Annotated in this window: 50 protein-coding genes, 1 tRNA gene and 1 riboswitch (2 of these 52 cut by a window edge); of the genes, 18 read left to right on the top strand and 33 right to left on the bottom strand. The window is 47.5% G+C overall.

Features of this window, described 5'->3' with window-relative positions:
* Positions 1 to 855 carry the 3' portion of an aminotransferase-like domain-containing protein gene (locus tag BFP76_RS02635; protein WP_099591633.1) on the top strand. The gene continues 552 nt to the left of window position 1, outside the view, so 855 of the gene's 1,407 nt are visible here — the last part of the coding sequence; its start codon lies off the left edge, out of view; its stop codon occupies positions 853 to 855.
* Here the strand turns inward: BFP76_RS02635 and BFP76_RS02630 are convergent, their stop codons facing one another.
* The gene (locus tag BFP76_RS02630; protein WP_165775644.1) at positions 856 to 1,878 is read right to left on the bottom strand and encodes a Hint domain-containing protein; all 1,023 of its coding nucleotides are present in this window, start codon (positions 1,876 to 1,878) and stop codon (positions 856 to 858) included. It lies immediately after the preceding gene.
* Between the two features lie 153 nt (positions 1,879 to 2,031).
* Positions 2,032 to 3,978 carry a threonine--tRNA ligase gene (gene thrS, locus BFP76_RS02625; RefSeq protein WP_099591631.1) on the bottom strand — a complete coding sequence of 649 codons (1,947 nt, stop codon included), beginning with the start codon at positions 3,976 to 3,978 and terminating at the stop codon, positions 2,032 to 2,034.
* 162 nt (positions 3,979 to 4,140) lie between these two features.
* Here thrS and BFP76_RS02620 point away from each other — a divergent pair, with 162 nt between their 5' ends.
* Both BFP76_RS02620 and BFP76_RS02615 read left to right on the top strand, forming a co-directional pair.
* Positions 4,141 to 4,902: an alpha/beta hydrolase gene (locus BFP76_RS02620; RefSeq protein WP_099591630.1), complete on the top strand. Its 762-nt coding sequence runs from the start codon at positions 4,141 to 4,143 to the stop codon at positions 4,900 to 4,902.
* A gap of 2 nt (positions 4,903 to 4,904) precedes the next feature.
* Positions 4,905 to 5,894 (top strand): alpha/beta hydrolase, encoded by a 990-nt coding sequence (locus BFP76_RS02615; protein ID WP_165775643.1) that lies wholly within the window; start codon positions 4,905 to 4,907, stop codon positions 5,892 to 5,894.
* Here BFP76_RS02615 and BFP76_RS02610 read toward each other — a convergent pair.
* A complete protein-coding gene (locus BFP76_RS02610) occupies positions 5,886 to 6,098 on the bottom strand; it encodes a hypothetical protein (protein WP_099591628.1) in 213 nt (70 codons plus the stop codon). The genes BFP76_RS02615 and BFP76_RS02610 overlap by 9 nt on opposite strands.
* 114 nt (positions 6,099 to 6,212) lie before the next feature.
* On the opposite strand from BFP76_RS02610, the gene BFP76_RS02605 reads away from it, so the two are divergent.
* On the top strand, positions 6,213 to 6,467 hold the full coding sequence (locus BFP76_RS02605) for a DUF2312 domain-containing protein (RefSeq protein WP_099591627.1): 255 nt from the start codon (positions 6,213 to 6,215) through the stop codon (positions 6,465 to 6,467).
* A gap of 82 nt (positions 6,468 to 6,549) precedes the next feature.
* Here the strand turns inward: BFP76_RS02605 and BFP76_RS02600 are convergent, their stop codons facing one another.
* A complete protein-coding gene (locus BFP76_RS02600) occupies positions 6,550 to 7,461 on the bottom strand; it encodes a hypothetical protein (RefSeq protein ID WP_133117378.1) in 912 nt (303 codons plus the stop codon).
* 70 nt (positions 7,462 to 7,531) lie between these two features.
* Here BFP76_RS02600 and BFP76_RS02595 point away from each other — a divergent pair, with 70 nt between their 5' ends.
* Positions 7,532 to 9,196: an ABC transporter permease gene (locus BFP76_RS02595; protein ID WP_099591625.1), complete on the top strand. Its 1,665-nt coding sequence runs from the start codon at positions 7,532 to 7,534 to the stop codon at positions 9,194 to 9,196.
* Between the two features lie 68 nt (positions 9,197 to 9,264).
* A tRNA-Thr gene (locus tag BFP76_RS02590) sits at positions 9,265 to 9,340 on the top strand.
* Between the two features lie 368 nt (positions 9,341 to 9,708).
* Here the strand turns inward: BFP76_RS02590 and BFP76_RS02585 are convergent.
* The 7 genes from BFP76_RS02585 to BFP76_RS02555 form a co-directional block, all read right to left on the bottom strand.
* Positions 9,709 to 10,473 (bottom strand): restriction endonuclease subunit S domain-containing protein, encoded by a 765-nt coding sequence (locus BFP76_RS02585; protein WP_099591624.1) that lies wholly within the window; start codon positions 10,471 to 10,473, stop codon positions 9,709 to 9,711.
* Complete coding sequence (locus BFP76_RS02580; RefSeq protein WP_099591623.1) at positions 10,473 to 12,314, bottom strand: type I restriction-modification system subunit M; 1,842 nt, start codon at positions 12,312 to 12,314, stop codon at positions 10,473 to 10,475. Before BFP76_RS02580 ends, BFP76_RS02585 begins: the two co-directional genes overlap by 1 nt.
* 214 nt (positions 12,315 to 12,528) lie before the next feature.
* Positions 12,529 to 13,929: a hypothetical protein gene (locus BFP76_RS02575; RefSeq protein ID WP_133117377.1), complete on the bottom strand. Its 1,401-nt coding sequence runs from the start codon at positions 13,927 to 13,929 to the stop codon at positions 12,529 to 12,531.
* Positions 13,919 to 14,137 (bottom strand): hypothetical protein, encoded by a 219-nt coding sequence (locus BFP76_RS02570; protein ID WP_099591907.1) that lies wholly within the window; start codon positions 14,135 to 14,137, stop codon positions 13,919 to 13,921. Before BFP76_RS02570 ends, BFP76_RS02575 begins: the two co-directional genes overlap by 11 nt.
* 136 nt (positions 14,138 to 14,273) lie before the next feature.
* A complete protein-coding gene (locus tag BFP76_RS02565) occupies positions 14,274 to 14,501 on the bottom strand; it encodes a helix-turn-helix transcriptional regulator (protein ID WP_099591621.1) in 228 nt (75 codons plus the stop codon).
* 304 nt (positions 14,502 to 14,805) lie between these two features.
* On the bottom strand, positions 14,806 to 15,906 hold the full coding sequence (locus BFP76_RS02560) for a hypothetical protein (protein ID WP_099591620.1): 1,101 nt from the start codon (positions 15,904 to 15,906) through the stop codon (positions 14,806 to 14,808).
* A 139-nt stretch (positions 15,907 to 16,045) separates the two neighbouring features.
* Positions 16,046 to 17,203, bottom strand: coding sequence for a site-specific integrase (locus BFP76_RS02555; protein ID WP_099591619.1), 1,158 nt, complete (start codon positions 17,201 to 17,203; stop codon positions 16,046 to 16,048).
* Positions 17,204 to 17,954: 751 nt separating this feature from the next.
* On the opposite strand from BFP76_RS02555, the gene BFP76_RS02550 reads away from it, so the two are divergent.
* The gene (locus BFP76_RS02550; protein ID WP_099591618.1) at positions 17,955 to 19,307 is read left to right on the top strand and encodes an AAA family ATPase; all 1,353 of its coding nucleotides are present in this window, start codon (positions 17,955 to 17,957) and stop codon (positions 19,305 to 19,307) included.
* Between the two features lies 1 nt (position 19,308).
* Positions 19,309 to 20,208, top strand: coding sequence for a DUF4435 domain-containing protein (locus BFP76_RS02545; RefSeq protein WP_099591617.1), 900 nt, complete (start codon positions 19,309 to 19,311; stop codon positions 20,206 to 20,208).
* Between the two features lie 214 nt (positions 20,209 to 20,422).
* Here BFP76_RS02545 and BFP76_RS02540 read toward each other — a convergent pair whose 3' ends face one another.
* The 3 genes from BFP76_RS02540 to BFP76_RS02530 form a co-directional block, all read right to left on the bottom strand.
* The gene (locus tag BFP76_RS02540; RefSeq protein ID WP_099591616.1) at positions 20,423 to 21,562 is read right to left on the bottom strand and encodes a hypothetical protein; all 1,140 of its coding nucleotides are present in this window, start codon (positions 21,560 to 21,562) and stop codon (positions 20,423 to 20,425) included.
* Positions 21,563 to 21,692: 130 nt separating this feature from the next.
* Entirely contained in the window at positions 21,693 to 21,899 is a 207-nt protein-coding gene (locus BFP76_RS02535) for a MerR family transcriptional regulator (RefSeq protein WP_099591615.1), read from the bottom strand.
* A 299-nt stretch (positions 21,900 to 22,198) separates the two neighbouring features.
* Positions 22,199 to 23,383 (bottom strand): tyrosine-type recombinase/integrase, encoded by a 1,185-nt coding sequence (locus tag BFP76_RS02530; RefSeq protein WP_099591614.1) that lies wholly within the window; start codon positions 23,381 to 23,383, stop codon positions 22,199 to 22,201.
* Between the two features lie 417 nt (positions 23,384 to 23,800).
* On the opposite strand from BFP76_RS02530, the gene BFP76_RS02525 reads away from it, so the two are divergent.
* The 3 genes from BFP76_RS02525 (at position 23,801) to BFP76_RS02515 (ending at position 28,490) form a co-directional block, all read left to right on the top strand.
* The gene (locus BFP76_RS02525) at positions 23,801 to 26,608 is read left to right on the top strand and encodes a molybdopterin oxidoreductase family protein (RefSeq protein ID WP_099591613.1); all 2,808 of its coding nucleotides are present in this window, start codon (positions 23,801 to 23,803) and stop codon (positions 26,606 to 26,608) included.
* Positions 26,605 to 27,351 carry a 4Fe-4S dicluster domain-containing protein gene (locus BFP76_RS02520; protein ID WP_099591612.1) on the top strand — a complete coding sequence of 249 codons (747 nt, stop codon included), beginning with the start codon at positions 26,605 to 26,607 and terminating at the stop codon, positions 27,349 to 27,351. Before BFP76_RS02525 ends, BFP76_RS02520 begins: the two co-directional genes overlap by 4 nt.
* Positions 27,352 to 27,440: 89 nt before the next feature.
* Positions 27,441 to 28,490 carry an extracellular solute-binding protein gene (locus BFP76_RS02515; RefSeq protein WP_099591611.1) on the top strand — a complete coding sequence of 350 codons (1,050 nt, stop codon included), beginning with the start codon at positions 27,441 to 27,443 and terminating at the stop codon, positions 28,488 to 28,490.
* Between the two features lie 43 nt (positions 28,491 to 28,533).
* Here BFP76_RS02515 and BFP76_RS02510 read toward each other — a convergent pair whose 3' ends face one another.
* The 15 genes from BFP76_RS02510 to hemP form a co-directional block, all read right to left on the bottom strand.
* Complete coding sequence (locus tag BFP76_RS02510; RefSeq protein ID WP_099591610.1) at positions 28,534 to 29,616, bottom strand: ABC transporter ATP-binding protein; 1,083 nt, start codon at positions 29,614 to 29,616, stop codon at positions 28,534 to 28,536.
* A complete protein-coding gene (locus BFP76_RS02505) occupies positions 29,613 to 30,425 on the bottom strand; it encodes an ABC transporter permease (RefSeq protein ID WP_099591609.1) in 813 nt (270 codons plus the stop codon). Before BFP76_RS02505 ends, BFP76_RS02510 begins: the two co-directional genes overlap by 4 nt.
* 1 nt (position 30,426) lies before the next feature.
* Positions 30,427 to 31,311, bottom strand: coding sequence for an ABC transporter permease (locus BFP76_RS02500; protein ID WP_099591608.1), 885 nt, complete (start codon positions 31,309 to 31,311; stop codon positions 30,427 to 30,429).
* Positions 31,312 to 31,427: 116 nt separating this feature from the next.
* The gene (locus BFP76_RS02495; RefSeq protein ID WP_099591607.1) at positions 31,428 to 32,159 is read right to left on the bottom strand and encodes an ABC transporter permease; all 732 of its coding nucleotides are present in this window, start codon (positions 32,157 to 32,159) and stop codon (positions 31,428 to 31,430) included.
* Entirely contained in the window at positions 32,156 to 32,884 is a 729-nt protein-coding gene (locus BFP76_RS02490; RefSeq protein WP_099591606.1) for an ABC transporter ATP-binding protein, read from the bottom strand. The genes BFP76_RS02495 and BFP76_RS02490 overlap by 4 nt, the downstream gene beginning before the upstream one ends.
* Positions 32,881 to 33,567 carry a thiaminase II gene (tenA, locus tag BFP76_RS02485; protein ID WP_099591605.1) on the bottom strand — a complete coding sequence of 229 codons (687 nt, stop codon included), beginning with the start codon at positions 33,565 to 33,567 and terminating at the stop codon, positions 32,881 to 32,883. The genes BFP76_RS02490 and tenA overlap by 4 nt, the downstream gene beginning before the upstream one ends.
* Positions 33,564 to 34,502: an ABC transporter substrate-binding protein gene (locus BFP76_RS02480; protein WP_099591604.1), complete on the bottom strand. Its 939-nt coding sequence runs from the start codon at positions 34,500 to 34,502 to the stop codon at positions 33,564 to 33,566. Before BFP76_RS02480 ends, tenA begins: the two co-directional genes overlap by 4 nt.
* Positions 34,503 to 34,517: 15 nt before the next feature.
* Positions 34,518 to 35,507: a HesA/MoeB/ThiF family protein gene (locus tag BFP76_RS02475; RefSeq protein WP_099591603.1), complete on the bottom strand. Its 990-nt coding sequence runs from the start codon at positions 35,505 to 35,507 to the stop codon at positions 34,518 to 34,520.
* Complete coding sequence (locus BFP76_RS02470) at positions 35,486 to 36,082, bottom strand: thiamine phosphate synthase (RefSeq protein WP_099591602.1); 597 nt, start codon at positions 36,080 to 36,082, stop codon at positions 35,486 to 35,488. The genes BFP76_RS02475 and BFP76_RS02470 overlap by 22 nt, the downstream gene beginning before the upstream one ends.
* Positions 36,079 to 36,852, bottom strand: coding sequence for a thiazole synthase (locus tag BFP76_RS02465; protein WP_099591601.1), 774 nt, complete (start codon positions 36,850 to 36,852; stop codon positions 36,079 to 36,081). The genes BFP76_RS02470 and BFP76_RS02465 overlap by 4 nt, the downstream gene beginning before the upstream one ends.
* 3 nt (positions 36,853 to 36,855) lie before the next feature.
* The gene (gene thiS, locus BFP76_RS02460) at positions 36,856 to 37,053 is read right to left on the bottom strand and encodes a sulfur carrier protein ThiS (RefSeq protein WP_099591600.1); all 198 of its coding nucleotides are present in this window, start codon (positions 37,051 to 37,053) and stop codon (positions 36,856 to 36,858) included.
* A complete protein-coding gene (locus tag BFP76_RS02455) occupies positions 37,043 to 38,017 on the bottom strand; it encodes an FAD-dependent oxidoreductase (RefSeq protein ID WP_099591599.1) in 975 nt (324 codons plus the stop codon). The genes thiS and BFP76_RS02455 overlap by 11 nt, the downstream gene beginning before the upstream one ends.
* Positions 38,017 to 38,817 carry a bifunctional hydroxymethylpyrimidine kinase/phosphomethylpyrimidine kinase gene (thiD, locus tag BFP76_RS02450; protein WP_099591906.1) on the bottom strand — a complete coding sequence of 267 codons (801 nt, stop codon included), beginning with the start codon at positions 38,815 to 38,817 and terminating at the stop codon, positions 38,017 to 38,019. The genes BFP76_RS02455 and thiD overlap by 1 nt, the downstream gene beginning before the upstream one ends.
* Positions 38,818 to 38,866: 49 nt before the next feature.
* Positions 38,867 to 38,970, bottom strand: a riboswitch (TPP riboswitch).
* A gap of 97 nt (positions 38,971 to 39,067) precedes the next feature.
* On the bottom strand, positions 39,068 to 39,832 hold the full coding sequence (locus BFP76_RS02445) for an MBL fold metallo-hydrolase (RefSeq protein ID WP_099591598.1): 765 nt from the start codon (positions 39,830 to 39,832) through the stop codon (positions 39,068 to 39,070).
* Between the two features lie 87 nt (positions 39,833 to 39,919).
* Entirely contained in the window at positions 39,920 to 40,096 is a 177-nt protein-coding gene (gene hemP, locus BFP76_RS02440; protein ID WP_099591597.1) for a hemin uptake protein HemP, read from the bottom strand.
* 198 nt (positions 40,097 to 40,294) lie between these two features.
* Between hemP and BFP76_RS02435 the strand changes: the two genes are divergently transcribed.
* Positions 40,295 to 44,740, top strand: a complete 4,446-nt coding sequence (locus BFP76_RS02435; protein WP_099591596.1) for an ExeM/NucH family extracellular endonuclease — start codon at positions 40,295 to 40,297, stop codon at positions 44,738 to 44,740.
* A 36-nt stretch (positions 44,741 to 44,776) separates the two neighbouring features.
* On the opposite strand, the gene BFP76_RS02430 is transcribed toward BFP76_RS02435, so the two are convergent.
* On the bottom strand, positions 44,777 to 45,637 hold the full coding sequence (locus BFP76_RS02430; RefSeq protein WP_099591595.1) for a LysR family transcriptional regulator: 861 nt from the start codon (positions 45,635 to 45,637) through the stop codon (positions 44,777 to 44,779).
* Positions 45,638 to 45,764: 127 nt separating this feature from the next.
* Between BFP76_RS02430 and BFP76_RS02425 the strand changes: the two genes are divergently transcribed.
* The 4 genes from BFP76_RS02425 (at position 45,765) to BFP76_RS02410 (ending at position 50,418) form a co-directional block, all read left to right on the top strand.
* Positions 45,765 to 47,912 (top strand): thiamine pyrophosphate-dependent enzyme, encoded by a 2,148-nt coding sequence (locus BFP76_RS02425; protein WP_099591594.1) that lies wholly within the window; start codon positions 45,765 to 45,767, stop codon positions 47,910 to 47,912.
* Positions 47,909 to 49,420: an indolepyruvate oxidoreductase subunit beta family protein gene (locus tag BFP76_RS02420; protein WP_099591593.1), complete on the top strand. Its 1,512-nt coding sequence runs from the start codon at positions 47,909 to 47,911 to the stop codon at positions 49,418 to 49,420. The genes BFP76_RS02425 and BFP76_RS02420 overlap by 4 nt, the downstream gene beginning before the upstream one ends.
* Complete coding sequence (locus BFP76_RS02415; protein ID WP_099591592.1) at positions 49,410 to 49,823, top strand: acyl-CoA thioesterase; 414 nt, start codon at positions 49,410 to 49,412, stop codon at positions 49,821 to 49,823. The genes BFP76_RS02420 and BFP76_RS02415 overlap by 11 nt, the downstream gene beginning before the upstream one ends.
* Before the next feature lie 73 nt (positions 49,824 to 49,896).
* Positions 49,897 to 50,418 (top strand): winged helix DNA-binding protein, encoded by a 522-nt coding sequence (locus BFP76_RS02410; RefSeq protein ID WP_099591591.1) that lies wholly within the window; start codon positions 49,897 to 49,899, stop codon positions 50,416 to 50,418.
* Here the strand turns inward: BFP76_RS02410 and BFP76_RS02405 are convergent, their stop codons facing one another.
* The 3 genes from BFP76_RS02405 to BFP76_RS02395 are packed head-to-tail and all read right to left on the bottom strand — an operon-like array spanning position 50,419 to position 53,247.
* Positions 50,419 to 51,720: a TRAP transporter large permease gene (locus BFP76_RS02405; protein ID WP_099591590.1), complete on the bottom strand. Its 1,302-nt coding sequence runs from the start codon at positions 51,718 to 51,720 to the stop codon at positions 50,419 to 50,421.
* A gap of 1 nt (position 51,721) precedes the next feature.
* Positions 51,722 to 52,246 carry a TRAP transporter small permease gene (locus tag BFP76_RS02400; RefSeq protein WP_099591589.1) on the bottom strand — a complete coding sequence of 175 codons (525 nt, stop codon included), beginning with the start codon at positions 52,244 to 52,246 and terminating at the stop codon, positions 51,722 to 51,724.
* Positions 52,247 to 52,287: 41 nt separating this feature from the next.
* Positions 52,288 to 53,247: a TRAP transporter substrate-binding protein gene (locus BFP76_RS02395; RefSeq protein WP_099591588.1), complete on the bottom strand. Its 960-nt coding sequence runs from the start codon at positions 53,245 to 53,247 to the stop codon at positions 52,288 to 52,290.
* 117 nt (positions 53,248 to 53,364) lie between these two features.
* On the opposite strand from BFP76_RS02395, the gene BFP76_RS02390 reads away from it, so the two are divergent.
* Together BFP76_RS02390 and BFP76_RS02385 are read left to right on the top strand one after the other, a co-directional pair.
* Positions 53,365 to 56,979, top strand: coding sequence for a hydantoinase B/oxoprolinase family protein (locus BFP76_RS02390; protein WP_099591587.1), 3,615 nt, complete (start codon positions 53,365 to 53,367; stop codon positions 56,977 to 56,979).
* 110 nt (positions 56,980 to 57,089) lie between these two features.
* Positions 57,090 to 57,671, top strand: the beginning of a protein-coding gene (locus BFP76_RS02385; RefSeq protein WP_099591586.1) for a SulP family inorganic anion transporter. 1,182 nt of this gene lie beyond the right edge of the window; only the first 582 of its 1,764 coding nucleotides appear in the window; its start codon is at positions 57,090 to 57,092; its stop codon lies off the right edge, out of view.

Below are 57,671 nucleotides of genomic sequence, written 5' to 3'. Positions count from 1 at the left end.
GTTGCAACCATATTGAATACACAAACAGGGGGGATCGCAATTGATGCGCTAACCTATCCGGGTATTCGTTTTGCGGTTCAGGCGCAGCGAGGACAATTGATCGGGATCGAAACCGATGCGGATGGTATTATTCCAGACGCCTTGGTGCGTGCGTGTCGCGCGAAACAGATCAAAGCATTGTTCACATCCGCGAATGTGTTGAACCCGACAACAGGCAAAATGCCACTGGAACGGCGATTGCAAATTGCAGAAATTGCACGCAAATATGATCTGCAAATTGTAGAGGATGATTGCTGGGGCATCGGCGCAAATGACGTGCCAAGTTTTTCACAAATCTGCCCTGAACGTGGTTGGTATCTTTCGTCGATTTCAAAATCGATCTCATCTGGTGTTCGGTTTGGTTATTTGCTCTGCCCGGATGCTTTTTTTGATGACACAAAACGCTTGATGCAAAGTTATAGCTTTGGTGTATCACGCGCGGTTGTGGATATTGTCCGCGAATTATTTGTTTCTGGTGATGCGGCGGCGGTGCGCGGGGCTGTTTTGAAACTGGTTCAAAAAAACGTCCAACAAACAGTTAATATTTTGGGTAAATGGGATGTTTCATGGCGCAAGGACGTGCCGTTTATCTGGTTATCCTTGCCGTCAGGTTGGCGTGGGTCATCATTTGCTGCGGCTTGCGAGCGTGAAAATATTATTGTGCGTGCGGCCGATGAATTTGCGTTGCAAAATATGCCCGTCCCCAATGGAGTGCGGATTGCGGTGAACAGCAACCTGCCATCGCAAAACTATAGCGATGCATTGGCGGTGATTAACGAATTATTGGCAAACCCACCCGTAAGCATGGGCAGTTGATCACAGCTTATTCAACGCGGCGAATTCAGTTGGTGTAATGCAGGTTGTTGCGGCACGCGCACGCGAATTGTTAAATTCGTTTAATTCAGGAAACAGTTCCAACAATTCATTGTAAGCATCTTTTTCCAACGTATTTAATGCGTGTTTTCCGGGCAGAAAACTTTCACTTGGTTGTCTATTGGACATCACGATCTGATGTTCGTCACACATGAAATGAAAATATTCAACGCCCTGATCGACGGGTTCTAGTGTGATCGAATGATCATTGATTAATGCCTTTGCAGGAACCAAATACCCATCGGTGCCCAAATGGGTTTGGGCACGCCAATCACGCAAATATATGCGGTGTTGTTGTGACACAATCAAATCTTGTTTCGGGCGTCCATCACCCAACGCACCTTTGCGAATACGAACAGGTCGAAGCCGAGGTTTCAGCGCCATTTCAGCGGGTGAAATTTTGCGCGAATTGATCCATTTGATTTTGCACGCTTCACCATCCAAATTGATCACCGATTGTCCCGGCTTCAAATCTTGGATTGCGCGACCACCGTTTGGCGTTTTAATCCGCGTATCGCGTGCAAAACAAATCGTTTCATAAGGCACGGATTGACCATCATCGCCAGCAACAAAATTATAGGTTTGTCCGGGTGTCAGCGGTTCACTGGTGATAACCATCGAATTTTCACCACTGTTGCTTGTCCCTGTGCCAAATCGGATAATATAAAATGTAATTGGTGGAACATCGTCAGTTGTAAGCGTGTATTCCAATTCAATCGACGCACCAACATTATAGGTCGTACCGTTCAGCGTAACCGCTTGCGCCAATTCTTGGAGATTACCTGTCTCAAGATAGGCGTCTTCCAGATTAAGATCGTCATCTTCGACAACCACATCAATGCTGGAACCGTCACCATTAAATGTGGTGGACGACCCAATGCCATTGTTCGGAGTGGTTGTATTATCTGTCGCGATTGTTCCTGTGAAATCGGACAGGTCGTAACCAGTAATTGTGTAAGTCGCCATTGCTATGTACCAACATTGTATTCGTTTGGTCATACATAGTGAAATTGAACCCAAAATGCGAGCTTTACGCCACGTTTGAGCGATTTTTAACCAAAAACCGCCAAAAATCGATTAATTCGACTTTGGCGGCAAGTTGGTTATTGCGGGTATTCTTTATGCCAAATCGGGGGCGATTGCCTCTTTGGCGAGCGTTGACTTAACTGTTTCAAACGCATCAACGCTGGTTTGTTTTTGGCCAAGTCGGCGCACGGATACAGTTCCTTGTTCAACTTCTTTCATCCCAACGGCAAGGATTACAGGAACCTTGGCTAATGAATGTTCGCGCACTTTGTAATTGATTTTTTCGTTACGCAAATCGGTTTCGGCACGCACACCTGCGGCGCGCAAGTCGTCCACCACCTTTTGAGCGTAATCATTTGCATCCGATACAATGGATGCCACAACTACCTGACGCGGTGCCAACCAGAATGGCAATTTGCCCGCATGGCTTTCGATTAAAATGCCGATGAAACGTTCAAAGCTGCCAAGTGTGGCGCGGTGCAACATTACCGGGCGATGTTTTGCGCCGTCTTGTCCGACATATGATGCATCCAGACGTTCGGGCAGAACAAAATCAACCTGATGTGTACCACATTGCCAATCACGCCCAATCGCATCGGTTAAAACAAATTCCAATTTGGGGCCATAAAATGCACCTTCGCCTGGGTTCAATTCTGGTTCGATCCCTGCGGCGCGGGTGGCGGATAACAATGCTTGTTCTGCTTTGTCCCAGACATCATCAGAACCGGCACGGGTTTCTGGGCGATCGGAAAATTTCACTTTGAAGTTTTCAAAACCAAGGTCGCGGTAAATTTCAGACAAGAAATCAATATAAATTTTGGTTTCTTCTTCGATCTGATCTTCGCGACAGAAAATGTGCCCATCATCCTGAGTAAACCCGCGCACACGCATAATGCCATGCAATGCACCCGATGGTTCATAACGGTTACATGATCCAAATTCGGCCATGCGCAACGGTAAATCACGGTATGATTTCAAACCTTGATTGAAAATTTGAACATGACAAGGACAATTCATCGGCTTTAACGCATTCACGGCCTTTTCGCGGGCATGTTCTTCGTCAACTTCGACAATAAACATGTTCTCTTGGTATTTTTCCCAGTGGCCGGATGCTTCCCATAATTTGCGATCGACAACTTGAGGGGTGTTTACCTCAACATATCCACCAGCATCTTGTTTGCGGCGCATGTAATCTTGCAAGGTGGTATAAATCCGCCAACCGTTGGGGTGCCAAAATACTTGGCCTGGGGCCTCTTCTTGCATATGGAACAAATCCATTTCGCGCCCCAATTTGCGATGGTCTCGCAATGCGGCCTGTTCCAGCATATGTAAATGCGCCTTCAGGTCGTTTTTGTTTTTAAACGCAACACCATAAATACGTTGCAACATCGCATTGTTGGAATCCCCACGCCAATAGGCACCCGCAACCGACATCAATTTGAAACTGTCACCCGGAATTTGTGCGGTATGAACCAAATGTGGGCCACGGCACAGATCCTGCCATTCGCCATGCCAATACATGCGCAAATCTTCACCCTCTGGGATCATATTGACCAGCTCAACCTTGTAGGGTTCGTTGTTATCTTCGTAAAACTTGATCGCGCGCGCGCGATCCCAAGTTTCGGTGCGCACCATGTCTTTTTTATTGATGATTTCACGCATCTTTTTTTCGATGGTTGTCAAATCTTCGGGTGTGAATGGCTCTGCGCGATCAAAATCGTAATACCAACCATTATTGATAACGGGGCCGATTGTGACCTTCACATCTGGCCATATTTCTTGGACAGCGCGCGCCATAACATGGGCGCAATCGTGGCGGATTAATTCCAACGCATGCGCATCGTCTTGCATGGTGTGAATGGCGAATTCTGCGTCTGATTCAATAACGCGTGATAAATCGCGATGTTCACCGTTTACAGAACAGCTAATCGCCTTTTTCGCTAATGAAGTGGAAATATCCTTGGCTACATCCATGCCAGTTACACCAGCAGGATAGTTGCGTGAATTGCCATCGGGAAGGGTAATGGAAATCTCTGACATTTGGTCAGGTCCTTTCGTTTTAGCGCCTACGAAACGCTCGGTTGAAGTTTTGTGGTGTTTTGGCACATGCGGTTGATTTGTCAAGTGGGATGGGAATTGATTGCACAGGAAAAATTGCTGATCTAGTTTGGTGCAAATGCGAATGTTGAACGAGGCAATTTAATGCAACAAACACAGTTTTTAGAAACTTCCAAAGGGCGTAAAATTGCGTATCACAAAACCGACGGGGCAGGGCCGGCGGTGGTGTTTTTGGGTGGTTTTAAATCCGACATGGGCGGTACCAAGGCCGTGTATTTGGAAGAATGGGCGCAAAAAAACGGACGCGCGTTTTTGCGATTTGATTATTCAGGGCATGGGGAATCGAGCGGTGAATTTACCGATGGATGTATTGGTGAATGGGCGGCGGATGCGATCGAAAGCATTGCCACCCTCACGTCGGGACCACAAATTTTAGTGGGCTCATCTATGGGTGGTTGGATTTCATTGCTGGTCGCAAAGCACATGCCCGAACGTGTGGCCGGATTGGTTGGCATAGCCGCCGCACCCGATTTCACCCAAGATAGCATGTGGGCAGGCATGGATGATGCACAACGCGCGGATTTGGAAGCAAATGGGGTGATTTATCTGCCATCGGATTACGGCGAGCCCTATGCCATTACAAAAAAGCTGATCGACGATGGGCGCGATCAATTGGTGTTGCGCGATGCGCTTGATCTACCATTTCCTGTGCGTCTGTTGCATGGCACGGCGGACGAGGACGTGTCGATGGACGTGGCGTTACGCTTGCTTGAACATGCAAATGGCGATGATATTCGGCTACAATTCATCAAGGGCGCCGACCATCGGTTTTCTGATGACACATGTTTGCGCCTGATCCACAAATCAATTCATTCGATCACGGCGGCTATTTCTGGGGAGGAATAACAATGTATCGGATTTTCATGCGTAGCCTTGGTGTAATTTTGTTGCTGGTCTTAGCATTTGTGGCGGTATTGGTTTTTGGCCCGCGTGAAAATGTGGATTTGGCGCAGATTGAAAATACTGCGCATGATGTGACCGTGAGCGGAGCAGATGCATATCTTGTCGCGCAAGAAGCCGCATATAATGATATCAAACCAAACCAGCAAAAACAGATTATCTGGGCAGGCGCGGCAGGTGTAAAAACCGAAACCGCGATTGTATATCTGCACGGATTTTCAGCAAGTGCGACGGAAATTCGCCCAGTGCCAGATATGGTGGCAAAAGAGTTGGGGGCGAACCTTTATTTCGCACGATTACCCGGACATGGCCGCACAGGTGCGGCGATGGGGGATGTGGTTGTACAAGACTGGATCAACGATCTGGCAGAATCCATGAGCATCGGGCGTGCATTGGGTGAACGTGTGGTGATTATGAGCACATCAACAGGTGGCACATTGGCCGCCGCTGCATTGTCGGATGCGCAGTTCCAAGAAAAACTTGCAGGGATAATTTTTGTCTCGCCAAATTTTGCTGTGCACAGCGCCGCGGCCGATCTGGCGAATTTGCCGTTTTTTCGCCAGTGGGGGCCAATAGTGGCGGGTGAAACAAGATCATTTGAGGCACGAAAGCCAGGTCAGGCAGAAAATTGGACAACCTCATATCCTTTGAAATCAGTTGTGCCGATGATGCGATTAATCGATTTTGTGAATGATCAGGATTTCGCAGCGACAAAAATCCCTGCACTATTTTATTTTTCAGATGACGATGCGGTCGTGAACGCGACCGTATCACGTGAAATCAGCGAAAAATGGGGTGGGGCGGTTCAAGTAATCAACCCAACGCTTAATGCAGAGGATGACGAATATAGCCATGTCATTGCTGGTGATATTTTAAGCCCAAGCCAAAATGAAACCGCAACGCAGGCCATGGTTAACTGGATTTTTGGATTAAAATAGAATCCCAAAAATCACCAAAGCCAACCCGATAGCAGACAGGAAAAATGCACCAAGGTTTACAGCGACCAACCCTTGGAGATGTTTGGTCAGCTCCTCGCCCGTCAGGCCAAGTTTTTTTGCCTGATACGCCTTTACGATACAGTAAGTAAGGCCCGCAATGCCGATCAAGGTTAAGGCGATTCCAGCGATTGTAAGTGCACTCATGTCATTTCTCCTTTGGGGGTCACTAACGAAAACTGTGGCTTGGGGCAAGGTTGCTCTTGCCCCGCTTGTTGTGGCTCGCTAATCACGGGGCGAGTTTGACAGATAGGTGAAAAAATGAACGACGAAATTGGAAATACTTACCGTGTTGCCGCGGACGAGTTGCGCGCATTCGTAGAACGGGTTGAACGTTTAGATGCCGAAAAAAAAGACATCGCGGATCAACAAAAGGAAGTGATGGCCGAGGCGAAATCACGTGGATATGATACCAAAGCATTGCGCCAGTTAATCGCGCTGCGCAAAAAAGACCCAGCGGAACGTTCCGAAGAAGAAGCGGTGTTGGAAATGTATAAAGAAGCGCTTGGTCTGTGATATCCAAGTCATCAAATTGTGCACGCCCAAGGGCGTGCGCGAGATTTTTAGATTTTGGATATTTTGAACATTTGGAGAATGTTTAGCTCACGATTTGTCGGCGCAAGGCCTGCACATTTTCCATGCGTTCGATAAAGTACCAATCATCATCATAAGCATATTGCATTTCTTTGATTTGATCAGCGTTCCAAAACGGATCATCTGGTTTTGATGCATCATTTGGGTATTTTTCCAAAAATGCTTCGCGCACCTTTTTGAAATCACCGCGTGCTTTGGGTGCATGTTTTTGCAGATATTTATACATGAGATGGCTCCCGTATAGGGACAAGCCAGCATTGTTTGGCGCAGAACTCCCCACAAGATCCTGTGGATTTTCAACACCAGTAATTGCCCCTAAAGCTTGTCGCCAGATATAGGGATAATCTTCGATACGCCAAATGATCGGCTTAACGCCATATGTTTGCGTTGAGTCATCAAAAAATGGTGCGGTGAGGCGATCAATACAGTTTGACCATCGGATGGCATCAAATTTCACATCATTAACATATTCTTCGAATGGCACGACATGGGCATTGATCAATGCTTGGCCATAGCATGATGTCAAAAATGCCGAGGGTTCGCGCACAGACATTGCAAGGCGGATTTTGTCGTGATCCATAACATTTGCCAAGAGACGTGAGAAATTCTTGATACGAGGAAAGATCAACCCTGCGCCAATTGGGCGGGTGATATTGCCCGACAAAAGTGGATCAAAATACAAAAGTGTCTTTGCATCCTGCCCTTGTGCAAGAGCGGCAAACAACTTGTCTTGAATTTCGGCGCGATCATGCCCTTGTTCGGCGCTTTTGGTTGCTTCTGAAAAAGCGGTGTTAAAGATATTTTTTTGAACCAAAAATATTCCTTGGTCATTTAACATTGCTTCATTTGCACGTGCCATTGCGAACAAATGCTGACCACCCGTGCGAAATGCGCCAAGATAGATATTTAGTTGCACGACATTTCCCATCAACACAAAGCGATTGCAATTCTGGACACTGAATTAGCTTTGGTTTAAGCGCGGATCAATGATTGATTTAACAAACACGCGTAAACGATACATTAAAAATAGGCTGCCTGATGTGTGGTCTGTTTCTGCGTTTGCGATTGCGGCACTTGTTTTATTACCAATCGGAGCGGTTGTTTGGCTTGCGTTTTTTCCAAGTGAAAACATTTGGCCGCATTTGATGGCAACGGTTTTGCCACGCTATTTCATCAACAGTTTTGTGATGATGATAAGTGTTGCACTGATTGCGGGTACAATTGGTGTTGCCTGTGCTTGGCTTGTGGTTATGAAAGATTTCCCCGCAAAGCGTGTTTTGGAGTGGGCGCTATTGCTGCCCTTGGCGATACCAGCCTATATCGGTGCCTATGCATTTGTTGATTTTTGGGAATATGCGGGGCCATTTCAAACAATGCTGCGCGATATATTTGGTTGGAATTCTGCGCGTGATTATTGGTTTCCAGAGGTTCGCTCGCGCGCGGTAGCCATCATCATTATCGCCTTTTCGCTTTATCCATATGTCTATTTGTTGGCGCGTGCGGCATATCGTGAACAATCCAATAACGCGATCGAGGTTTCACGCGCCCTTGGTTGCGGGCCATGGGCCAGTTTTTTTCGCGTTGGTTTACCGCTCGCGCGTCCTGCAATTGTCGCCGGCACCGTGGTTGTCATGATGGAAACATTGAATGATTTTGGCACTGTTGAATATTTCGCGGTGCAGACACTGACCACAGGAATTTTTAGCGCCTGGCTCGAAGGATCAAACGTAGGCGCGGCGGCTCAAATTGCCTGTGTGGTGTTCGTGCTGATTTTAGCTCTGCTGTTGTTAGAACGATTCAGTCGTCGCAACATTCGCGTCTATCAAGGTGCGAATAACAACAAAAAACCTACACCTGTTACATTATCTGGAACGGCGCGGATATTAGCGGTGATAACCTGTGGTGTACCCGTTCTGATCGGTTTTTGTATGCCATTTCTTATTATCCTAAACCATGCATTGGGCAATTTTGATCAGTGGCATGACGCGGAGGTGTTAAGGGCGGTATTTACAACTCTTTGGGTCGCTGGCGTGGCTGCACTGCTAACCGTCATTGGTGCTATCATCTTGGTCTATGGCATCAGATTGTCACGCGCAGCATTGCCGCGTTTGTTGTTGCCTGCAACATCCATTGGTTATGTTGCGCCTGGTGCTGTGCTTGGGCTTGGCATTTTGATTGTCATGTCACGGTTCGATCATTGGCTTGCAGATGGGTTGGAGGCGCTGTTTGGGATCAACATTGGCCTTTTGGTTACGGGTACATCTGGTGCGGTAATCTTTGCCTATTGCGTGCGGTTCTTCACGCTTGCTTATGGCAGTATTGATGCGGGGTTTGGGCGGGTATCTCCAAACCTTGGCATGGCCGCACGCTCGCTTGGATATCGACCAGGGGCGGTGTTGCGCCACGTACATGCGCCATTGCTTAAAACAAGTGTTTTGACCGCTATACTCTTGGTTTTCGTGGATAGTGTGAAAGAGCTACCTGCAACATTATTGCTGCGCCCATTTGGGTTCAATACACTTGCCACGCATGTCTATGATTTTGCATCTCTCGAAGACATCAAAGGCGCAGCCGTCGCCGCATTACTCATAATTTTAGTCAGTATCATCGCAGTTTTCATTCTGGCGAATGCGAGCAAGGGTGAAAATTAAAAAAACCCGAAAAAAGTGCAAAATTCCTCTTGCATCTTTGTCATAAATCGCCCAAATACCCGCGCAGTGCCCCTATAGCTCAGCTGGTAGAGCAACTGATTTGTAATCAGTAGGTCCGCGGTTCGAGTCCGTGTGGGGGCACCATTTTTCACTTAAATATCAATAACTTGCAAGATTTTCGTTGCGTGGCGAAATATGCGATTTTGGATTCGGAAGCATATCGGAAGCAGTGAAATGTTAAAATCGTACTGTTGTGGAAAGGGAACAGAATCGTTTTTTATCTAATTCCAATGTGATTGCCAAATATTCCCATTGTGGATTTCGTTTGGTTGTTAAATGTCGGCAAACACAACAAACCGAACGAGTGCTCGCCATTGGCGGTAATATTGGCGAATTGCAAAATTTGATAAGTGGATACTGAGCCTGAGTGAGATCGAAAATGTCTCAAATGGGCGGGAAGCGGACTTTCGCTGCGGTAGCACCAAGACAAGTCATTCGAATCCAAAAAATTACTAAACCTTTGAAAGCACTGAACTGAGTTCAGCCTGAAACTCCTCGTACTTTCGAGCTGCACTCTCATATTGCTTAGCAACAGCTGAAATCTTCTGAGCATCACCATTCGGTATCCATATGCGTGCTATGTCTTGAGGGTAGATCTCAACTTGACCACTAGAGCCGTTGATATATCGGTAGATCTGCTTCTGTCCTTGGTCACTCAAAAGATAGGCAGCAGCATACCAAGCAAGTTTCTTATCTTTGAAGCGAACGATTGTAACATGCCCATCAACCAGAGCAGGGTGCGACCTGTTGTAAACAGCCACCCGACCGATTGTACCATCTCCTGTTGAGTTTATCAGAACGTCACCGCTTTGTGCCTCGTTGCGAAGTTTCTTTTTCTTGAAGAATTCTTCATCGACCGCTCGGGCCACGCCAAAATCCACGAACCCCCAACGGATAGCAACTGACTTCAAAGCACAAACGTTAGATGTTTCTTTGTCAGAAACCGAAGCACCGTCTGTTTTTACCATCCCTCTATAAATTAGGCTTTCAGGGTCACTTTCATCATCACAGTATGTCGGTTGGCTGCCTCGATTGGGATATCGTACTAGCTTGCTGAGGTCGCCAAGCTGAAAGCTTCCTGGCGTTTTCTCCGCTTCTTTACAGGCGTTTACATACACGTCCTGATGGAACTCAGGTTCAAATATGTGGTTGGCGTCCTTGTCACCATCGAGATCAAGAAAAACATCTGCAAAGGGTCTCGTCGTCAGCAATGCCATCAGGTTTCCCCCCACTGTAAATTCTTGTTGAGGTATTCCGCAATCTCACCAAGGTCCGAAACGATGTCCCCATTCAAGTCACGGATCAACCGACCGCTTCTATCCTTCCCTGGGTTCTCCGACACCGCATAAACAACATCCGGATCATCTACAGCCTCACTAACGGCTTTTAGCTCAGATGCTCTTTTTTCCAGGAAGACAACACAAGTCTTGGTGTTCGTGAATGGCTTGAACATGTTCCCGGTCAAACTAACGACAGCTCTCATGCGAGCCTGCTTCAAAACAAACTGCCTGACAGGCTCATCGTTGTAATTCTTGAGAAAGCCTCTCGGTACAACAATCGCCATCCGGCCTCCCGGCTCCAAAAAATCTAAACAGCGTTCGAGAAAGAGGATGTCACGTGCAACCTTCCCTTTTCGCTTTGTTCGACCATTGTTGTCCGTTTTGAAAGCTACCCTGTACTTCGACAAAGTGTCCTCTGCGGAAATATCGCCCGCAAATGGGGGGTTAGTCGCTATAATGTCGAACTTACGAGGAACACGTTTTCCCCCGATTTTGATTAAGAACTTAGAACGAATATCATCGTTCCAGTTTGCCTCGTTCAACCCGTCTCCAACACATATGTTTGAACGGCCATCACCCCAAATTAGCATGTAGGCCTTGGCCACTTTTGCAATAATCGGATCGTAATCGATTCCAAATACATTGTTGGAAGCATAATCCTTCTGATTTTCAAGGATTTCACTTTCATCGTCACGCTCTGCTCTTATGGACGCAAAAACATGATCCATGGCTGAAACAAGAAATCCGCCGCTTCCGCATGCAGGGTCGAAAATGGTTTCGTTGTCTTTTGGCTTTAAAACCGCTGTGCAAAGATCAATGACATGCCTCGGAGTGAAGTACTGTCCTTTATCACCTTTCATGGTTGGGTTGATCATAACCTCAAATGCAGACCCAAGGACATCAGCGTCAGATTTTAAAAGGTACGCTTTTTGAAGCGCGGATACGCAAAATGCCAGCGTGTCGTCCTTTAGTGAAATCTCTTCTCCGGCTGTGAACACCCCTTGCCACTGTGACTTAGCATCTTTGAATAGCTTTACGACCCTTTCGCGAGCATCTGACGCTGCTTCAAGAGCACCTACTCTGAACTGTGCAGGCGACTTATCATTTTTTAGGTTTCGTCGTTCGTCGTAGAGTTTAGCAAAGATGAGTTTGAAGACTTCCTCGAAGACATTCACGCCCTCGTGCGCCTTAATATGATCCTCGCACTCCTTTAGAATTGCGAGGAAATCTTTGACTGGGACCAGCTGATCTCGCGTAATTGGGCTATCAACATCAGAAATTTTTTCGCCGCTGGCGGGAATGTTTCTGAGTTCTCGCCAGCTGGCTTCTTCCACCCCACCCTTTGGCTCCATTCTGAGGAGATAAACGTGAGGTGGTGACCCGTTACTCCATAGCCCAAGGCGGCACCCGGTTGCGTTCATGTATACTTGAAGTTGATCCAGCCCGTCTTTTCGATCTGGCTTCTTAACCTCAACAAATATTCGAGGTACGCGTTTAGTTTTATCGGCGTAGACAACAATATCCGCTTTTTTCTTTGCCTCTGAGGAACCAACTTTTACAGAAACCTCTACTGACAGTTGATTGAAGCCATACCCATAAGTGTCGCGTAGGCGATAAATCCACCATTGGCGGACTTTTTCTTCAGGCTTCGCATTCACCTTGTAAATTTTGCCTCGAACCGGGCAGAACATGAACTCGTCAGCGCCAATCATGAAGATCGTGAGTTTTGGTGGAGCTACTGTCGGTTTGTCTACTACAATCTCGGTCTCAAAATGCATCGTTGCCTCGCAGTCCCGTCAAAGTCGGGTTCTTCTTCTGTATTTTGTCGTATCAATAACCACTTTTGATACTGTGTTCCACGTTTTTCAGGACGCATGCGACACATGAACCTAGCTACGCTATGGCCGAATTTTTTTACAGTCTATTCCAAAGCGTTTCTGCTGCGCAGCAATAAATGTTGGATTCAATGGCCGCTTTGGGCCGTGCGCGTAACTAATTTTCATACGTAGGCTGACTTGACTTAGATATAAACAAATACCTTTCCCCAGCTTCCCTTAATTGCTTCTTAGTTTTCTCAGCATTTGCGCTGACCGTTTCGTTCATCTCCTTTGCCAATTCATCAAAGCACTTTGGTAAATTTTCAAAATTCGCATCTTTCAATGCTGCAAGTGCAATGCTTGATCCAAGAATATTACGAAATATCAGACTTATGTGTTGTTCGCGGTGAACCTCTTTCAATGGATTTGGATCAGCACCGCTTCGCATGTTAATTAGATCGCGATTAATCTCTGCGCAGGCGATTTCCCAGAGCAGATGGTTGGGCCAACGTGCGCGGTTCGGGTCGTTCTCTTGTGGCTCGGTGTAACGAATGACAGCTCCCATCTCGCGACACAGATCGCCAAATTTTTCGAACAGTTGTTCCCAAGTGCGAATGCCCCAGCGATCTTTAAGTAGGTCTTTGCCTGCGCGAAACTCTGTGCGCCAAATACGTGAACTTTTATGATTTTTCATGTAATTTCGTAACATTTCAGATGATTTCATAAACTTAAAATTTCTTTTAATATCATCATATTTCGTACAATTAGATGGATTTTCATATAAATTGTGATGCCAGATTTGCCACCAATGTGACTTGCCTTTCGCGGCAATCTCAGACGTTTTGTCGTAAATAATTACTTGTCGATTTCGACTCTGTCCAACGGTCACGGATGTTGTCCGTCCTGATTTTCCGTTCACAGACACATCGTCGGCGGTGATATGATCGCGTCGACCAGTTGAACTGTGCATCACGAAATTTTCGGGAATTAGAGTGAAATTTTTTGCCAGAATATCTATGCAAAAATCGATGCGTGAAATGCTGACTTGATGCGGGGCATATCGAATGCCCAGTCTTTCCATGACATGCTCACAATGTGCCTTTGCCGCGTGAATGCCATGCAGCGCCATAAAGAAAGAACCAAAGGATAAACGAATGCCCCATTTGTCTTTGGCATTGGGTTTCTTGAAAAACCATGTCGCACCATCTGGGCCGCCGCTGGCGATATAGCTATACCCATTGCCGCCATGTGGCTTAAGCAGCATTTCAACGCCATTGTAATTGATCAAAACATCGCGCCGCTCTTTGTCGGCGCGTGTCTTTTCAGTTTCAAGATAGGCGTGAAGTTCTGGCCCAATGTTTGCTTCAATCGCAAGGGCGAGTGTATCAAAGCCTTGGTGTAATATTGTCATGTTTGGAATGTCAGGTGTATTTCCAGAGGGGGGTGCTACAATCACCCCCCTTACCGAATTATCGGTATCAGTCGGGTTAGATTTGAACGCATAAGTGCCGCTGGCAGGGCAGCTTATGTTTTGGGGCCGAGTAGGGGCCAAATAAGTTGATTGATTAAGATACATTTGATTTTCTCGCGATCCAGTTTTCAGCGCGTTCGGCGCATTTAGCCAAGTTCAAAAGGTCAGCATGGGAATAGCTTGTGGTGTTTTGCCATTGGCCTTCACTGTTTTTGTAAGAGCGGGTCATATCGACAGAATAGAAATTGTCGTTTTCCCAGATTGTCGCTGTGATAAGCCCCAGTCGGAACTTGTATATTGGTGTTTTAGTCATGTGGAATTCCCTTCCATTAAAGTTAACGGCAGACATAGAAAGGGCGCGAGTTCGCAAGTGATCTCGCGCCCTGTTTAGAACCAATCGGCCCCAAAATCCCTTGCGGTGCTGCCAAGCCCGCAAAGGCAAAACTGAATTAGTTTGTTTGTGAAGTGTTCGACACGGTTCGCGCCGTAACCCAAGCATCCAGATCGGCGCGGCGATAGCGAATTGAGCGGGCCGATACTCTTACAAAGTCAGGTCCGCCACCACGGTGACGCCAATTTTGCAAAGCGCGAACAGAGTAGCAAAGAATGGACGCGGCTTCGCGCTCGTTGACCAGTTTGTTGTTATCGTTTGATTGAATATGAAGTTTATTTTCCATTGTGTTTCCAGAGGCTTATATCGAAGTTTATGCCGTCTAAAATATAGTTTGGCGCGAAGTTTGGATATATGAAATAACGTGATATTTCGTGTAAAAGCATGAACTTGGGATGGCAATGTTGAGGTTTAAGTTAGCTTTCTGTTCAAAAATATTAAAATACGAGAGTGATTCGAATGGAATTGAAAGTGAGTAATCTGGCATTGCAAACAATTCTTTAATCCCAACATTTGCATGAAAGGGGTAGGACTTCGAATGCGTTGTTAACTAAGTTATTGTTTTCAGTTATCGGGCTATTGGATGATAATTAGAGTTCATTGACGCATTTTGTCAAAGCGGTACAAAAGTTCCTCAGTGAATTGTAGGTGGCTACAAATTCCACATCTGTCAAAGCTTGTGCCTTTTTAGGATGTGTCAATGCACCCCTCAGTTTCCGCCATTTTCCAAAATCAGAAAAATCCAAATTTTCGGCGGCTTCTTTTCCTACTAACTTTATTAGACCACTTTTTAGGAGTTCTTTGGACGTCTCAATTGGGATACCGCCAATAGCATTAACAATGCGGTCAGAAAATGGGTGCAAGTCAGGATCGGAATCTATTAACGCCGCAAGTTTGGATTTTGCCTCAGGTGAAATTTTGGTGCCATCTACACTGCCAATAATGACTTCAACCATCTGAAATAGTGTATTGTTACTATGAAAAACATCATGTGACGTGATTGCACGATTGTAGAGTGATAATAGGTAATAGGATGTTTCACATTTGAGCGAAAAACCTTTCTTACCAAGTTTTTCCAATACATTTTTGCGTTGAGAAAACTTTGAACCAACATTTACCTTCCCTGGAATTGATGCATGGGCAAAATGGTTGTAAGTGAGGCCTTCTGGGCTTACAGTAGTGAAGCGCACTTCGCGCTGTCGGTGTCTGATTTCAACTTCGGCAAATTCTTCACCGTTTTCAATCTTTGTTGGTTTTTTTGGATCGTACCAATATATGCCCTCAAATTCTTGGTTGTCTGAAAATTTTATCTGTGTTTCAGCTAGGTTCCATTCATCAGGAATACCGGAAATCCCCCAGAAATTCTCGTAGGAAAAGCTGTGGCCGAGTTGGGTATACTGATTTAAAGTTGCCCCAACTTTAATTGCATATCTCCACGCTTTTTCGAGATTCGTATTAGAAATTGGTTCCGCAGAAAAAATTAGAAACCAAATAATCGGTTTTTCAATTCTATCATCATCAATTTTTTGTTGAACTAATAATTTGAGATTGCATCCTAGAATAGCGTTATTCAGATAGGTCACGTCTATTACCGAAGTGATAAAAGTTAAGCCCTTCACGCGGTCACAGTCAAAACTTACATCCTTGGCAGCCGATTTGATTACATATGCAGTTTTCATCTTATCCAGCATAGCATGTACCAACTCAACGAAACAAGTTTGCGAAATTCGAAGAAATGTTAGAGAAAGTTTGTTATTCTATCTGAGTTGGTTCGAGGCAAACATACGATACTTATAGAAAGCAAGACCGTTACATCGGCCTTTTTTAGATTTAGTTAAGTCTTCCCAATGTGTTGGATAACCTATTCGCAATCTGCCCCGCCGCTTTTTGCACTGCATCATCTGACAAATGCGCATAGCGCAAAGTTGTACTCAAATTCTTATGCCCCAAGATTTCTTTCAACATGAATGGGTCAATTCCATTCATGACCGCGACTGACGCATAGGTGTGTCGCAGATCGTGCAATCGTACATCTTCCAACCCAGCGCGTGATCTAATTTTGCGCCAAGGTTTTTGCAGATCATTGTAATATCCCGTCGCATGATCGCCGATAATTACATAGGGATTATCGTCGCGCTGTTCCAATGACGCCAACAATTGACGTGCTTCGCGGGGCAGGGGAATGCGGCGGCGGCCTGTTTTACTGTCTGGTAATTCCAAATGGGTGCGCGTGACGTAATCCCATTTCAGTTTTTGAATTTCGCTCAATCGACAACCTGTCAAAAGTAGTAAATAGAAAGCTGCAAAAACGTATCGACTGATTTTTCCATCGGTCAACATCTGGGCCATTGTTTCGCCAAGTTTTTCTTGTTCGACTTCGTCCAAGTATCGCTTCTTTTCAGCTTCGGGATATTTCTTAAGCCGCTTTGTCGGGTTGGTGTTCATGGGGCGATAACCCCAATCTTCGGCAAGATTAAACATCTTGGACATGAGCATGACACAACGATTGGCTTGGTAAGGCGTATCTCGCAATTTCAGATGAAATGCGGCAACGTCATTAAACGTGATTTCAAAAACTTTGATCGAACCAAGAGCAGGGTAAATTTTCTTGCGCAACATGTTGATGTAATCGGTTTGCGTCGTGGGTTTTAAATGTAGCTGCACATGATCGGTAATAAAACGTTCACCAAGTTCCATTACCGTTGGGCTACGCAATCGTGCCTTGCGATCGGCGGAGGGGTCTGCACCGCGTGCAACGTCTGCATGAATAAACTTGGCTTCTTTGCGTGCTTCCTCGGCGGTCATGACACCATGCTGCCCAATGTTCTTGCGCCGTGTGCGTCCGTTGGCGCGATATTGAGCGATATAAACTTTGCGCCCTGTTGGATAAATCCGAATACCAAAACCGCCCAATTCGTCGTCCCAATAAATGCGTTCTTTGGGTTCGGCGACTAGACTATCAACAAGGCGTTTTGTAAGTTTTGACATTCGATTTTCTCAGTATGGGGTGCAAATCCGGAAGCATATCGGAAGCACCGTGCAGCGTTTCATAGCGTCACTGATGATAGACAAGCGTGTTGATCGTCAAGAAAAAATGTTTATTAACAGTCATTTATGGTCGTTTGGCGCAAAGTGGAGAAATGCAGAGAAATGGCCCAAAGTCGATTTGTAATCAGTAGGTCCGCGGTTCGAGTCCGTGTGGGGGCACCATTTTTCACTTAAATATCAATGAGTTGAGGTAAGGTGAAATTTCCCTCTTGAGTTGCGCTCAATCAGTGTCCGCGCAGTGTCCGAAAACTTTATTTTTGTTAAATTTGTTGTTTTTCGTTGATCACGAAAGATAAATCCCGCTCAGTTTGATTCTGAGATCGACTAAGTAAATAAACAATTTTGTACTTAGCCAAATGGCTATGGGCGGATTGCCGACATTCGCTGCGATTTGCGCCGAGGTCTGCTATAGAGATATAGTGACCGTTTCGACCAAACTGACGAATGACCTGAACGGGGTGGGTAGCGGTCATTCGTTGAGGGTGCTAAAGGAGCCGCAACGTTTATAAAATAGCAAACGTAGCGACGAATACGTTCACGCAAGTTCGCACGACCGATTTAATATGTGTGTTGACCAAGGGGCAAATAAACGCCAACTTGCGAACCAACAAATCTAAAGGCGCCCATTCTCATTTTTGAGCGCGATGCTCATTTTTTGAGACGATCTGAATAACTAATAGAAAAGTTAAGAATGACAGACTCTATGCAAACAAACCAGATTTCGAGTGTGAAGATCAGAGGACTATTCAAGCGGTTTAACCACGAGATCGTGCTCCAAAAAAATGACTTACTAACGATAGTCACGGCTCCCAACGGTTTTGGCAAAACCGCCGTCCTGAGAGCCGTCGACGCTTTTTTCAATCGCAAGTTTAGCTTCTTTTGGAGAACAATGTTTTCGGAAATAATATTCAAATTTGAAAATGGCCAACGTATTTCGATTTACAAGGAATTTGGAACCCTCTTTGAAGACGACAGTACTGAAAGCAGCATCGTCTATGTTAAAGGTGAGGGGTTCGAAAATTGTGAGGAACCATACGCACTGAAGCCAAAGATTCCTCGCTCTAGCTACTCTTACCTTGAAAGAAGTCTTCCGGTTGATCGCGTGGGAGCTGATCGATGGATTGACTTCCCATCAGAGGAAATTTTGAGCACATCGGAATTGGTGGCCAGATACGTCGAACAACTACCGGAAGAATTAACAAAAAGCATCGATATGCCAATATGGCTCCAAGAAATAACGCAAGAGCACCAAGTAAGTTTGATTGAAACGCAGCGGTTGTTGGCGCTGGAAGAAAGCCACAGCCGGCATTTACCACGACATAGTCGTCCAGTAAAGCCGGACTCCGTTGTAGAAAAAGATGCATCGGATTTGGCCGAGAAGATCAATCGAGTTCTGCAACAATATGCAAATGAGTCACAAAAGCTAGATCAGACCTTCCCTAAAAGGATTATCGAGAGCCATGGAAGCGCTGCCTCGACAGAGAGTGACATCAGAGAACGTCTTCTGGAACTGAGCGCAAGTCGACAGTCTCTTGTAGATGTCGGGATAATTGATGAAGCAGTTTCTGAGCCAATTCAACCCAGTCAGATCTTTGAAGAAGACAACGTTCGTAGAATTCTATCAATTTATGCCGATGACACCCAAACGAAGCTTTCAGTGTTTTCAGATATTTACGATAGGATTCGACTTTTTAAAGAGATATTGGACGAATATTTCACTTTCAAAGAAGTTAGGATAAGTTCCGAGAATGGTATCATAATTGTAGATAGCGATACTGGTGAGCAGATTCCTCTTGCCGAGCTTTCATCAGGTGAGCAACATGAATTAGTGCTAGTTTACGAGTTGCTATTCAAGGTCAAGGAAGGTGCGTTGATTTTAATTGATGAACCGGAACTCTCGCTTCATGTAGCTTGGCAAAAGCGTTTCATATCTGATCTTCTCAAAATTCAGAGTTTGCGTCATTTGTCGGTTGTGATCGCCACGCATTCGCCCCAGATCATCCATGACAACTGGGATTTGGTGCAAGAACTGTCTCGAGACTAAGATGAATAGCGTCGAGAAGGAAGTATCTATTGATACAATATACAATGAAATCAGAATGCTGCGAGCAGAGTCTGGCAAGTCTTTCTTGTTGGTTGAAGGCTCATCCGACGCACGAGTTCTCAAACGCTTTACTAGTGAACCCGACTGCTCAGTTGTTGTTTGTTTGGGAAAAGATAGGCTTTTTGGTGCAATTTCCAAACTCGAATCCAGCCTTGTCGACGGAGTACTGGCATTCGCTGATCGAGATTTTTCAGACCTTATTGGTTACCCTGAATATCATGGCAATGTTGTATTTACGGATGAAAATGATCTTGAAGCGCAGATTCTTAGTTCTCAGGTTTTAATCAACATTTTAAATGAATTTGGAAGTATGGGCAAAGTGGCTTCGGTAATGGGTGATCCATGTGTTGACCCTCACGAAACAATTGCCGCTTGGGCGGCACCAACGGGTGCACTGCGTCTTGCATCAACCGTCAACAGTTGGGGGTTGTATTTCTCAGAAATGGCCTACAAGTTTGTGGCACCGAATTCTCCGGAAATATGCCCCGACAAAACGTCAAAACACGTGCTTTCTCGTTCCTCGAAAGCATCTTCGCCAACTGAAGCGCAAGCAAAAAAGGCGATAACGGAGAACCTTGAAAGATACTCATCTTGGGTGCTTTCGAACGGGCACGACTGTGTGGCAGTCTTATCTAAGTCGCTACGAAATAGATTAGGAAGCACGAATGAATTCAATAGCAAAGAGGGCAACGAAACTCTCGCAAAGATTCTCAGGCTTTCGTACGCAATTGACATGTTTCGCGCAACACATTCCTATGCGCACATACGGTTTTGGGAGAAAGCAACCGGCTTCATAGTCCTACAAGACACTCGGAGTATGCGTGATGCTGAAGCCGCCTAATTTTTTGGTAAGCATTGCCTTCCGTTTGTCCTTTAGCTTCGTTTGAAACCTGGCCGCTTGAAGAGGACTGGAATTTCAGCATCTGCAAATGCAAGAAAAGTCCGCTCAGGGCTTTTTTATGCCGTCAGTTTTGAAATCTGTACGTCGCATAAGGGCTCAAAGTTGACATTCTCTGCGTAATCCACGAACGGCGGCTTTGGGCCGAGTCTCGAAATTACATCTGAAACTGCACATACCGATCACGAGCCTTTTGTAATCGATCTTCAATAGGCACGTAATGATCTTGCGAATTCGCGTCCATCTGACGAGCTAGCGCATATAAAAAATCGGGAAACTCTCTGCTTTCAATCTGATGTATGGCTGCCAAGCTGACGGCCAGCCCTAGGGCTTGTTTTTCCAGAATGCCAATGCGCTCATGCTTGGATATTTCTTGAAATTCACTTTGCGTGATTAATGGCTCAAATTCGGTTAATCTGGTTGTCACAGTTCCTTTCGCCAAGTCCCAAATCGGGTGGGAAGGCCAGCGAGCGCGATTGGTATCGGTGGTTTGCTCGCAATATCGAACCTTTTCAAACGCATCTGCCATCAGTTCTGGAAGCTTTTCATAAAGCGAATTCCAACTACGAATACCCCATTTTTCTTGGAGGTGTTTTTTTCCCGCCCGCGCTTCTATGCGCCAGATGCGGGATGCTTTTGGATTGGAAAAGTCTAAAGGGGGCAATCCCATTTTTTCGAGGCTGTTGTTCCAAATTCTGAGCCAGTGTCCTTTATGCTTAACCATCACCTCTTCACGTTTGTCATAGATGATAAATTGACGGCTTGGCATTTTCCCGACTGTTATTGATGTCACACGCGAAGAATGACCACTTGTCGCCACATCGCGTTCTGTAATATTGCTGCGTGCATGTGTGACAATATTTTGACGATCAATAGCGAGATGAGGTGCAAGAATATCCACCGCAAAATCTACCCGTGTTATGCTGATGGCATTTTCGTCCAATTCAACACCGAAAAGTTTCAATGTTTCTTCAATATATTTTCGCGTGCCTTCAAGGCCATGAAGTGCCAGTTGAGATGAGGCAACAGAAACACGGATACCCCAAGGATCATTTTTATTGGGGCTTTTGATAAACCACTTTGTTCCACTACCACTCAGATCACAGGTGTAGGCATATCCGCCCCGCGATCCAGATTCAAAGACTTGTAAACGTTCTTTACCGATGGGTAATAACGCTTCGCTATTCCATATTTTAGCTAGGGCTTTTGCCTCGGCGAGTTGTTCATCAAATTCTTCAGAGATTTGTGCTTTGATGGATATATCTAATCCGTCAAAACCCGAATAAATTACTAACATTTTTTATCCTTGTCGTGTTGTTATGTATTTGTAGAGGGGGGTGCTACAAAGACCCCCCGTAGGAAGCTAATTGCGACAGACGCGCACAGCGCATTGCCCTGGCGGGCATCGCCGCACGCGCCAATCGATTTTAGCCATATCGAACGGGAGCTTGTTCAAAGCCTTTTAACCATTCATTGAGAGAGCTTTTGAAGTAGCCGATTTTGCTACCGTGCTTGATACGTCTTGGGCCGATACCTTCTGCATGGCGGCGATCAAGGGTGCGCGTGCTCAGGTTGAGATATGCGGCTGCTTGAGGTTTGGACATGAATTCGTCCAACTCTTGAGAGTTGTTCATAATAATACCTTTGAGTGAAGGTGGTATCAAACACCCAAGGCATTCGACACCACACTATTGATGTGAGGGGTTCATGGTCAGCTCTCTTTTCAGTTTGATTTGTGCCGCTTGTTTGTTGTGCGCTTATTTTCTATCTGAGCCAGTTTTTCTGGTCTCTATCATTTCGGATGCGCTAAATATGTTGCTGGCTTATTTTATATATATCTCTGAGGCTTGGTCATAAAATTGATCAAAGCGTTTTTTGAGTCAACAACTTATTTTGTGTTGGCAATGCTTGTCTCAATTTGTCTTTCAATGTCTCAATTATATATTGCCGATGACGCAATTTCCGCAGCTTCGCTCAAGGTTTCATCGAATAAATGTGCGTATCTTGCCGTGGTTTGCGTTTGTGTATGCCCTAACATTGCCCCGATTGTTGGCAGCGATTGACCGTTTGAAACGAGAAGGCTTGCGAATGTGTGGCGCAGATCGTGTAGCCGCATGTCTTCCAGTTCAGCCGTTTCACAAATTCTGTTCCACGTCTTTTTAACATCAGTCAGCGCCTTGCCTGTATGTGATGCAAAAATGAAAGGTGAAGTGCTGCGATCTTGGCGCGATTTAAGTAATTCGGTCACGGCGCTCGATACTGGCACGCGGTGTAACTTGCGTTGTTTGGTTGTTGCCGCTGGTTTCGTCCAGATGCGTAACTCCTCGTTAAACTGTTCCCAAGTTGCTTGAAATGCTTCGCCGCGCCGACAGCCCGTCAGCAGCATGAATAAGATTGCATCGCAGGACGTGCGGCTTGCGCTGGTTTTTAGCGCATGGATCAACCGTTTCAATTCAGAGTCGCTCAGGTAGCGCGTGCGGCTAACCTCTGGATTTGCTTCGATGCCAACAGCTGGGTTCGCTTTCATCCAGCCCCACCGCATCGCCAGATTGAACGCTTTGCGCAACAGAGAAATATTGCGGTTCGCCTGAATGGGAGCGCGGCGCGTGATTTTCCGATGGAGCGCGTCAATCTCATCGAAACTCACATCTGAGAGCTTGCGCCGAGCTAGAACGGGAAGGATGTTCTTTTTCCACATCTGCAAATCACTCACCACCGATGACTCGGACTTCTTGGGGAGGTGATCTGTAACGTAACGATCATAGAGGTCTTGCACCGTTGGCGCGTTCATCTTGTCAGTGCGCCGTTGCAATGGGTCGATATCGAGATCAACATCGCGGCGCAATTCTTCGCCACGTCGACGCGCTGCGAGCAATGTCCATTCTGGATACGCGCCAATCGTCATGCGCCGCTCGCGTCCATTGATGCGATAATTCAGGATGAATGATTTTTTACCCGAAGCCATGACCCGAACACCAAACCCGCGTAGGCGTTCATCATAGGTAATCTTGTTCCCTTTAAGCGGAGGTTTAAGACCCTTTACCAAATTATCAGTGAGGCGGACAGCGCCGTTTCGTGTCCGTGTAGTGTCAGCAGAATCGTTGTATGTCCGTGTCATTGGCTGTCTCAACCTGTCTTTCGGTGTCCTGATTAAATGTTTTATTACAATCAGTTAACACGAAAATTGGTTAAATTTCAATTGCTTAAAAAACGCCAAATTGAGCTTTGTAATCAGTAGGTCCGCGGTTCGAGTCCGTGTGGGCACCATATCCTATAACCATTGTTCTTGAAATTGCTTTGATTTTCAGGGCTAGGTTCCCCGGAAAAAATATAGCTAGGGCTAAACAGGGTTATTCACCAGCATGTTAAAATGCTAATGCAATTCGGATTGCAGATGATTTGGCTTTCGTTTTCAAAAACGCAGTTTCGGGAAAACGAAAACAAGATTTTTCTGCTACTTCGTGTCGCAAATTGATTTTACCATTTGTGGAATTCATCTTATGAAAAGTGATGTAATTTCAACAAGGATATCAATATGGCGCAGCCACCTAATTTGAATACTTCGCCAAATGTATCTGATGAAATTCGCAAAACCACCTGTTACATGTGCGCCTGTCGCTGTGGGATCAATGTGCATCTTAAGGATGGCGAAGTTGCCTATATCGAGGGAAACAAAGATCACCCTGTGAACAAGGGTGTGCTTTGCGCCAAAGGCTCTGCGGGGATTATGCAGGTGAATGCGCCATCACGGCTTCGCGCGCCTTTGAAACGTGTTGGGCCGCGTGGGTCTGGTGAATTTGAAGAAATCAGTTGGGACGAGGCCTTGGGCATCGTCACCAAACGGCTGGGAAAAATCCGCAAAGATAACCCAGATAAGCTTGCGTTTTTTACGGGGCGCGATCAATCGCAATCATTCACGTCATATTGGGCACAGGCGTTTGGTACCCCAAATTACGCCGCACATGGTGGGTTTTGTTCGGTGAATATGGCGGCGGCTGGTATTTACACAATGGGGGGTGCGTTTTGGGAATTTGGCCAACCTGATTGGGATCACACCAAAATGTTCATGCTGTTCGGCGTTGCCGAAGATCATGATTCAAATCCCATTAAAATCGGGCTTGGTAAGTTAAAGTCGCGCGGTGCCAAGGTGATAGGCGTGAACCCCATTCGTTCGGGTTACAATGCGATTGCCGATGAATGGGTTGGTATTACACCTGGCACAGATGGGCTGTTTATCACGGCTTTGATACATGAGCTGTTGCGCGCTGGTAAAATTGATTTGCACTATTTGGCGCAATATACAAACGCACCGGTTTTGTTGGATAGCGATCCCAAAAGCGAAACATATGGATTGTTTTTGCGCGATGACAATGACAAGCCATTGGTTATCGATCGCAACACTGGCGATATGGTGGCATTTGACACCAAGGGTATTCGCCCTGATCTGAACGCAGAATTTCGCAAAGCTGGCATCAGCCACACAACGGTTTTCCATAAAATTGCGCAAACCTATTTGGGCGCAGAACACGCACCTGCCGCCATTGCCGATCGTTGCGGGATCAGCGTTGCAACCATCCAACGCATTGCCGCCGAATTGGCGCATGTGGCGTTTGATCAGGCAATCACATTGCCCATCGAATGGACAGATTTTCGCGGTGAAAAACATAGCGAAATGATCGGACGCCCCGTTTCATTTCACGCCATGCGTGGGATTTCCGCACATGCCAATGGTTTTCAAACCTGTCGCGCATTACATATTTTGCAAATTTTGTTGGGCAGCGTTGAGGTGCCAGGCGGGTTTCGTTTCAAACCTCCATATCCAAAACCACCAGAGGCACACCCAAAACCACACGTGGCCAGTTGCCCAGATGCACCGCTGGATGGGCCGCATCTGGGATTTGTGCATGGGCCAGAGGATCTAGCACTTCGCCCTGATGGCACGCCTGCACGGATTGACAAGGCGTTCACTTGGGAAAACCCGATGTCGAGCCATGGATTGATGCATATGGTAATTTCCAATGCCCATGCGGGCGATCCATATAAAATCGACACGCTATTTATGTATATGGCGAATATGTCGTGGAACAGTTCGATGAACACCAAGGGTGTGATGGAAATGTTAACCGATACGGATGAAAACGGTGATTATGTAATCCCTAATATCATCTATTCCGATGCATATTCTTCTGAAATGGTGGCGTTCGCGGATATCGTTTTACCAGATGCAACATATTTAGAACGCCATGATTGTATTTCTCTGTTGGATCGTCCGATTTGCGAGGCAGACGGTGCAGCGGACGCCATTCGTTGGCCGGTGATCGAACCTGATCGCGATGTGCGCGGGTTTCAATCCGTTCTGTGTGATTTGGGGCATCGATTGGGATTGCCCAATTTCACCAACGACGATGGCTCGGCGAAATACAAAGATTATGCCGATTATATTGTGAATCACGAACGCCGCCCAGGCATTGGCCCTTTGGCAGGGTTTCGTGGTGATGGAAACGATGTGGGGCGCGGCGATGTGAACCCAGATCAATTGGATCGATATATCAAAAACGGTGGTTTCTTCGTTGAACATATTCCCGACGGTGCAACTTATTACAAACCGTGGAATGTGGAATACCAAGATTGGGCCGTGGGCATGGGGATTTACGATGCGCCACAACCCTATTTGTTTCAGTTGTATGTTGAACCTATGCGCCGTTTCCAGTTGGCGGCCGAAGGGCATGGCGAACGCCAACCACCGGAACATCTGCGTGAATTGGTGAAAACATCGATGGAACCATTTCCCATTTGGTCAAATTCAACCAATTCAGGCGCTGAATACCCCATTCATGCACTCACCCAGCGCCCGATGGCGATGTATCACAGTTGGGGCACGCAAAATGCGTGGTTGCGCCAAATTCATGGTCGCAATCCGTTGTATTTGCCAACAAAAATCTGGAAGGAACATGGATTTTCCGATGGCGATTGGGCGCGGGTAACATCGCCCCATGGCGATATCACCGTGCCAGTGGCGCATCACGCGGCATTGAACGAAAACACGGTGTGGACTTGGAATGCGATTGGAAAACGCAAAGGCGCATGGGCATTATCCAACGACGCACAAGAAACCACCAAGGGGTTTTTGTTAAACCATTTGATCCATGAGTTATTGCCACCCAAGGGGGATGGTTTACGTTGGGCCAATTCCGATCCCATAACGGGACAGGCGGCGTGGTTTGATTTGAAAGTGAAAATCGAAAAGACGAAACCATTGGTCGAAACCGCCCCCAATTTCGCCCCCGCAAAATCACCCGTGGATCGCGGACCCAAAGATATCGCATGGGAGGTTGGAAAATGACTGAATTGCCAAACGAAACTACCCGTAAAATGGGATTGGTGATTGATTTGGATACATGCGTTGGCTGTCATGCCTGTGTGGTGTCTTGTAAGGGGTGGAACACGCAAAATTATGGCGTGCCGTTATCCGACCAAGACGCATATGGCGCAGAACCGTCTGGTACGTTTTTAAACCGTGTCCATACTTACGAAGTTCAACCTGAAACGGGTGCCGCACAAACATTCCATTTTCCAAAATCTTGCCTTCACTGTGAAGATGCACCATGTGTCACGGTGTGCCCAACTGGAGCGAGTTACAAGCGCAGCGATGATGGCATTGTTTTGGTGAACGAAGATGCCTGTATCGGTTGTGGTTTATGTGCATGGGCATGCCCATATGGTGCACGTGAATTGGATCAGGCCGCAGGTGTTATGAAAAAATGCACACTGTGTGTTGATCGCATTTACAATGAAAATCTACCCGAAGAAGACCGCCAGCCTGCATGTGTGCGAACATGCCCAGCAGGTGCACGTCATTTTGGCGATTTGGGTGATGTGGAAAGTGATGTAAGCAAACTGGTCGCTGATCGCGGCGGGTTTGATTTGATGCCAGAGATGGGCACAAAGCCCGTCAATAAATATCTGCCACCACGCCCCAAGGATACGGGCAAAGAAATTGATATTCTGGCCCCATTATTGGCGCCTGTCGCATCAGAACCCACCGGTTTTTTGCGTTGGCTTGATAAAGCATTGGATAAGATTTGACATCGCGCATCCCATGAAACAATGCTTTGCTTAGGTGCGATATACGGTTAATCTATCGGTCCTAGGCAATGTATTTTCAGGGAGAAAACATGAAACATTCACTGCGTAAATTGTTTCTGGGCACAACAACGATTGTGGCCAGTGCAATTGCTGCCAACGCGGCAGATAAAGAGCTTATTGTTTTTGATTGGTCAGGTTACGAAGATACCGGATTCTTCCAAACCTATATCGACAAACATGGCGATAGCCCGACATTCACATTCTTTGGCGAAGAAGAAGAAGCATTTCAAAAGTTACGCGCAGGGTTTAAGGCGGATGTTTCCCACCCCTGTAGCCAATCCGTGGAAAAATGGCTGGCTGCAGATTTGATCGAACCGCTGGATATTTCCAAAATTGAACGCTGGGACGAAGTGAACGCAGATATGAAAGAAGCGTTTAAATTCGACGGTTCTTATTATTTCTTGCCTGCTGATTGGGGAACAACAGCGTTAACATATCGCACGGATATGGTTGACGAAGCCAAAATGAACACGTTGGAAGTGTTCCTTGATCCAGAATATGCAGGGCGCACTGCGATCCCTGATAATGTGGATGATGCCTATGCGCTGGGCTATTTGGCGACGGGTACGACCGATTGGTCAAAGGCGACGGACGATGATTTCAAGCGTGCATCCGATTGGTTGCGCCAGGCACATCAAAATGTGCGTGCCTATTGGGCCGATGGCGCAGAGCTTGCGCAATTGTTGACCAGTGGCGAAGTGATCGTATCTTGGGCATGGAATGAAACACCGACTTCGCTTCAGGCCGAAGATATTGCTGTCGCGGCGAACCGTTCCACGAAAGAGGGATCGTCATCGTGGTTTTGTGGTTATGTGAACCTGAAAAACGGTGAAAACAGCGAAGACAAAGTTTATGATTTCCTCAACGCATGGATGGACCCATCGGCCGCTGAATATATCGTGAATGAATGGGGCTATGGCAATGGTAACGCCACCGCGATGGCGGCATTGGGTGGCGAGTTGCTGGACGAAATGGGTCTTGGCCCAGTAGATGTGCCTGTGTTGGCGCAAATCCCAATGGATCAAGCATTGCGCGAAAAAATGGTTGCTGAGTTTGAAAAGATCAAAGCTGGTTTTTAAACCAAGCAAATACATTGAATTTAAGGGGCGCGTTATGCGCCCTTTATTTTAGCAACAAGATCGATTCCGCCCCCCAGCCAACACGTGCGGTATCACCCACGCCCAGCACGCCGCGCCCTGCGGTGTTGCGCATGGAAATGGTCACTGGCGTATCCACCCCATCAAGCATGACATCATAATATGTCATGTCGCCGTAGTAGAAAACTTCGGACACTTTGGCCTTGGTTTCACGTTCCGCTTTTTCATCACCAATCAAAATGGTGAGCATTTCGGGCCGGATACCAACCGTTATATTCCCAGCAATCCCATCGGGCGCTTGCGCCTTTGGAACGATAACCTTTCCCAAACCAGCCACGGATGTTTCATACCCTTTGCTGGTTTCATTGATTGCACCTGCATTCAGAAAATTCATCACCCCGATGAAATCCGCCACAGATCGGTTTATTGGGCGTTGATACAAATCGTGGGGTGTTGCCAATTGTGCAATGCGCCCATCATTAATCACAGCGATCCGATCTGACATTGTTAACGCCTCTTCCTGATCATGTGTTACCAATATAAATGTAATCCCAACCGCACGTTGTAAATTGCGCAATTCGGATTGCATTTGTTCGCGCAGCTTTTTATCCAGCGCCGATAGCGGTTCATCCAACAACAAAACCTTGGGTTTAAGGACCAGCGCACGCGCCAGCGCCACACGCTGGCGTTGCCCACCTGACAGGGCATGTGATGCACGCGCACCATATCCACCCAGCCCAACCATTTCCAAGGCTTGGGCAACCTGTGTTTTAATTTCTGCCTTGGGTGTTTTGCGCGCCTTTAGCCCATAGGCGACATTTTCCGCAACGCTCATATGGGGGAAAATTGCATAGCTTTGAAAAACCATATTTGTGGGGCGTTCATTCGCGGGCACACCGCGCATGGATTTTCCATCGATAAACACTTCGCCATTACTCGGGTGTTCAAACCCTGCGATGGTGCGCAACAAAGTTGTCTTGCCACAACCAGATGGACCAAGCAGCGAGAAAAACTCGCCGCGTTTGATATCGACGCTTACGTCATAAAGCGCCTGAAAGTCGCCGTAAAATTTATCGATGTTATTTAGGCGAATAATGGGTTCGCTCATAAGAAACCTCCGGTATCGGTCGTGCCGGTTTTACGTGCGCCGCGACGGCGGAAATATTCGGCCAAAATAAGTAACACCAATGACACCGCGAGCAACAAAGTGCCAAGCGCCATTAGGCTGGGTAGACGTTGCGGGAAGCGCAACTGACCCCAGATGTAAACGGGCAGCGTTGGTTCCGTACCCGCAAGGAAAAATGCGATGATAAATTCATCCAGTGATATGGTGAATGAAATCAACAGGCTGGAAATAAGACCGGGCATCACCAATGGGACAGTGATCAGCCAAAACGTGGCAAGCCGCGTTTGTCCAAGATCAAATGATGCTTCTTCCAAGCTTTGATCCAAATTCATGAATGCGGATGAAAGAATTGCAATGCAAAACGGGGTGCAGATCAAAACATGCCCCAAAATGATGGTCCAAAGTGATAGATCAAAGCCAAGCTGCAATATCACCACCAACAACGAAACACCCACGATAATTTCGGGCAACACCATCGGCAACATGATCAACCCCATCATTGGGCGTTGCATGGGAAATTTATATCGCGCATTCGCACGTGCGGCCAACATGCCAAGCAGGGTTGATAAAATTGCCGTGGTGATCGCAATGATAAAGCTGTTTTTTGCCGCTGAATGTAACGCCTCTGTTTCCCAGAGAACGCCGAACCATTCGGTTGTGAAACCCTTGAGCGGAAACGCAACAATCGCGCTATCGTTAAACGCAAAAATCGGTAACAGGATCGCAGGAGCGTATAAAAACACCAAAAAGAACAGGATATATATTTTAAGTGGGGTAATAGATTTCAACATATCACCGCGCCTTTAAATATTTGCGATTGAGCCAGACAAAGATCAACGAAATCACACTCACAATTACCATCGCAGACACGGCAAGAGCCGCACCAAGCGGGGCATTGTTTGCCTTTTTGAACTGTAATTCAATCATGTTTGAAATCATCAAACCATTGGGTCCACCCACCAAACGCGGCGTGACGTAATCACCAATGGTAGGGATGAATACGATAACCGTCGCTGCCAATACACCTGGCATGGATAAGGGTAGCGTGACACGCAAAAATCGGCGGATGGGGCCTTCGCCTAAATCTTGGGCAGCCTCAAGCAGTGAATGATCGATTTTTTCAAGTGCCACGAAAATGGGAAGGATTGCGAAAGGCAACCAAGCATGTCCAAGGGTCAGCACAACCGCATTTTGATTATACAAAATAAAGCTTAGCGGTTTTTCAATCAATCCCGCACCAATCAGCGATCCGTTTACCACGCCATTATACCCAAGGATAACTTTCCACAGGAAAATCCGCATCAGATAGCTTGTCCAAAAAGGTATGGTGATCAGGAAAATCCACATCGCCTTGTGTTTTGGTTTGATGTGAAACGACACGAAATAGGCCACGGGATAGGCCAATAAAACCGTCAGGATTGTCACGCAGGCCGAAATTTTCAATGACCGCCCCATCAGGGTTTGATAAATCTCCTCGCCCCAAGCGGTTTGATAATTCGCAAGGGTCAGGGTTTTATCAAGTTCCAGATAATTTTGTGTCCAAAAACTCAACGCGAGCACAAGACCAAGCGGAATCGCCAGCAAAACTGTGCAGAAAATAAATGTTGGACTGATTAAAAATAAACCCTGTGCGGCCTCTGACTGGCGCCAACGATTGTGGGTTTGATTTTTGCTCATCGTCGTAAATTGCCTTGGGTTGGTGGCGATGTGGGTAAACTATCGGACAATTATTCGACGGATAAATCAAGATGAAAAACGCAATGGGCGTTGCTAATCTATGACTTTGCCCATGCTCAATGATCTTTTGCCAATCTACGCGCCAATATATCAACGCAAAGATGCAAACATACGGTGAGCACGGCCAGAACGATTAATGTGGCGAACAATAGGTCGGTTTTGACCCGCCCATTGGCCAGCAACATCAAATATCCCAATCCCTTTGATGCACCAACCCATTCACCGATCACCGCACCAATGGGGGCGTAAACCGCGGCCAAGCGCAACCCAGAACCAAGCGAAGGCATCGCTGCACGCATACGAATATGCCACAACTCGCGCGATTGCGTTGCAGCCATTGTTTGCGCCAAGTCCAAATATCCGCTGGGCGTTTTCATCAATCCATCGAAAAAGGCTGATGCCACAGGAAAATAGATAATCATGACTGCCATAATGATTTTTGACCCCATGCCATACCCAAACCAAAGTGTAAGCAGTGGTGCGAGCGCGAACACGGGGATGGCCTGTGAAAACACCAATATGGGGCGTAAAATTGCGCGTGCGGTGGATGATGTCGCTAAATTTATCGCCGTTACTATCCCAAGGATTGACCCGATAATAAGGCCAAGGATCACCTCTGCCAACGTTACCCATGCGTGTTCCGCAATCAATGCGCGGCTGTGCCAAAGCGCATTTGCCACACGCAATGGAGAGGGCAGAATAAAAGACGCAACACCCGTCAGTGTGACTGTCAATTGCCACACGGCGATCAAAACAATCGCGGATATGATCCCGTGTTTCCAATTCATTGCGGACCCTCGCGCAGAATTTTCAACATCTTGCCTTGGGTGGCGAGCGTTTGGGGATCGTCGATGCCACGCACGGGGGGCGTTGCTGGCATATCGATATGTTGCAATCCTGTGCTGTGCATAACGATGGCCTGATGCGATAATCGCGCGGCCTCTGCCGGGTCATGTGTCACCAATAACACAGTGCGATCTGTCAATAATTCGGCGGCCAGTTCCTGCATATCGGCACGGGTTTTTGCATCCAATGCGCTAAACGGTTCATCGAGCAAGATCACCGGGCGATCCTCCATCAATGTACGCGCCAATGCGCCACGTTGGCGTTGACCACCTGATAGTTGTGATGGTTTTTTACCCTCATGACCAGCCAGGCCCACACGTGAAATCATTTCAATTGCACGGGTTTTTTCCACGTGATCCCCGCGCAACGTCGCACCAATACAGACATTGTCCAAAAGTGTGAGCCAAGGGAACAACAGATCGTTTTGTGCCATATAAGCCGTTCGATTTTGCAGAGTTTTCCCATCGCTGCTGATGATTTTACCGCGAAAATTAACGGCGCTGTCCAGCCCTGCGATAATGCGCAACACTGTGGTTTTTCCCACACCTGATGGGCCAAGCAAGCATGTCCATTCACCACCTTTGATTTCAAGGGTGATGTTATCAAAAAGCGGAGCACCAGAAAATTCCGCTGCTCCGCTAAATGTTATGGATGGGGCGGCAATCATGCGCCGCGCATTCCCATGTCCCAAAATCCGATTTCAAGGCGTGTCGCAGTTTCGAATTTCTTACATAATGCGGGCCAGCTTGGCGAATTTTCGAAATCATCACCAAGGCGCGCGATCAATGCTTGATCCAACAATTTGCCAACATTGACACATGCGGTTTGATAATCATCCCCTGCATAGGTGTCGATCCATTTGCGGTAGGTTTCGCTGGAACCTTCATTGGCCAAGATAGCGCCAATTTCACCATACCCCCAAACACAAGGGGCAAGTGCAGCCATCAGATCAAGGAACCCGCCCGAAAATCCCGCTTCTAGGACATAGCGTGTATAGGCCATGTTTTCGGGTTCTTCGGCTGCACTAAATAATTGCGCTTCGGAAATGCCATCACGCGCACATGTTTGAACATGAAGCTGCATTTCACCGTTCACCAATGCATCAACCGTTGCCGAACAAAGCTGCATTTCATCCAATGTTTCAGCCTTAACCACGCCCAATGCCCATGCGCGGGAATAGTGGATCAAGTATACGTAATCTTGAATCAGATAGTGGATGAAATTGGCACGGGGCAATGTACCATCGCCCAATCCGTTGACAAAATCATGGCGGGTGTAATCGCGCCATGATGTTTCACTCGCCTTGCGCCATGCTGCGAACGCACGGCCATAATCAGGGGCATTGGTCATTTTTCAACGCTCAAATCGATTGCCAAATCGTCGATGGATTGACGCTCGCTGATCAAACCTGCCTCTAACAGAAAGGTTTCAAAGCGATGGTAACGCCCATGATCCAATGCATTTGGGCGAAGTGCAAAGCGGGGCAGGGTATCAACCCATGCTTTGGCGTTCAGCTCATCTTGCAATTCTTTTGATGTGGCGGAAAATATGTCCCAGCTTTCATCGGGGTGGTTAACAATATATTGCGTCGCTTTTTCCGTGGCGGCCAAGAAACGGGTGATTTTATCAACGTCCATTGTGTCTTTGTTAGCAACGTAAATCAGCTCGTCATAGGCGGGAAGGCCTTCTTCTTCGACGTAGAAACATTTACCCTCGACGCCTTCAATTTCCATCTGGTTTAGTTCGAAATTACGATATGCGCCAATAACTGCATCAACCTGTTTTGACATCAATGATGGTGACAAAGACCAATTTACATTGACCATTTCAACATCATCCATCGACAAGCCGTTCTTTTTCAAGATCGTGCCAAGCACGGCCTCTTCGACACCAGAAACGGAAAACCCGACTTTGCCACCCTTAAGGTCGCTAATTTCTTTGATTGGCCCATCTTTCAGAACCAGCAAACAATTGAGCGGTGTCGCAACCAATGTACCAACGCGTTTTAGCGGCAAACCTTCGGCCACTTGCAGGTGCAATGATGGTTGGTATGAAACGGCCAAATCACCCTTGCCAGCGGCAACCAACTTTGGTGGATCTGATGGATCGGCGGGCGCAATGATTTCAACGTCCAAGCCTTGATCGGCAAAATATCCCAATTCTTCGGCGACAATAATCGGGCCGTGATCGGGGTTGATGAACCAATCCAAAAGCAATGTCATTTTATCCTGCGCCATCGCAGGGGTTGCCATCATGGCAAGTGTTGCAAGTGTTAAAATACGCATATCTGTTCCTTTGCGTTAGTTATCGCCAAGAGCGGCCACAACAATTTGCCCGTCCCATTTTTGTTTGAATTTTGTCGCCGCTTGCCATGATCGCAGCCCAGATCGACAACACATCACCACGCGCTGATTGGGTGCGGGTGGGGCAAGTCGTGAAATATCTGCAACGCTGGATCGAATAGCATCGGGATGTGCGGGGGTTGGGGATTCAACCTCGTCGCGAAGCTCGACAATCATGTCATCTTTGGTGAATTGTGATTGCGCAACAAATGCGAAATGATCGCCCGTTGGCTCAGGGGCATTATCAAATCGAAAACTGCTGGTGCGAAATGATTTTGCATCGTGTTGCACCATTTGGCCAAGGGGGCTTGGCTCAAACTTCAACAAAACGGATAGCGCCATTTGCGCCTGCATCGCGCCCAATGTCCCAACAACTGGTCCAAGCACCCCTGCCGTTGCACAACTGGCTGCGCTATCTGGCAGATCGGGAAACACTGCACGCAGGCTTGGCGCGCTTGCGCAAAACCCACCAACATATCCAGACAGGCCAAGTGCGGATGCGCTGATCAATGGGGTTTGTGTGTTCAAGCAAATATCTGACAGGATGTAAGATGCGGCAAAGCTATCGGCGCAATCCAGCACCAGATCAACGGATGCAACCAACGCAGGGGCATTTGCGGGATCAAGCGTTGTGTGTCGAGCATCGATTTCACATTCGGGGTTAAGATCGTGCAATATTTTCTGCGCGGCCAAAACCTTGGGCTGGCCGATCCATTTAGTGCCATAGAGCGTTTGACGATGCAGGTTGGATTGCTCCACAATATCGGGATCAACCAGTGTGATTTTGCCTACGCCCGCCCCGACCAAATATTGCAATACCGGCACGCCAAGCCCACCTGCGCCAATGATCAATACATGGGAGTTGGACAAACTGTCTTGTCCCGTTTGCCCCAATTCAGGCAGAATGATTTGGCGTGCGTATCGGTTCATCGGGTCGCGTCCAGCCATTGTTGCACGCGCCCTTCTGGATCAGCGTTCAATGTAATGTCGGTGACGGCGGATACGATATCCGCGCCCGCATCAAACACACCCGCCGCACGTTCAACGGACATGCCGCCAATCCCCACCAATGGGGTTTTACCAACACGTTTTTTCCAATCGGTGACACGGTCTAAACCTTGTTCGGTCCATTTCATTTTTTTGAATATGGTTGGATAAACGGGGCCAAGTGCGACATAGGCAGGGTCAAAAGATAATGCGCGTTCCAGTTCATCATCGTCATGAGTGCTGAGCCCCACACGTAAATTTGCGGCGCGAATTTGCGCCATATCGGCGATGTCCAAATCCTCTTGCCCAAGATGGATAAAATCGCAACCTTCGTCGATGGCGATTTGCCAATAATCATTCACGACCAGTGTACAACCAAATTTGGCGCACTCTTTTTTCGCGCGTCTGACATGGTTGCGCAACACATCATCTGGTTGATTCTTCATGCGCAATTGCACCAATTTGATACCAAGGGGCAACATACGCGCAATCCAATCGGCGCTGTCAAAAATTGGGTAAAAACGATCAAGGGTCATTCCAAAAATGCCTTTCCAATCACAGGTGTGGATGGGGCGGCCATATCGCGTGGTTCCATCGGGTCGGCATTTGCACCCGCTTGTCCCGCCGCCAGTGCAAGCGCCATGGCACGTGCCATTTCAACGGGATCACCAGCCTTGGCCACAGCGGTGTTTAACAATACCGCATCAAAGCCAAGCTCCATCGCCGCCGTCGCATGGGATGGCAGGCCAATCCCAGCATCAATGACCAAAGGAACATCGGCGAAATGGGCACGCATCGATCGCAAACCCAAGATATTGTTCAACCCTTGACCCGATCCAATCGGTGCACCCCACGGCATCAAAACCTCGCACCCCGCATGGAGCAATTTTTCGGCCACGACCAAATCTTCGGTGGTGTAGGGGAACACTTGGAACCCATCTTGGGACAATATCCGCGCAGCTTCGACCAGACCAAAAACATCGGGCTGCAATGTGTCGGTGTGGCCGATGACTTCGAGCTTGATCCAATTGGTGTTAAAAATCTCGCGGGCCATATGGGCGGTGGTCACGGCCTCTTTCACGCTATGACACCCTGCGGTATTGGGCAGAATGTGCACACTGAGATCGCGGATAATATTCCAAAAATCTTGTCCAGCTTGATCAACGCTGCCTTCGCGGCGCAATGATACCGTCGCCACAGCGGCCTTGGATGTAGCAAACGCATCGGCCATGATCGCGGGCGATGGATAAAGTGCTGTGCCAAGCATCAGCGGATTGTCCAAGGTCACACCATAAAATGATCGCATGATTTATCCTCCTTGCATCGGCGCAAGGATTTCGAGCCGATCATTTTGAACAAGTTCTGTATCGTGGCGCAATGTAGCGGGGATGAAATTTTCATTCACCGCCGTTGCGATTTTTGCATCGCCATAGCCAAGCTCATCCAGCGCATCCGCAAGGTTGGGTGATGTAATTTCGCGCAGTTCGCCATTCACATTAATTTTCATGCCAAAACTCCGGTTTGTTTCCTGTGAAAAGATAATCCGCCGTCATTTGCGCCAAAGCAGGAGCTAATAAAAATCCATGTCGATACAATCCATTGGCGTAAATAACGCCATCGCGTTGTTGTATGCGCGGCAAGTTATCGGGAAATGCAGGGCGAGCATCGACACCAATTTCTAATATCTCCGCCTCACCAAATGCAGGGAGCAGGGCGTATGCCGCCGATAACAATTCCAACATTGATCGTGCTGTGATGCGGTTGCGATCTTGGGATTCAATCATCGTTGCACCCAGCATAAATACACCATCACCACGCGGAACGATGTAGATCGGAATGCGCGGATGCAACAAACGGATTGGGCGCGACAACGTAATGTCAGGGCAACGCAAGATGAGCATTTCGCCCTTTACACCGCGAAGATCCTGCAAGGCATCTTTGGCGGATAGTCCGCGACAATCAATCCGATTTGGCGTGGTGTCGGGCATATCGGTTTGCACAGCTACGCCATTGGATTGTAAATTTTTGGTTAGTTGAGCCAATGCATCACGGGGTGATAGATGTGCTTCTGACTTGAAAAATAGACCTTTTGAAAATCGGCCAGAAAGGTCAGGTTCCAATGTATCGATCACATCGGCATTGACCGTTTCCATGCCAGATGTGCGGCGTGAAAATCGGGTGAGTTCAGATGTGTCGCGCCCAAGTGCGAGCACAAGAGACCCATTGCGTGTCACCGATGATGTGTGTTTTTCCCACCAAGCGGCGGCGGTTTGACCGTGGCGTACGACAGGCTCTTCGGCGCTTTCACCTTCGCAAAATGGGGCGAGCATGCCACCCGCCCACCAGGAACAGGCATGTTCACCAATTTGGGGTTCACGATCATAAATTGCGACATTGCCACCACGCGCAGTGATTTCGGTGGCAAGACATAGCCCCGCAACACCAGCACCAATGATGGACACATCAACCATCAGCTTGTCCAAACGTTGTGAAAATGATGCACAGGGCCGTGTCCTGATCCGATTTGCAATTCATCGGCGCGTAATATTGCACGTTGCAAATATTGATGCGCATTGCGCACAGCGTTCGAAAGGTTTTGCCCTTTGGCTAGTTCAGCCGCAATTGCAGATGACAAAGTGCAGCCAGTGCCATGTGTATTTTTGGTATCCACGCGTGGTGCGCTAAATTCAGTGATGCCATCTTGGGTGACTAAATAATCGGTACAGATCGCACCTGATGCATGACCACCCTTCATAAATACCGCCTGTGCACCCATCGCCAATAATGCGTGACCTTGTGCCAAGGTTTCATCCTTGGTTGCGGCTTCGGTCGCGTTCAACAGTTTTGCCGCCTCTGGCAGATTTGGCGTTAGAACAGTCGCCATAGGCAAAAGTTTAGATTTCAGAGCATCTATTGCGCTGTCTTGCAATAATGTGTCGCCAGACTTTGCGACCATGACCGGGTCAAGGACGATGGGGTGTTTAAATTCGTTCAGTTTTTTCGCAACAACACCGATAATTTCGGGCGATGACAACATGCCGATTTTAATCGCGTTCACCGCCAGATCATCCAGCACCGCGGTGATCTGTGCGCCAAGGATATCCAGATTGATATCTTGCACCGCTGTAACGCCCTGTGTGTTTTGCGCGGTGATCGCGGTGATTGCGCTGGCACCATAAACGCCAAGGGCGCTAAATGCTTTGAGGTCGGCTTGTATGCCTGCGCCGCCGCCGCTGTCAGAACCTGCAATTGTAAGGGCGATTGGGGTCATCACATATTCCATTTCGTTTGTGAGAAAATGGAATAGGAGCGTGCAACATTTACATATGTTTACCGTTCCCTACGCCGTTTATCTCGGATCAGGTACGATGGGTTTATGCGATTGCAAGTCTCAGCCTGTGCACAGGCTCCCCAACGGTTTCCTTAGGGGTAGCCAGTTATGCGCGGTGTTGCAAGCTGCTTTTTGTAAAAGAAAATATCGGTCCACAGATCGCGGACCGATAACAGATTTCTGTCTTAACTTATGAATACCACTTTCCAGAATGAACGATAGTGCCACTGTCCCCTTCGGCCACCATTGCGCCAAAACTATCAACGTTGGATTCACCATAGTGATATGGGTAAACGTGTTTTGGTTTGAACGCAGCAATTGCCGATGCGGCCTGATTTACATCCATCGTATAAGGAAGGTTCATCGGAACGAATGCCAGATCGATATCGGTGAGCGCACGCATTTCGGGGATATCTTCGGTGTCACCCGCGATGTAAATGCGGCTTCCGCCGATGGTGAGCACATAGCCGTTATCACGGCCTTTGGGGTGATATTTCAACCGATCTTCGGTCAAATTATACGCTGGTATTGCTTCGATTGCGATATCACCGATGGTTGTATCTTCGCCATTGCCGATTTTTTGCGCCTTTGATTTGAGCGGATCTGGCAGCATGTCATAAACCGCAGGGTTCGTAAGGAGCTTGGTATTATCTTTGGCCAATACCGCAAGTGTGTCAGGCGCATAATGATCGCCATGTTCATGGGTTAGTAATATTAGATCGGCATCTGGTTTACCCGCATAGTTCGCAGGATCACCAACGGGATCGTTGTAAATAACCATGCCAGGTGTTTCCATGACAAATGATGCATGGGCAACGGGGTGAACGGTGATCGTGCCAGTACTTGTTTCGAACATATCAGATCCCCCTGTTTGTGCATGGGCAGCATAGGGTAATATAAGCGACGCACCAATCGTGGTCGTACCAGATGATAAAAATTGACGGCGAGAGTACATTTTATTTCTCCTGTTGGGGTGGGCCGAAATTTAAGCCTAGCACAACAGTTTGAAATCAATAATCACATCTTTGTTCAATTTTTCAGTCTATTTTGTCAGCAGCAATTTATTTTGTCGCGTTTTGCGCAGAGTATAAACTTGATGATCCAAAACCAATTGGGCTGTGTTGTTTTCACCAAGCAAGTGTTCCACATTAAAGGTTGGTCCGGTTTTAACCTCTACGGATTGAGTGGGTTCTAGCGGCGTTGGGGCGTTGTAAGACATCGGGCTTCCTTTTCCAAGTAAAAGAGTCGGGTATTGAATTCTTTTTAGCAAATGAACAGTCATTTGCAATACCTGATTAAAAAACTAAGATAATTAATAATTCTCCGCCGATTTCTGAGTTGCCAGAAGAAATGTCACAAAAATGAAGAAAAACATGCTTAGGTTGTGGTCAGAATCTATGCAACTTGGGGACACATCATGCATTTTCGTCATTTCTGGCACAGCCACATTTTTGGAAATTCTTCATCAAACACATTAATTGGAACCGAACGATCGGAGCATTTTTTTGGCTTTGGTGGGGATGACACTTTTATCGGTGGCGGCGGAAATGATCGTATTTTTGGCGGGCGTGGTTCGGATACAGTACAGCTTGATGGATCTGTTGCTGACTATGACATAATCAATCGCGGTGGGTGGTGGAACCCGATCACACGCATTGTATCGCGCGATGAAAATGGACATGTGGAATCAGTAACGCGTTTGCATTCCGTTGAATCGCTCTATTTTGCGGGTGATGATTATACATACCACCTTGATGGTACAAATAATGCGGTATTGGCGGGTGATGATACCGCATCTGTTTCCGAAGACGAAGTATTGACGTTGGATGCGGATGATTTGCTGGCAAATGACCAAGAATTTGATGGCGACACTATTGCAATTACAGGCGTATCTGCGACCAGTGCCGCAGGAGCAACCGTAACATTTGCAAATGGAATGGTGTCATATGATGCAGGTAATTTGTTCGATGCTCTTGGCGCTGGTGATGTTGCAACCGATACATTTACCTACAGCGTTGATGATGGTCATGGGGGTGTGGACACTGCAACCGTAACCGTGACGATAACAGGTGTGAATGACGGCCCTGTAATCGTCAGCGCTGATGCATTTGACATCGAAGAAAACCAATCAGGCACAGTTGCGAATGTTTTGGCCACTGATGTGGATGGGGATACCGTTACCTATGCCATTATTGGCGGTGCGGATGCGTCGCATTTTGCCATTGATGCACAAACCGGCGAGCTGATTTTTCTTACCCCTCAAGATTATGAAAACCCAAGTGATGCAGATTTTGATAACGTTTACGAAGTAACCGTAAGTGCAACAGATGATGCGGGTGCTATAACAACGCAAAACATAACCACAACCGTAACAGACGTTGATGAAACCCCAGTTGTTGATGCACGGATCAACGAAATTCATTACGACAACGTGGGTGCGGATGAGGGCGAATTTTTCGAAATTCGTACCAATGCAGGTGATGATGTTTCCGCCCTTGTGGTTGAATTATACAACGGATCAAACGGTACGGTTTATCAAACGGTTCAAGTTTCTGATCTGACCATGACCACAGATGGGCCATACGATTATTATGTTTGGGATGCCGGCAGCATACAAAATGGATCACCCGATGGTATAGCATTGTCAAATGCTGGCGAAGTGATTGAATTTATCAGTTACGAGGGAACGCTCACGGCCGTTGGGGGGATTGCTGACGGCATGACATCCACCGATATCGGGCATTCAGAATCTGGCAACACTGCAATCGGCGATTCATTGCAACGTGATGAAAACGGCAACTGGGAAGCACCACGCGCCAATACACAAGGTGGTGCGAATGATGCGATTATTGCGCCAACACTGGATGCTCGCGTTAACGAAATCCATTACGACAATGTGGGTGCGGATGAGGGCGAATTTTTCGAAATTCGCACCAATGCCGGGGATGATGTTTCCGCCCTTGTGGTTGAATTGTACAACGGATCAAACGGTACGGTATATCAAACGGTTCAGGTTTCTGATCTGACCATAATCACAGATGGGACATACGATTATTATATTTGGGATGCGGGTGGCATTCAAAATGGATCACCCGATGGAATCGCATTGTCAAATGCTGGCGAAGTGATTGAATTTATCAGTTACGAGGGAACGCTCACGGCCGTTGGTGGCACCGCTGACGGCATGACATCCACCGATATTGGGCAATCAGAACCAAGCGACACAGCCATTGGTGATTCACTGCAACGCAATGAAGACGGTACATGGGATGCACCACGCGCCAATACCCAAGGTGGCGATAATGCGGGCACATCGGCACCTGCTGTGGTGATTAATGAATTGGCCGTCAGTACATCGGGCACTGATTGGGAATTTGTTGAATTAACGGGTGATGCGGGATTGTCGCTTGATGGGTTTGCAATGCTTCAACTGGATGCATCAGGTGAAATTATCAGTGTCATAAACCTTGATGGGCAAAGCATTGGTGAAAATGGATATTTCTTGGCGGCGAGCGAACAGGCTGAAACTACATTTGGCGTAACGGGAAATATTACATTTGCGAATAATACGCTGAACAACGAACCATCCAGTTTTCTGTTGGTCGAAGGGTATGATGGCGTAACCAATTCGGGTGATTTGGATGTGGATGATGATGGTACACTGGATAGTCAACCTTTCACCAACATTGTTGATTCCGTTGCATTGGTAGAAAGCGATGGCGATCTGGTCTATTCCGACAATGTGGTTGGCCCCGATGGCACGTTTTTACCCGCAGGTGCGGTGCGCGATCCCGAAAGCATCGGTGAATTTGAAATCACCAGCTTTTCCGATAGCTCCACCTATACCCCAACAGCGGGAGATGTGATTAACCCAGAACCAACAGAAGCAACCCTTATTTCATCAATTCAGGGTTCCGGTGACGCCAGCTTTATGGTTGGGGAATATGTTTTGGTCTCGGCAGTTGTGACCTATGTCGTCAGCGACGGATTTTATGTGCAAGAAGAAGATGCGGATGCAGACGGTGATTTAAATACGTCTGAAGGATTGTTCATCTACACAGGTGGCGCGCCACTTGTCGAAACGGGTGATTTGGTGGAAACCATTGGTACGGTCACTGAATTTAACGGCCTGACCGAACTTACTAACGTGACCAGCACAATCGTGCTTTCAAGTGACAATACAATCCCCACCGCCGCACAGATTCAATTGTCGGGAAGTGCTTCCAATTTCGAAGCGGTCGAAGGCATGCATGTTTCTGTGACCAGCGGCAATGGCGAAGCATTGACGGTTATCGAAAACTTTAACCTTGATCGCTTTGGTGAAATCACCATCAGCGCAGGTGTGCAAACACAGCCAACGCAAATATATGATGCGCAAACCCAAGCGGATGAAATTGCGCAGCTTCAGGAAGAAAATGCCAATAATTCATTGCTAATTGACGATGGTGTATCGGGACAAAATCCCGATGAGTTTACATATATTCCCAATACCACTGGCGATAATGGAAATGGATATTTGGATAGTGGTGATACATTCGACGCTGGCAGTTCCACCATTCGATTAGGATCCGAAATCAACGAACCAGTTGAAGGCGTGATGACGTTCGGCTTTGGTGATTATCGCATGTTGGTGAATGGCACATTGAGCATTGACGAGGATACTAATACGGGCGCACGACAAGAAACCCCTGATGATGTCGGCGGCAATATCCAAGTGGCGAGTTTCAATGTGTTGAACTATTTCACAACATTCACTGGCGAAGGCGGATCAGGGCCGAATAACTTGTCCCCGCGTGGCGCTTCAAACCAAGAAGAATTCGATCGCCAATCCGAGAATATTGTGAATGCAATGAGCACGACAGGTGCCGAAGTGTTTGCATTGCAAGAATTGGAAAACAATGGGTTCGATACGAATTCGGCTATTTCAACTTTGGTTGATGAATTGAATATCGAAGCGAGTGCAACAGGCTCGGATGCCATTTTTGCATTTGTTGATCCCACCAATGGATCGGTGGACGGTTTCCTTGGAGATGATGCAATCACGACAGGAATTGTTTATGACAGCAATGCGGTGACGCTGGTCACATCAGATTATCTGGAATTTAGCGAAGATTCTGCCGCTGCCACATACGCGTTGGCCGAATTCTTGAACCAATACGTTTCCCCGTCGGATCAACTGGATGATTTACAACGAAACCGACCCGCGGTTGCAGCAACATTCACCGATAATCTAACAGGTGAAACATTCACAATTGTCAGCACACATTTCAAATCCAAAGGTGATAGTGGTCTGCAAGATTTGGCCGATGCGGTTCAATCGGCACTTGATGCGGGAACAATTCCCGCAGATCAGATTGACGCAGTTACAGATGCATTGAACGCGCTTTATGCGGATCCAAACTTTGATCAGGGGGATGGACAAGGTTTCTGGAACGGGGTGCGAACGGATGCTGCCAACGAAGTTGTGAATTGGATGGAAAATTCATACGCTGGAACCAGTGCGGATGGTGATTACCTGATACTGGGTGATTTTAACGCCTATGGTATGGAAGACCCCGTTCAAGCTGTGCGTGACCAAGCCGGGCTGGCCGATTTGATTGATCAATTCATTGGGCAAGAAGACGCATATAGCTATGTGTTTGACGGCCAACGCGGAACGCTGGATCAAGCATTCGCATCCAATACTATGGCGGATCAGGTCACAGGAATTACCGAATGGCATATCAATGCTGATGAACCCGATTTGTTGAATTATGACACCAGCTTTAACAATCCGGCGTTTTATAGCGATGATGTGTTTGCCGCATCGGATCATGATCCATTGATCATCGGTTTGGATTTGGGCGATCAGGTGATTGGGTAAATTATATGCAAGGGGTGGTGCAATTTGCACAGCCCCTTATGCACCAAAGACATCCAAAATTTGTGCGCGAAACCAAATATTCGCAGGATCATTATCGGTGACCTGATGCCAAATCATTTTCACGGCATGTTCGCCAAGGGGCACAGTGACGGGTAAGATTTGCGCCTGTTGTTCATCTTCCAAACTATGCGCATATTGTGTTGGCACAATCGCAACAACATCCATTTGATTTAACAATTGGGGCAAGGCACCAAAATGGCGTAGCCGTAGCACGATGTTATGTGCCAGATCGTTTTGTGCCAAAACATTTTCAATGTCATTTGCATATGTCGCGCTGGGCGCTGTCAATGCAATGGGTGCATTGCGAAGCGTTGGGAAATTATGTGGATCACTCCGCCATCCAATGACCGCTGAATATGTTTCGTGAAACAAAGTTTGCGAATGAATGCCTCGACCAGAGGGATTTAATATCCCGATGGCGATGTCACATTGGCGTTGTTCCAGTGCCATGTGCAAAGTGTTGCGCGTTGCGGCGATGTTGTACATTCGCAGTTTTGGCGCAAGGTTTGAAACGTGATGCGCCAAGCGTGGCAAAAACATCATTTCCCCCAAATCAGAAAGCGATAGTCGAAAAACTTCGCTGCTTTCTTGTGCAACGAAATCATTCTGTTGTTGCAATGCGGTTTCGATGCCACTCAAATTTTGACGTATAATCGGAAGTATTTTTTCGCAATAAACTGTTGGAATCATGCCATCGCGGCTTCGTAAAAATAACGGATCATCCAAAGATGCACGCAGGCGTGCCAATGCGTTGCTGGACGCGGGCTGGCTTAACCCAACAGCGGCACCTGCATTTGATACCGAACCGTGTTGATCGATAGCGAGCAACAAGCGCAAGAGATTCAGATCGATGTGATTTACATTTATTGAAATGGTGAATGTACCTTATTCAGCAATTAACTTTGACTTTAATTTACTTTCACGCGACCATCGGCGCAAGAATTAATCTGCAAAAGGTTCGCACGTGGAAAGATCATTCGCCAAGGAAATTGAAAGCCTGACACTGGGCGACGGGGAAACATTTTACGGCGAAGGTATCCTTGCCGTGACCAAGGCGTTGTTGCAATCTGGCGTTTCATACGTTGGCGGATACCAAGGTGCGCCCGTATCTCATTTGATCGACGTGATGGTTCAGGCAAAATCGGAAATGGCCGCGCTTGGTGTGCATGTGGAACCTTGCACGAACGAGGCATCGGCGGCGGCGATGCTGGGTGCATCAATTATGTATCCTGCACGCGGGGCGGTTACATGGAAATCTATCGTGGGCACCAATGTCGCCGCCGATGCATTGTCCAATTTGGCATCCCCAGGTGTGATTGGTGGTGCGCTAATTATCATCGGCGAAGATTACGGCGAAGGTGCCAGCGTTATTCAGGAGCGATCACATTCATATGCGATGAAATCTGGCCTATGGTTGATGGATCCGCGCCCTAATTTGGAAAGCATGGTTAATTGTGTTGAGCACGCGTTTGAATTGTCAGAGGCATCGAACACCCCTGTGATGATGGAAATGCGCATTCGTGCCTGCCATGTCCAAGGCAGCTTTGTCGCCAAGGATAATATCGCCCCCGAAATTTCGACAGAAAAACTGCTCGCAGAACCCGCACCACATAATTATGCGCAATTAGCCCATCCTCCTGTAACTTTTGCCCATGAAAAACGAAAATATGACGAACGTATGCCCGCAGCGCGTGAATATATCCGCAAACATAAATTGAATGATGTGCTGTCGGGTCGGCATGAAAATGTCGGGCTGATCGTGCAGGGCGGATTGTATAACGCATTGATCCGCGCACTGTGTGAAATGAGATTATCCGATGATCAGGGCAATTGTGACATCCCGATCATGGTGTTGAACGTAGTTTATCCGCTGGTGCCCGATGAAATCGTGGAATTTGCCATGGGCAAAGACGCAGTAGTTGTGATCGAAGAGGGCCAACCAGAATATATCGAATATGAAATCGGATCGATCCTGCGCCGCCATGATGTGAATACAAAATTGTCGGGCAAGGATGTATTGCCGATGGCGGGTGAATACACATCAGAGGTACTGATGGACGGTGTTGCCAAATTTCTGCGCCAATATTTACCGGCTGTTGGTAATCAACTGATCGATCAACAATACGAGGATGAGGTCGCACAGCTTCGCAAGGATGCAAAAAAACTGTTAGGCGAACCTGTGCCGCCACGCCCACCTGGGTTTTGCACAGGCTGCCCAGAACGCCCGTTTTTCGCAGCACTAAAATTAACCGAACGCGAAATTGGCAAGGTACATTATTCAGCCGACATAGGTTGTCATGCATTTGCAACATTTGCACCGTTTAATTTTGGCAACTCGATCCTTGGTTATGGTATGAGCCTTGCGTCCAATGCCAGCGTCAGTAGCTTTCAACAAAAACGATCTCTTGCGGTGATGGGCGATGGTGGGTTTTGGCATAATGGGTTGCTGTCTGGTGTCACGTCGCGATTGTTAAACGATGGCGATGGCGTTCTGGTGATTATGAAAAATGGCTATACCTCTGCCACGGGCACACAAGAGGTGATTTCATCACCTGATGCACCAATGAAATTGGCCGCCGCAGAACAAAGCGCAACCCATGGCGAAACCACGATCGAGGATGCATTGCGCGGGGTTGGGGTAAAATGGCAACGCACGGTGCATACCTATAGCGTAGCAAAAATGCGCGATACGTTACGCGAAGCATTTCAAACGCCGTTCAACGGGTTAAAAGTGATCGTCGCCGAAGGCGAATGCCAGTTGGAGCGCCAACGCCGCATTAAACCCATTCGCGCCAAAGCCTTAGCCAAGGGTGAGCGTGTATCGCGCACACGTTTTGGCATTGATGAAGAAACCTGTACCGGTGATCATTCGTGTATCCGTTTGTCAGGCTGTCCAACGCTTACGGTGAAAACATCATCCGATCCGTTGAAAACAGATCCCGTGGCACATGTCACCAACGGCTGTGTTGGTTGTGGATTATGTGGCGAAGTGGCCCATGCCGCAACCCTGTGTCCATCGTTTTGGCGTGCAGAGGTGATCAGCAATCCAAACCTTTTTGATCGCGTTCTGGCAAAGATACGCGGAGTTTTGACGGGGGTGCAATCGGCATGAATAATTCGGATAAAACATTGAGAATATTGATCGCAGCCCTTGGTGGACAGGGTGGTGGCACGTTGATGAACTGGATCGTAAGCGCGGCGCGTCAAAACGATTTTCATGTTCAGGCAACGTCGGTTCCAGGGGTTGCTCAACGCACAGGTTCAACCAGTTATTACATCGAAATTTCGCCCGATAAAAACACAGTGCTGGGACTGGTGCCGATGCCTGCGCGTGTGGATGTTGTGCTGTCGAGCGAGCTGATCGAAACGGCGCGTATGATGGATGCAGGGTTTGTTTCACCCAATCGTACGACGTTGATAACATCATCGAGCCGCGTGTTTTCAACGGCGGAAAAAATCAATTTGGGGGATGGCCGATTTGATGCATCCGCGGTGAAAGAAGCGGCGCAAGTTCTGGCCAAGACGTGCCATTCGTTGGATTTGGAACAGCTTGCGAATGACCATAAAACATTCATCAGTGCGACCATGTTTGGTGCATTGGCTGGTAGTGGTGTTTTGCCGTGGCCTGCGGATAAATCCCGCGCGATTTTGGAAACGGGGGGCAAAATATCGCCAAGTCTTGCAGGGTTTGATGCGACGCTTGCAGCATTGCAATTGGATGCACTTGTAAACGAGTTTGACGACGAAACAGAACAACCGTCCATAACATCCCTGTCTGGTTTTGAGGATTGCGCCCCAGCTTTGCGAGAGGTGATCACGCTTGGCTATGAACGCACAATCGATTTTCAGGATGCAGAATACGGCGCGTTATACCTGACACGGTGTAAACAGTTGATCGACGCTGCGCGATCCGATCACACCGCACAGGATGCATTAACCGAGGCATGCCGCCGATTGGCGCTGTGGATGGCGTATGAGGATACGGCGCGCGTTGCTGATTTAAAAACCCGCGCATCGCGTTTTGAAACCATTCGCAAAGAAGCGGAAATTAAAGATGGGCAAGTTTTTCGTATTACTGAATACCTAAAACCCCGCGCAGAAGAGATTGCAGATGTGATGCCGCGATGGATTGGTGAACGTATCATGAAACGGGCAACACGCGGTGGATGGTTTCCGTTTATTGGTCGCGGGATTTATATCCGATCAAATGGGATTGTGGGTTATTGGTTGTTGCGCACGATGGCGGCGTTCAAACATATCCGTCGAAAATCATTGCGATATCACGTTGAACAAGAAGCGATTGAAAATTGGCTTGCGAAGATGGCGCAAGCATTGCGTGATGCCCCCGATTTTGCGGGCGCCTTGGCGCAATTGCCCCGCGTTTTGAAAGGGTATTCAGACACGCAACAACGCGGCAAGCGCGCGTTTGATATGATCATGGCGGATATTGTTAAGCCCGCGATGGATGCTGATTTATCATCAAAAACGCCATCGCTTCGCGGGGCGATCGCGGCGGCTCTTGCCGATGAAAACCACAAATCGTTTGATCAATTTATGCAAACAGGCGAAATTGAAATTCAACCGCCAACCCTTGCCCGAAAGCCTGCTCATGCACATTAGCCGACGAAATGTTTTAATCGAATGGGGTGATTGTGATCCTGCGGGCATCGTGTTTTATCCGCGATATTTTGCGTGGTTTGATGCGTCCACCGCCAATCATTTTGCCAGTGTAGGATTGCTAAAACCAGAATTGATCGCGCGTTACGGTGTTGTTGGTTTTCCGATGGTTGATACACAAGGCAAATTTTACACCCCCTCAAAATTCGGGGATGAAGTTACCATTGAAACCACCATAACAGGATTTGGAAAATCAAGTTTTGATGTGCATCACCGGTTGTTGCGGGGTGATAAATTGGCGGTTGAAGGGTATGAAAAACGCGTTTTGGTGAAACGCGCTGATGATGGTGATGGGATAAAGTCGGTACAGGTTCCCGAAGAAATTCGCACACTTTTTCAGCGATAGGTGAATTTTTGGCATTAAATCGCAAACGTTTTGAATGTATAATGTGATCATTATTCATTCAAAGAGGTGCACCATGTCCAAGAATACCGAACCCAAACGCCCAATCGTATCATCACGCCATTTGGCACAGGGCGAGGGATGGGAAACATCTGAATTGGAATATGGTATGATCATCGCCTATAACGCGTTTAGCCGTTGGATGGTGCGTTGCATGTCGGCGGCGGGGCGTGTGGATTTAACGCCGCTCGAGATTTTGGTGCTGCATAATACCAATCACCGTGGGCGCGGCAAACGTTTGAATGACATTTGTTTCCTGTTGAATATCGAGGATACCCATACCGTTAATTACGCATTGCGCAAGTTGTTAAAAATGGAACTTTTGGTATCCGAAAAAATCGGCAAAGAGGTTTTTTACAACGTGTCTGATGCGGGTCAGGGCTTGTGCGAAAAATACCGAGAAATCCGCGAACGTTGTTTGTTGGATGGTTTAAGCAGCTTAAATATGTCAGGGGATGAAATGCGTAAAATTGCGGCTGATTTGCGCACATTATCGGGACAATATGAACAAGCTAGCCGCGCCGCTGCTTCGTTTTAGTTAGCCAGACATTGCATTTGGTAAGAATGTGACAATGGATGGGAATGCGGTGATCAAAGCCACACCCAACAGCAACAATAGGAAAAATGGGAATGCTGCCTTTGCGATGCGCAAAATGTTGATCCCCGTTAGTCCTTGGATAACGAAAAGGTTAAATCCAACGGGTGGTGTGATTTGGCTCATTTCCACCACAACCACGAGATAGATTCCGAACCACAGCGGATCGATTCCAACCTGTGCAACCATTGGCATGATGATAGAGGTGGTTAAAACCACAACGGAGATCCCGTCCAAAAAACATCCTAATATGATGAAGAACACAGTCAAAGCAGCGAGCAATGCATAAAGCGATAAATTCATGTCGCCAATCCACGCGGCAAGGTTGCGCGGCAATCCGGTGAACCCCATCGCGCTTGATAAAAACGCGGCACCAACAAGGATGAACGCAATCATACATGATGTGCGCGTGGCGGACATAACCGCATCCCAAATGAGTGATTTGGAAAACGAACCGGTTAGATATGCCAATAGGATTGAGAGAACGACGCCAAGTGCTGCGGCATCTGTGGGGGAAGCGAGCCCTGCATAAATTGACCCGATCACACCGATGATCAACAACGCCACGGGGATCAGGTTGCGCGATGCGCGCAATTTTTCACGTAGGCTAAATTTGATGTTATCTTTTGGGATCAGATCAGGATTTAAAAACGCACGAATGGCGACGTAGCCTGCGAAGAGGCTGATCAACAAAATACCAGGCAAGATGCCAGCCACGAATAATCGTGCAATGGATTGTTCTGTGGCCACGCCGTAAACGATTAAGATAATCGATGGCGGGATCAGCAACCCCAATGTGGCGGAACCTGCGAGTGTGCCCAAAATCAAGCCTTCTGGATATCCGCGTTCTTTGAGTTCCGGAACGGACATGCGCCCAATCGTGGCGGCGGTGGCAGCTGATGATCCCGATACGGCGGCGAAAATTGCGCAACCCAAAATGTTGACGTGCAACAATCGCCCCGGCAACCCACCAAGCCATGGGGCAAGCCCGCTAAACATATCTTGGCTTAGCCGCGATCGGAGCAATATTTCACCCATCAGGATGAATAATGGCAATGCGGTCAGCGACCAAGAATGGCTATGCCCCCAAAATGTGGTGGCCAAAACCAAACCAGAGGGTGCATTGGAGAAACATGTGATGGCAACCAGCCCGACAATGGCAAGCGACACCGCCACCCAAACACCCATTGCCAAAAGGCCAATCAATAACCCAAGAAGTGTCAGTGCGATAATTGGATCAGACATCTTACACCTCGTCCGCAGATGTTAAAATCGGCTCGCGTTTGCGCAAAAGCTCAACAAATGTATCGATCAGCGCGATCAATAAAATGATCAGACCAATCAAAACCACGCTTTGTGGAATGCCAAGTGGGATAGGGATAATACCAGATGATTTATCGCCGTAATGAATGCTTTCTTGGACCAGTTTGGCCATAAACCATGTGGCATAGCCCACCAATGATATTGAAATGATCAGGCTGATAGTTTCAAACAAAACTTGCAAATTTTTGGACATCGTTTGCATGATGAGGTTCACACGAATATGTCCGCCACTGCGCAACGTATGCGCCAAGGCAAGGAATGATGACGCTGCCAACATATAGCCCGAAAAATCTGCATATGACGGTATTGTTGTTGGCAAGATTTGACCAAACATCCGACCCAAGCCATTTAATAAAATTTGACAACTGATCAATACGCAAATTGCCAATATCAATACACCAGCAATCGCACCTGAAATATGGTATAAACCATCCAAAAATTTACGCATATCATCCCCTTTGATAACCGCCCCCGAAGGGGCGGCAGTGTTTATTGGTTATATGTCGCAATGATGGATTTTGCGGCATCTGATGCCTTAGCATTCCATGTTTCCAACATGGTGGCACCAATCGCCTGAAGGCCGGATTTCAATGCATCTGTTGGTGTAGAAATTGTCATGCCATTGTCGGCCATAACTGCCGTTTTTGCAGTTGCTTCTTCGGCGGACATTTCCCAACCGCGTGTTTCGGCGGCTTGTGCTGCATCCAGCACCGCTTGTTGAGTTTCGGCAGACAACCCATCAAACATACGTTTGTTTACAACAACAATGTTTTTTGGAACCCATGCGTCGATGGCGTTATAGTTGCTGACAAAATCCCACGCCTTGGAATTGGCGCCCGTCGATGGTGATGTGATCATCGCATCCACTTGGCCTGTGCTAAATGCTTGTGGAATGTCGGGTGCTTCCACTTGAACTGGGGCGGCGCCTGCAAGGGCTGCGAATTCTTCGAGGGCAGCGTTATATGCGCGAAACCGCAGGCCGTTTAGCTGTTCAACTGCCGTGATTTCATTCTTTGTGTAAAGCCCTTGTGCTGGCCATGGCACGGAAAACAAAGGCATCAAACCTTGTTCTGCCAAAAGCTCTGTAATCACTGGTTTTTGCGCAGACCATAGTTTTGCCGCATCTTCATATGATGTTGCCACAAATGGTTGGCTATCAACGCCATATGCCGCATCTTCATTTGACAGGGTCGAGAGGAAAAATTCACCCAGTGGTACTTGGCGTGAACGCACCGCGTTTTTGATTTCGCCATGTGGAAACAATGATCCGGCGGAATGGATGGTGATGTTCAGATCACCATTTGTGGCGGCACTTACGTCTTTTGCAAATTGCGAAATGTTTTGCGTGTGAAATGTTGAATCGCCATATGGCGTTGGCATATCCCAGTCTTCTGCGAATGCTGGCATGGCGAAAACAGCGCTGGCTGCAACGATTGTAAACTTGTTCATATCAGGCTCCCTTTTGAAAGATTTCGTCTTTTTGCGAATCTCTACGTTGACATTACGTTGTCATTTTGTCAGCGTAATGAAAATAAATCAACAATTTTCTAGATTCGGGGAAATGACATGTCTGGTACAGCAAATTCAAAATGGCAGTTTTGGGTCGATCGTGGTGGTACCTTCACAGATATTGTTGCGCGAAAGCCTGATGGGAAACTGGTTTCGCACAAATTGCTGTCTGAAAATCCCGAGCTTTATAAAGATGCTGCCGTGCAGGGCATTCGCGATATGCTGAGGCTTCTGCCCGCAGACGATATGCCAAAGGGAATGATTAGTGCGGTTAAGATGGGTACAACAGTTGCGACCAACGCATTGCTGGAACGCGACGGTGAAGATTTGTGTTTGTTTATCACCGCAGGGTTTCGCGACATGTTGCGAATTGGCTATCAAAATCGCCCGCGTTTGTTTGATCTTCATATTCAATTACCCGAGCTGTTGTACAAATCTGTTTGCGAGGTCGAAGAACGAGTGGATGCCAGTGGCAAGGTTTTAACACCCTTAAATTTGGATCGCGCTCGTGCAGATTTACAAGCCCAGTATGACGCAGGATTGCGCAGTGTTGCGATTGCTCTCATGCACAGTTACCTCAACCCAGATCATGAATTGGCCGTTGCCAAATTGGCGCGCGAAATCGGGTTTACGCAAATATCAGCAAGCCATGAAACATCGAAATTGATCAAGATTGTTGGGCGCGGTGACACAACCGTTGTTGATGCCTATCTATCACCAATTTTGCGGCGTTATGTCGAACAAGTTTCCGATGCGTTGGATGTGGAAAACGGTGGCTGTGATCGTCTGTTTTTTATGAAATCTGATGGTGGATTAACGCAAGCAAACCTGTTCCAAGGCAAAGATTCCATTTTATCAGGACCTGCGGGTGGTGTGATTGGCATGGTTTCCACGGCCGCCGATGCGGGGTTTGAAAAAATTATCGGATTTGACATGGGCGGCACATCCACCGATGTCTGCCATTATGCGGGTGATTTGGAACGATCATTTGAAACAGAGGTTGCGGGCGTGCGTATGCGCGCACCGATGATGGATATTCATACAGTTGCGGCCGGTGGTGGTTCCATTTTGGCATGGCGTGATGGGCGGTATCAGGTGGGGCCAGAATCCGCGGGTGCGAACCCTGGTCCTGCGTGTTATCGCCGTGGTGGCCCGCTGACGGTGACGGATTGTAACGTGTTGCTGGGGCGTTTGAACCCCGCGTATTTCCCCAAAGTTTTTGGTCCAAATGGTGATCAGGCGATGGATACGAAAATCGTTCGTCAAAAATTTGAACAATTGGCAAATGAAATTGCAGCCGATACTGGATCGGCTCCAAAATCCCCCGAAGAAACCGCCGAAGGTTTCTTGAAAATCGCCATTGAAAATATGGCGCATGCGGTGAAAAAAATCAGCGTAGAACGCGGCCATGATGTGACCGACTATACCCTTGTGTCATTTGGTGGTGCAGGGGGGCAGCATGCCTGTTTGGTTGCCGACGCATTGGGTATTCGCCGTGTGTTTATCCATCCGTTTGCTGGGGTTTTATCCGCGCTGGGCATGGGGCTTGCCGATGTGCGTGCATTGCACGAAGAACAGGCCGATTTATCCTTGGATGAATTGCCAACCGCCGTAAAACGCATTGCTGCATTGAAAGATCATGCAGTTGCCGAAATTCAGAAACAAGGTGTGCCCGAGGAACAGATTATCACCCAAGACACCTGTCATGTGCGATACGATGGATCACATCAAACCTTGCAAGTTCCGTTTGGTTCACGTGATGAAATTCAATCGACGTTCGAGGATGCACATAACGCACGGTTTGGTTTTATTTCACCGGATCGATTGATCAAAATTGACATGCTCACCGTCGAAGCCATTGGTGAAATGACTGACAAAGCAATGGTCGAAGATACACCAAAATCCACACAAGACCCTGAATTTGTGCCCGTGTTTTGTGATGAGAAATTACAAGATGCACCGCTGTTTGATCGCAATGCTCTGCAAAAGGATGATCGGGTATCTGGACCTGCGGTGATTACCGAACCAACGGGTACAAATTTCATCGTATCTGGTTGGCAGGCCGTAAAAGATGATCTGGGAAATTTAATTATCACCCGCGTCAAAGATCGCGTAAGTGAACATGCCATTGGCACCACGGCTGATCCTGTGATGTTAGAGGTATTTAATAACCTGTTTATGTCCATCGCCGAACAAATGGGAACGACACTGGCGCACACAGCATATTCCGTGAATATTCGCGAGCGGTTAGATTTTTCCTGTGCGTTGTTCGATGCAACGGGTGATCTGGTGGCAAATGCGCCCCACGTCCCCGTGCATTTGGGATCAATGGGGGAAAGTGTCCGTACAGTTATTCGTCTGAACACAGGCAAAATGAAACCGGGCGATAGCTATATGTTAAATGCGCCATTTAATGGTGGCACGCATTTGCCTGATGTCACCGTGATCACGCCCGTGTTCAATCGCGGTGGCGATGACATTCTGTTTTACGTTGGATCACGTGGGCATCACGCCGATATTGGTGGGCGAACCCCAGGATCTGCGCCACCTGACAGCACCCATATCGAAGAAGAAGGTGTCGTGATCGACAATTTTAAGCTGGTTGAAAATGGGCGGATGTTGATTGATGAAACACGCGCTGTTCTGGCATCTGGGCGCTATCCTTGCCGTAACATCGATCAAAACATTGCGGATCTAGAGGCGCAGATCGCGGCGAATACCACGGGTATCAACGAAGTCTATCGTATGATTGATAACTTTGGTGTAGATACGGTGTTGGCCTACATGAAACACGTGCAAAATAACGCCGAAGCATCCGTGCGTCGCGTCATTGGTGAATTGAAAGACGGATCATTTGACTATCCTCTGGATCACGGTGCGCATATAAAAGTGTCCATCAAAGTTGACCAAAAAAATGGTCGTGCAATCGTCGATTTTACCGGCACTTCAGATCAACACAGCGGGAATTACAACGCGCCCTTGTCTATTTGTCATGCGGTGGTTTTATATGTTTTTCGCACATTGGTCGGCAAAGATATCCCAATGAACGAGGGTTGCTTGAAGCCCATCGACATTATTGCGCCATCGGGTTCTATGATTAACCCCGTTTCCCCCGCCGCCGTGATTTCAGGGAATACAGAGGTCAGTCAAGCCATTGCCGATTGCATGTATGGTGCACTTGGCGTGTTGGCGGGAAGCCAAGGAACGATGAACAACTTTGTCTGGGGAAATGAGGCATTTCAAAATTATGAAACCATCGCGGGGGGCACTGGTGCTGGCAATGGGTTTGATGGTGCAGATGCGGTGCATTCGCATATGACCAACACCTTGATGACCGATCCAGAGGTACTGGAAACACGGTTCCCCGTTCGCGTCGAAGAATTTTCCATTCGCAAAAATTCTGGTGGTGATGGGCGTTGGCATGGCGGTAATGGTCTAACGCGGCGATTGCGTTTCTTGGACGATGTAACTGTCACCACGTTGTGTTCACATCGCATTGAACAACCGTTTGGTGCACATGGCGGGCAAAACGGTGGGATTGGCGAAAACCGTGTGATTCGATCATCGGGTGAAGTCGAAGAATTACAAGGCAACGATATCGCGCAATTGAATTCTGGCGACATGTTTGAGATGAAAACACCCGGTGGCGGTGGCTTTGGAAAATTGCCTTAGCCATTGTTTTAGATTGAATATTACTTTTGATCCAACCTTGGGGTGGTAATTTTTATCGCATGGGCGTAAGGGCGTAAAAAACCCCTATTGCTATATGATTGGTATGTTCCATGCGATACCCCGATCCGTTTCCCGCACGTCAATGGCTTGGCCAAGTGACTGGTGCAACCCTGCGCGCAGATGCATTTGCTGGCTTTACCAATGCCGCGATTGTTTTGCCCCAAGGTGTTGCATTTGCCACCATTGCTGGATTGCCAGCGGAATATGGGTTGTACACGGCCATGATAACTGCAGTGGTTGCAGCCATGTTTGGATCATCCATGGTGATGATTTCAGGGCCAACCACGGCAATTTCTGCGGTTCTGTTCGCAACGATCAGCGATATCGCAGCGCCAGGTTCCGCGCGGTACATCGAACTGGCATTGATGATGACCATCCTTGTTGGGTTGTTTCAAATTGCGGGGGGTATTGGACGGCTTGGTGGGTTGGTTTCGTTTGTGTCCCATTCGGTGATGACAGCGTTCACCGCCGCCGCCGCACTGTTAATCGGGGTAAGCCAACTTGCAGGGGCATTTGGTGTACATGTCGAGCGCGGTGGCAATGTTGTAGAACGCATTTATCGGTTGTTTGAAAATATTGGGACGATCAATTCTTATGCGGTGCTGATTTCGTTGGGAACTTTGACGATTGCG

The sequence above is a fragment of the Paramylibacter kogurei genome (genome assembly GCF_002742285.1).
GTDB lineage: Bacteria > Pseudomonadota > Alphaproteobacteria > Rhodobacterales > Rhodobacteraceae > Amylibacter > Amylibacter kogurei.
This window is presented reverse-complemented; position numbering and strand designations above follow the sequence as displayed.

Bases quoted from the DNA above. Each gene is read 5' to 3' on its own strand.
- BFP76_RS02475 (WP_099591603.1), bottom strand. From the start codon at position 35,507: ATGGCTGGACGCGACCCGATGAACCGATACGCACGCCAAATCATTCTG.
- BFP76_RS02520 (WP_099591612.1), top strand. From the start codon at position 26,605: ATGACTGAATTGCCAAACGAAACTACCCGTAAAATGGGATTGGTGATT.
- BFP76_RS02545 (WP_099591617.1), top strand. From the start codon at position 19,309: ATGAATAGCGTCGAGAAGGAAGTATCTATTGATACAATATACAATGAA.
- BFP76_RS02555 (WP_099591619.1), bottom strand. From the start codon at position 17,203: ATGTCAAAACTTACAAAACGCCTTGTTGATAGTCTAGTCGCCGAACCC.
- BFP76_RS02435 (WP_099591596.1), top strand. From the start codon at position 40,295: ATGCATTTTCGTCATTTCTGGCACAGCCACATTTTTGGAAATTCTTCA.
- hemP (WP_099591597.1), bottom strand. From the start codon at position 40,096: ATGTCTTACAACGCCCCAACGCCGCTAGAACCCACTCAATCCGTAGAG.
- BFP76_RS02570 (WP_099591907.1), bottom strand. From the start codon at position 14,137: ATGACTAAAACACCAATATACAAGTTCCGACTGGGGCTTATCACAGCG.
- BFP76_RS02390 (WP_099591587.1), top strand. From the start codon at position 53,365: ATGTCTGGTACAGCAAATTCAAAATGGCAGTTTTGGGTCGATCGTGGT.
- BFP76_RS02575 (WP_133117377.1), bottom strand. From the start codon at position 13,929: ATGTATCTTAATCAATCAACTTATTTGGCCCCTACTCGGCCCCAAAAC.
- BFP76_RS02495 (WP_099591607.1), bottom strand. From the start codon at position 32,159: ATGAATTGGAAACACGGGATCATATCCGCGATTGTTTTGATCGCCGTG.
- tenA (WP_099591605.1), bottom strand. From the start codon at position 33,567: ATGACCAATGCCCCTGATTATGGCCGTGCGTTCGCAGCATGGCGCAAG.
- BFP76_RS02510 (WP_099591610.1), bottom strand. From the start codon at position 29,616: ATGAGCGAACCCATTATTCGCCTAAATAACATCGATAAATTTTACGGC.
- BFP76_RS02605 (WP_099591627.1), top strand. From the start codon at position 6,213: ATGAACGACGAAATTGGAAATACTTACCGTGTTGCCGCGGACGAGTTG.
- BFP76_RS02585 (WP_099591624.1), bottom strand. From the start codon at position 10,473: ATGGCATTGCTGACGACGAGACCCTTTGCAGATGTTTTTCTTGATCTC.
- thrS (WP_099591631.1), bottom strand. From the start codon at position 3,978: ATGTCAGAGATTTCCATTACCCTTCCCGATGGCAATTCACGCAACTAT.
- BFP76_RS02405 (WP_099591590.1), bottom strand. From the start codon at position 51,720: ATGTCTGATCCAATTATCGCACTGACACTTCTTGGGTTATTGATTGGC.
- BFP76_RS02610 (WP_099591628.1), bottom strand. From the start codon at position 6,098: ATGAGTGCACTTACAATCGCTGGAATCGCCTTAACCTTGATCGGCATT.
- thiD (WP_099591906.1), bottom strand. From the start codon at position 38,817: ATGACCCCAATCGCCCTTACAATTGCAGGTTCTGACAGCGGCGGCGGC.
- BFP76_RS02505 (WP_099591609.1), bottom strand. From the start codon at position 30,425: ATGTTGAAATCTATTACCCCACTTAAAATATATATCCTGTTCTTTTTG.
- BFP76_RS02480 (WP_099591604.1), bottom strand. From the start codon at position 34,502: ATGCGTATTTTAACACTTGCAACACTTGCCATGATGGCAACCCCTGCG.
- BFP76_RS02410 (WP_099591591.1), top strand. From the start codon at position 49,897: ATGTCCAAGAATACCGAACCCAAACGCCCAATCGTATCATCACGCCAT.
- BFP76_RS02490 (WP_099591606.1), bottom strand. From the start codon at position 32,884: ATGATTGCCGCCCCATCCATAACATTTAGCGGAGCAGCGGAATTTTCT.
- BFP76_RS02515 (WP_099591611.1), top strand. From the start codon at position 27,441: ATGAAACATTCACTGCGTAAATTGTTTCTGGGCACAACAACGATTGTG.
- BFP76_RS02580 (WP_099591623.1), bottom strand. From the start codon at position 12,314: ATGCATTTTGAGACCGAGATTGTAGTAGACAAACCGACAGTAGCTCCA.
- BFP76_RS02530 (WP_099591614.1), bottom strand. From the start codon at position 23,383: ATGACACGGACATACAACGATTCTGCTGACACTACACGGACACGAAAC.
- BFP76_RS02465 (WP_099591601.1), bottom strand. From the start codon at position 36,852: ATGCGATCATTTTATGGTGTGACCTTGGACAATCCGCTGATGCTTGGC.
- BFP76_RS02395 (WP_099591588.1), bottom strand. From the start codon at position 53,247: ATGAACAAGTTTACAATCGTTGCAGCCAGCGCTGTTTTCGCCATGCCA.
- BFP76_RS02595 (WP_099591625.1), top strand. From the start codon at position 7,532: ATGATTGATTTAACAAACACGCGTAAACGATACATTAAAAATAGGCTG.
- BFP76_RS02615 (WP_165775643.1), top strand. From the start codon at position 4,905: ATGTATCGGATTTTCATGCGTAGCCTTGGTGTAATTTTGTTGCTGGTC.
- BFP76_RS02420 (WP_099591593.1), top strand. From the start codon at position 47,909: ATGAATAATTCGGATAAAACATTGAGAATATTGATCGCAGCCCTTGGT.
- BFP76_RS02550 (WP_099591618.1), top strand. From the start codon at position 17,955: ATGACAGACTCTATGCAAACAAACCAGATTTCGAGTGTGAAGATCAGA.
- BFP76_RS02540 (WP_099591616.1), bottom strand. From the start codon at position 21,562: ATGTTAGTAATTTATTCGGGTTTTGACGGATTAGATATATCCATCAAA.
- BFP76_RS02535 (WP_099591615.1), bottom strand. From the start codon at position 21,899: ATGAACAACTCTCAAGAGTTGGACGAATTCATGTCCAAACCTCAAGCA.
- BFP76_RS02400 (WP_099591589.1), bottom strand. From the start codon at position 52,246: ATGCGTAAATTTTTGGATGGTTTATACCATATTTCAGGTGCGATTGCT.
- BFP76_RS02560 (WP_099591620.1), bottom strand. From the start codon at position 15,906: ATGCTGGATAAGATGAAAACTGCATATGTAATCAAATCGGCTGCCAAG.
- BFP76_RS02455 (WP_099591599.1), bottom strand. From the start codon at position 38,017: ATGGTTGATGTGTCCATCATTGGTGCTGGTGTTGCGGGGCTATGTCTT.
- BFP76_RS02620 (WP_099591630.1), top strand. From the start codon at position 4,141: ATGCAACAAACACAGTTTTTAGAAACTTCCAAAGGGCGTAAAATTGCG.
- thiS (WP_099591600.1), bottom strand. From the start codon at position 37,053: ATGAAAATTAATGTGAATGGCGAACTGCGCGAAATTACATCACCCAAC.
- BFP76_RS02525 (WP_099591613.1), top strand. From the start codon at position 23,801: ATGGCGCAGCCACCTAATTTGAATACTTCGCCAAATGTATCTGATGAA.
- BFP76_RS02565 (WP_099591621.1), bottom strand. From the start codon at position 14,501: ATGGAAAATAAACTTCATATTCAATCAAACGATAACAACAAACTGGTC.
- BFP76_RS02445 (WP_099591598.1), bottom strand. From the start codon at position 39,832: ATGTACTCTCGCCGTCAATTTTTATCATCTGGTACGACCACGATTGGT.
- BFP76_RS02500 (WP_099591608.1), bottom strand. From the start codon at position 31,311: ATGAGCAAAAATCAAACCCACAATCGTTGGCGCCAGTCAGAGGCCGCA.
- BFP76_RS02470 (WP_099591602.1), bottom strand. From the start codon at position 36,082: ATGACCCTTGATCGTTTTTACCCAATTTTTGACAGCGCCGATTGGATT.
- BFP76_RS02415 (WP_099591592.1), top strand. From the start codon at position 49,410: ATGCACATTAGCCGACGAAATGTTTTAATCGAATGGGGTGATTGTGAT.
- BFP76_RS02630 (WP_165775644.1), bottom strand. From the start codon at position 1,878: ATGGCGACTTACACAATTACTGGTTACGACCTGTCCGATTTCACAGGA.